The sequence below is a fragment of the Micromonospora sp. NPDC002296 genome (assembly GCF_040296145.1).
Classification (GTDB): domain Bacteria; phylum Actinomycetota; class Actinomycetes; order Mycobacteriales; family Micromonosporaceae; genus Micromonospora.
This window is the reverse complement of record NZ_JBEOWQ010000043.1, coordinates 1-43,748: the sequence shown is the minus strand read 5'-3', so window position 1 is coordinate 43,748 and position 43,748 is coordinate 1. Positions and strand designations below refer to the sequence as shown.

Below are 43,748 nucleotides of genomic sequence, written 5' to 3'. Positions count from 1 at the left end.
ACCGCGAGGAGCGCGGCGAGCGGGAGCGCCGCGAGGCGGCGGCGCACGCCGTGGACTGCGTCGGGTCTCATGGTGCCGTGGCCTTCCGTGCTGGGCGGGTGTGGCCCGGGGCCGGGCCACACCCGGGGCTTCCGTGCTGGGCGGGTGTGGCCCGGGACCGGGCCACACCCGTGGCGGGTCAGAGCTGGGTCCAGAGCGCCGGCACGTTCGGCGGCTCCCACCCGGGCAGGGCGGTGTGCGGCTGCGTGCACCGGTACGTCGCGCCGCCGTAGGTGACCTGGTCACCCGCCCGGTACGCCTGCCCGGCGGTCCAGGTGCCGGACGGGGCCGGGGTGGTCGGCGCGGGCGTGGTCGGGGTCGGTGTGGGGGTCCGCGTCGGCGTCGTGGTGGGGGTGGGCGTCGGGTTGCCGCCCCCGCCGATCTGGAGGTCCACGCAGGAGTAGAAGGCGTTGGCGGTGTCGGAGATGTTCCAGATGGCGAGCAGCTTCTGCCGCCCCGAGTACCCGCCCAGGTTGACGGTGTGCGAGACGGTGGCGCCCGGCTGCTGCCCGCCCCCGTTGACCACCGCGACCCGGGTGCCGCCGATCCAGTACTCCCAGTTGCTGGTGGCGTGCCGGGCGGTGTTGGTCCAGGTGAAGGTCACCGAGCTGCCGACCGAGGTGGCCGGCCAGTTCCGGGAGTCGTCGTTGAGGACGGCGAACTGGCTGATCCCGGCGTGGCAGCTGCGCAGCCCCTTCGGGCCCTCGACGCTCTGCGGCTCGTACTTGATCTGGCCGCAGTCGGGCACCCGGTTCTGGGCGCAGAGCGCCTGCCGGCTCGGCGGACCGGAGATGTAGCCGTGTGCCTGGGCTGGCACCGCCATGGCCAGCGAGGCGACGACGGCACCCGCCGACGCGAGCGGAAGGACGACTGTTCGACGCATGTGAATGCTCCTTCGGGTCGAAGCGGGCGTCGGCGCACCACCGAGCTGGGGGAACGCGCCCGCCTGGGGATGCGATGAACATAAAGTAAACATTCTTAACAGTAAATACCCCTGGCGGAAAACATCCGGGCGATCCGCACCCGCCGCCCCGCGCGGGCCGAGGCGGCCCGAACCGCAGGGACCCGTCGGCCCCCGGCCACGGGAGCCGACCCGGGCCGGGCCGCATCCGGCGAGGTCAGCGGCATTCCCATTCCGCGACGGCAGCTCATATCTCCGGTTCCGCTCGGACAAATTGCAATTGACGGCTGTAGACCGATTTGAGCACACGCCGCAGTCGACGACGCGGCCAAAAGACTGCTTTTCCGATAGGGAATTCGTAGTTATCGGGGGTGGAGGAAATCGGCCCTCCGACCCACCGGAAGGGGCGCACGGAGGGTGACAATCGGTCCCGCGACCACAGTACGCCCGACACGCATTGATCCAGCCCAGGGCGCTGCCCAGGTCAGTCGACCCCCGCAGGGCGGCAACCGGCGGTCACGACGGGTCGCCCGCCGTCGCGCCGGGCAAAGCAGATTGCAGAATGCACGGGTTGACGCGCCGCACCCCCACGACAATCATTACTGTCACTGGACGGCGATTATCGCGATTCCGGATAGGCAACGTTCTCCCACGTCAGGTGGGTTTATTCGCCGCATCCGCAGAACGCGCGGTCGCCGTTCGCGTCCAGTCAGGAAATACATCATCGGAACACCCGCCAGCAACGAGCGAGGAGCCAGCCGGTGAAGGGGAACGACGAAGCTCCCGCGCCGCCCCGGCCACTACCGGCGGCGCGCCACGACCGACCGGAGGACCGCCTCGCCCTGCACGGCGGCGCGCCGGTCCGCCGCACCCCCTGGCCCACGTACGACAAGGGCGCCGTCTTCGTCCATCCCGAGGACGAGGAGGCGGCCTGCCGGGCCGTCCGCAGCCACCTCTACTTCCGCTACGACCACCGGCCGCAGCACGAGACGGAGTGCGGCCGGTTCGAGGAAGACCTGTGCCGCTTCTTCGGCACCCGGCACGCCCTCGCGGTGTCCAGCGGCACCGCCGCCCTGGCCCTGGCCCTCATGGCCGCGCGGGTGCCCCCGGGCGCACTGGTCGCCTGCCCCGGGTTCACCTTCGTCGCCACGCCGAGCGCCATCGTCATGGCCGGGTGCCGGCCTTTCCTGGTCGAGGTGGACCAGGATCTGCGGATGGACATCGACGACCTGCGGCGCCGCTGGGACCCCCGGATCGGCGCGATCCTCGTGGTGCACATGCGCGGCTTCGCCGCCGACGCCGAGGCGCTGGCCCGGTTCGCCACCGAGATGGGGGTGCCGCTGATCGAGGACGCGGTGCCGGCGCTGGGCGCCGAGCTCAACGGCCGCAAGCTCGGCACGTTCGGGGCCGCCGGGGCGTTCAGCACCCAGTCCGACAAGGCGCTCAACAGCGGCGAGGGCGGCTTCCTGGTCACCGACGACCGGGAACTCTACGCCCGCGCGGTGGCGCTGTCCGGGGCGTACGAGGGGCGGTTGCGGCGGCACTTTCCCGACGGCGAGCCGCCGCTGACCGGCCTGGACCTGCCCCTGCTGAGCCTGCGGATGGACGAGATCCGGGCCGCGCTGCTGCGCGCCGAGATGGCCCGGCTGCCGGAGCGGCTGCGGCTGTTCCACCGCAACTACGGGTACGTCGCCGCCGCGCTGGCCGGCCTGCCGGGCATCGCGATCCGCCGGCCGGTCGCCCCCGGGGCGTACCTCGGTGAGGCGTTCGTGTTCCGGGTGCCCGGCGGCGACGCCGGCTGGTTCGCCCGCGCGCTGTGCCGGGAGGGCGTCGACGCGCGCAACATCGGCGCCGACGACGACCTCAACGTCCGCGCGTTCTGGAACTGGCGGTTCGCGTACGACACCGACGATCTCGACGAGATCCGGGCGATGCTCCCGCGCACCGCCGGGTACCTGCGGGAGGCGGTGGACGTGCCGCTGTCGTCCAGCCTGACCCTCGACGACTGCGACGACCTGGTGCGGGCGGTCCGCAAGGTGGCCGCCGCCGCGCCCGCCCCGGCCGAGCCCGCCGGGCCCGCGTCGACCGGGCCGGCGGAGCCGGTGCGCCGATGACGGCCGCCGCGACCCCCGCCGTGCCACGGCTGGCCCTGGTCGGCGTCTTCGGCGGGCTCTTCGCCGGGTACCTGGGGCTGACCGCGGTGATCCCGGTGCTGCCCGGGTTCCTGCGCGCCCAGCACGGCGCCGGGGATTTGGTGATCGGGGTGGTCGTCACGGTGACCGCGGTGACCGCGCTGCTGACCCGGCCGGTGGCCGGCGCGCTGGCCGACCGGCACGGGCACCGCACCGTGATGCTTGCCGGCGCGGTCGTGCTGGCCGCCGGTGGGCTGCTCTACTTCCTGCCGCTGGCGGTGCCCGTGCTGGTGGCGGTGCGGCTGCTGCTCGGCGTCGGCGAGGCGGCCCTGTTCACCGCCGGCGCGGCGTGGACGGTGGCGCTGGCCCCGCACCACCGGCGCGGTCAGCTCATCGGGCTCTACGGAATGAGCATGTGGGGCGGCATCTCCGCCGGCACCTTCCTCGGCGCCGCCCTGCAACAGATCTCCTACGCGGCGGTCTGGGCGCTCGCCGCCGCCGCTCCCCTGCTCGCCGCCGCCCTGATCGCCATGGTCCCGGCCCCGACCCGCGCCCCCGCCAAGGGCGGCGGTGGGCTGCTGCTGCGCCCGGCGCTGCTGCCCGGCACCGCGCTCGCCCTCGGCGCCGCCGGGTACGCCGGCCTCGCCGCGTTCGTGGTGCTGCACCTCGACGCCCGGGGCATCGGCTCCGGGGTGGTGGTGCTGAGCTGCTTCAGCGCCGTGTACGCGCTCACCCGGCTGGTCATCGGCCACCTGCCGGACAAGCTGGGCCCCCGGCGGGTGGCGGCCTGGTCGGCGGCCGGCGAGGCGGTCGGCCTGGTGATCATCGCGTTCGCCCCGAACCTGCCCGTGGCGGTGCTCGGCGGCGTGGTCACCGGCGCGGGGTTCAGCCTGCTGCACCCGTCGATGGCGCTGGTGGTGATGAACCGGGCCGAGCCGGCCCGGCAGGGGGCGGCGATCGGGGCGTACACGTCGTTCTGGGACCTGGGGTTGGCGGTGTCGGGGCCGGTGACCGGCCTGGTCGCGGCGAGCCTGAGCTACCCCTCGGTGTTCGGCGTCGGCGCGGCCTGCGCCGTCGCGGCGGCGGTCCTGTCGCTGTGGATCACCCGCCCGGCGGCCGGCCGGCCCGCCGCATCCGGTATCGAGGCGACGGAGGCCCGCGCGGCATGACCGACCTGACCGTCCTCTGCGTCACCGGCTGGTGCCGCAACGGCAGCACCATCATCGGCAACGTCCTCAACGAGGTCCCCGGCTTCTTCCACGTCGGCGAGCTGCACTTCCTGTGGAAGAACTCCACCGGCCGGGGGGTCAACGGCCTCTGCGGCTGCGGCGCGCCGCTGACCGACTGCGACATCTGGTCGCACGTGCTGCCGGTCGGCCGGCCCGCCGGGGTGTCGGCCGACGCGCACGCCGCGACGGTGATCGACCGGCAGGGCTCCCGGGTACGCACCCGGCACACCTGGCGGGTGCTGCGCCGGGGCCTGCACGACGGGCGCATCCGCGCCCACGCCGACCTGATGGGCCGGGTCTACCGGGCCGTCGCCGAGCGCACCGGCGCGCACACCATCGTGGACACCACGAAGATCCCCGGCGAGGCGGCCCTGCTGGCGCACCTGCCCGGGATCACCCCGTACTACGTGCACCTGGTCCGCGACCCGCGCGCCGTGGCGCACTCCTGGCGTGAGCCCAAGGAGTACGTCTACGCGATGTCGGCGGCGCGCAGCACCGCGTACTGGCACGGGTTCAACCTGGCCTCGGCGGCGATCACCCGGCGGTTCCCCGACCGGTCGACGCTGCTGCGCTACGAGTCGTTCATCGCCGACCCGGCCGGCGTCGTCGACGCGCTGCTGCGGTTCTGCGGCGCGGACCCGGCCGGCAACCCCGTGCACGGCCGCACCGTCGAGCTGGGCGCCAACCACACGGTGACCGGCAACCCGGATCGGTTCCGCACCGGGGCCACCACCATCCGGGCCGCCGACGACTCCTGGCGGCGCACCCTGTCGCGGGCCGACCGGCTGGCCGCCACGGCCCTGGCCGAGCCCCTGTTCACCCGGTACGGCTACCGGTCGGCGTCGACCGGGGCCGGCCGGTTGTCACCGACCAGCGGAGCAGGGAGGTAGGAAACGTGGATCTGGGGCTGAAGGGACGGGTGGTCCTCGTCGCGGGCGGGTCCAGCGGGATCGGGCTGGCCTGCGCCAAGGAGTTCGCCGCAGAGGGCGCGCACGTGGCGATCTGCGGGCGTGACCCGGGCCGGCTGGCCGCCGCCGAGCGGGAGGTGGCCGCCGTCGCCACCGGCCGGGTCAGCGCCACCGGCGTGGACGTCACCGACGCCGACGCGGCCCGCCGCTGGGTCGACACGGTGGCCGCCGACCTCGGCGGGGCGCACGTGCTGCTGGTCAGCGGCGGCAGCCCGCCTGTCGGCACGGCGGCCCTGTTCGAGGCCGACGACTACCGGGCCGCCGTGGACAAGGTGCTGATCCCGGCGGTCGGGTTGGCCCTGGCGGCGCTGCCGCACCTGCGCGCCGCCGGCTGGGGGCGGCTGCTCTTCGTCGCCTCGGAGACCGCGAGCGTGCCGATCGCCCCGCTGCTGCTGTCCGGGGTGACCCGGGCCGCCCTGGTCCGCTTCGCCCAGGGCCTCGCCGTCGACGTGGCCGGCGACGGGATCACCGTCAACGTGCTGGCCCCCGGCAGCGTGCGTACCCCGCCGATGGAGCGGGCCGCCGCGCGGCTGGCCGGCGACGACGGCGACGTCGAGGCGCGGCTGGACGCCATGGGTCACCACGCCGCGCTGCGCCGGCTGGGCCGCCCCGAGGAGATCGCCGCCATGGCCGCGTTCCTGGCCAGCGAGCGGGCCTCCTTCGTCACCGGGGGCGTGCACCTGCTCGACGGCGGCGCCAGCGTCGCCGGCCCGGAACTGCCGCACCTGACCGGTGTGCGCAAGGACACCTACGTATGACCTCCACGGGGACGGCGGCGTCGCGCCGCCGGCCCCGGCACGGCCCGAAGGAGCGCGCGATGCCCACGACCAGCCCACCGTTCACCGAGCGGGACGTCTCCGAGTTCTTCGACCGCACCACCTCGACGTACCTCAGCTTCTGGGACAGCGAGGGGGTCCTGCACACCGGCTACTTCGCCGACGACGCCGACACCGACTACCCCGCCGCCGCCGACCGCACCTCGGACCTGCTCGCCACCGAGGCGGGCATCGACGCCGGCTCGACGGTGCTGGACGTGGGCTGCGGCTGCGGCAACTTCCTGCTGCGGCTGGCCGCGCGGACCGGCTGCCGGGGCGAGGGGCTGGACCTCAGCGTCGAGCGAATCCGCTTCGCCCAGGCCAAGCTCGCGCAGCGGCCGACGCCGGGGGTCAGCTTCCGGCACGGCTCCGCCACCGCCCTGCCGTACGCCTCGGGCAGCTTCAGCCACGTGGTGAGCCAGGACGCGCTGTTCCTGGTGCCGGAGAAGCCGCGCAGCCACACCGAGATGCACCGGGTGCTCGCCCCCGGCGGGATCCTGGCGGTCACCGACTTCCTCCAGCCCACCGCCGAGATCGGCCCGGCCGCCCGCCGGCACGTCTATGACCGGGTGCGGTGGAGCAGCGGCTACTCGCTCGACGCCTACGCCGAGGCGCTCACCGAGGCCGGCTTCGAGGTGCTGGCCGCGCGCAGCCTCGACGCGCACATCCGGCAGACGTACCGGGTGCTCGGCGAGACCGCCCGCGAGCGGGCCGCCGGCACCGACGACCCGGCCGCCCGGGAGTGGATCGGCGACTTCGCCGCGTCCTGCGCGGAGATCCAGGCGGCGATCGACCGGGGCGAGTTCGGCTGGGGGATGTTCGTCGCCCGCAAGCCCGCCGCCGGGTGACCGCCGCCGCGCGGCAGTCCCACCGCGCGCCACGCCGACCCGACCCGCACCGACCCCGGACCGACCCGACTGAGAAGGTGTGAGCCACATGCAACGAACCGACGTCATCAAGCGGACGATCGCCGAGGTGGTCGCGGACCGCAAGAAACAACTCTCGCCGGGGCAGGTCTTCGCCGAGGCGTTCGCCAAGGACGGCTTCGACACCCGCGTCGAGTACGACGTCACCATCACCGACACCCTGACCAGCTCCCGGCGCAAGCCGCGCTACCCCTCGCGCAACGTGCTGAAGGTGGTGGACCTGTCCCGGGAGCCGCAGGAGTTCTACTGGCACGAGAGCCCGCCACGCCCCGGCGACCCGGTCGTCGACGGCGCGGACCTGCGCCGGGAGGCCGCCAACCACTTCCACCGCTCCCCCATCCCGCCGCTGTGCACCACCAAGACGTGGGTGCAGGTGCCCGACGGGCTCTGGAACGACCCGGCCAGCTTCGCGGAGTTCATCAACTACCGGCTGGTGGTGCGGCTCTGCACCGCCGAGAACGTCACCATCCTGCGCGGTGAGGGCGGGCTGCTGACCCTGCCGGACCTCACCCGGATCACCGACCCGGGCCCGTTCGGCTCCACCATCCTCTCCGCCTGCAACGAGGTGGAGCAGAACGGCAGCACCGCCGACGGGCTGATCATCAACCCGGCGGACTACTACCGGCTGCTCGGCTCCGGCACGCTGGTGCGCGACCTGGAGGAGAACGGGGTCTTCATCGTCCGGACCCGGCTGGTCGACCCGGGCGAGGCGATCGTCGGCGACTTCGGCCACGGAGCGCTGCTCTTCGACTCCGGCCGCTCGATGATCTCCTTCGCCGAGCCGCCGCCCGGCACGTTCGCCGAGCCGGGGGTGGCGCTGACCGCCGAGATCTACGAGCGGGTGGTGCTGAACCTGCCCACCTGCTTCTACCTCGTGAGCATCTAGGGCCGACGATGTCGACGACGCCCGCGCCGCGCCCGCCCGGCGACGACCCCGACGTGCTGGTCGTCGGCGCGGGCATCGTCGGCCTCTTCTGCGCCTGGTTCCTGGCCCGCGACGGTCACCGGGTCACCGTGGTCGACCGGGGGGAGGTCGGCGACCCGGCGGCCTGCTCGGCGGGGAACACCGGCTTCGTCGGCACCCAGGGCGCCGCCCCGCTGGCCGAGCCGGGCGTGCCGGCCAAGGGGCTGCGCTGGCTGCTGAACCCGGAGAGCCCGTTCCACGTCCGGCCCCGGTGGGACCCGGCCCTGGCGGCCTGGCTGTGGCACTTCCGCCGGCGCTGCACCGAGCGCGACGCCCGCGCCGCCTTCGACATCCTGCTCACCCTCAAGCAGCGCAGCCTGGCCATCCTCCAGGAGGTCTGCGCGACCGGCCCGCTGGCCGACACCCTCACCGCCGAGGGGATGCTGCTGGCCTGCCGGACCGCGGAGGGCTTCGCGCAGGCCCGCCGCTCGGTGCCGGCGGCCGTCGCCCGGGGGGTGCCGCTGCGGGTGCTCGATCCGGGCGAGCTGGCCCGCCTGGAACCGGGCGTCGAGTTCGACGTGGCCGGCGCGCTGCTCAACGCCGAGGGCGCGGCGCTGCGCATCCCGGCGTTCCTGGTCGAGTTCGCCCGGGTGCTGCGCGGTATGGGGGTGCAGATCCGCACCCACACCGAGGTGCACGACTTCGAGGTGGCCGGGGACCGGGTCCGAACCGTGCGCACCAGCCGGGGGGACCTGCGCCCCGCCGAGGTGGTCATCGCCGCCGGGATCTGGTCGGTGCCCTGCGCCCGCCGGCTCGGCATCGACCTGATGCTCCAGCCGGCGAAGGGCTACGCCGTCGACGTCGCCGTCGACGGCACCGCTCCCCGGCTGCCCGTGCTGCTCAGCGAGGGCAAGGTGGCCGTGATGCCGCTGGGCGACCGGGTGCGGCTGGCCGGCACCCTGGAGCTGACCGGGATGGACACCGCCGTCTCGCCCCGACGGGTCGACGGCATCGTGCGCACCGTCCGGTCGTACCTGCCGGGGCTGGCCACCGACCGTCGGGTGCGCCTGTGGAGCGGGTTGCGCCCCTGCACCCCGGACAGTCTGCCGCTGCTGGGCCGCGCCGGGGCGTACCGCAACGTCTGTGTCGCCGCCGGGCACGGCCACATCGGGATGGGGCTGGCCCCGGCCGGCGGCCGGCTGATCGCCCAGCTCGTCGGCGGCGTACGCCCGGAGCTGGACCTGGCCCCCTTCGCCGTCGACCGCTGGCGCCGCCGTTTCCCGCGCCGCCGCCCGAGCACCGGGAGTGCACGATGACCGCCGCGCCGATCGGGGTGCTCTGGCTGGGCACCACCTTCGAGAAGATCCCCGGGCACATCCGCAACCCGGACACCTTCGACTTCCCGGTGGTCTACCGCCGCATCGACGGGGCGACCCCGCAGCGGCTGGTGCGCGACGCCGACCCGACGTTGCTGGAGCCGATCATCACGGCGGCGAAGGACCTCGAGGCCGCCGGGGTCGCCGGGATCACCGGCGCGTGCGGCTTCCTGGTGCTCTTCCAGGCCGAGCTGGCCGCCGCGGTGTCGGTGCCGGTCTGGGCGTCCAGCCTGATCCAGTTGCCGATGGTGCACCGGATGGTCGGGCAGCCGGTCGGGCTGCTGGTCGCCGACGAGTTCGCGCTGACCCCCCGGCACCTCGCCGCGATCGGCGCCGAGTCGGTGCCGGTGCGGGTCACCGGCATGGCCGACCAGCCGGAGTTCCGCGAGGTGATGATGGAGGGCCGCCGCGACGCCCTGGACGTGGGCCGGCTCGAACGGGAGGTGCTGGACCGGGTCGACCGGCTCGCCGAGGCCAACCCGGACCTGGGCGCGCTGGTGATCGAGTGCACCGACCTGGTGCCGTTCGCGCACACCATCCAGGCCCGGCTGGGGCTGCCGGTCTTCGACATCGTCACGCTCACCACCATGGCGCACGCCACGCTGACCCGCCGCCCCTTCCGCGCCCGCCCCTGAAGCGACGCCGGGCCCGGCCCGCGCGTGGCCACCGCCCGCCGAGAGCCGGGCCCGCCAGGCCCGCCGGGGGTCAGCCCCGGCGGGCGTACGGGGCGATGGGGTTGGCCAGGGTGCCGGCGAACTGGAGCGCCGCCGACGGGTCGGACAGGTCCACCATCTGCTCGTTGTTGCGCAGCTGGAGCCGGTTGAGGCAGGAGTGCGCGAACTCCGGGGCGAACAGGTCGTACCGGCGCAGCCGCTCGGCCAGGTGCGGCACCCGCTCGGCGTAGTCGGACGCGCAGTCGGCGACCGTCCGCCAGAACTCCTCCTCGGTGAGCAGCCCCGCGTCGGTGAACACCACGTTCAGGTGGCGCAGGAAGCAGGAGAACACGTCGGTGAAGATCGACAGCAGCTTCTCGTCGTCGGGGATGGCGGCCCGGACGCGGTGCACCGCCTCGGGCAGGTCGGCCGCCGGGTCCATCACCACGATCTCCTCGGCGATGTCCTTGAAGATCGCCCGCTGCACCGCGCCGTCGCGCAGCACCAGGATGACGTTCTCGCCGTGCGGCATGAACGCCAGGTCGTACGCGTAGAGGGAGTGCAGCAGCGGGACGAGGTACGCGTCGAGGTACCGGCGCAGCCAGACCCCCGCGGGCAGGCCCGACTCGGCGACCAGGGCGGCGGCGAACGACCCGCCGGCCGAGTCGACGTGCAGCAGCGACGCCATGGTGGCCAGCCGGCAGCCCGGCTCCAGGCCGGGGACGGGGCTCTCCCGCCACAGCGCCGCCAGCATCTTCCGGTACGGGGAGTACCGGTCGGTGGCCGCCTCGAACCGGCGGTTGCGGTACCCGATCGCGGCCCGCTCCCGGATGATCGTCAGCCCGGTGGCCCGGAGCACCTCGTCGCGGTCGATCAGGTCGGCGAGCCAGTCGTTGATGGCCGGGGTGGCCTCCATGTACGCCGCCGACAGTCCCCGGACGAAGCCCATGTTCAGCACGGACAGCGCGGTCTTGACGTAGTGCCGTTCGGGGTGGGTGACGTTGAAGAAGGTGCGCACGGACTGCTGGGGAAGGTACTCGTCCGGGCCGGGGCCGACCAGGACGAGGAGACGCTCGGCCACGTCGGCGGCGAAGGTGACGGCGAGCCGGTTCCACCACTGCCACGGGTGCACGGGGATGAACAGGTAGTCGGCCGGGTCGAGGCCGAGCCCGGTCAGCGTGGCGGTGAAGCCGGCCAGCGCGTCCTCGCCCAGCTCGTCGCGCAGCAGGGCGTCGGCGTCGGTGTCGGTGGAGCAGGTGAAGGTGGTGTGGTCGCGGTGCGCGGCCAGCCAGAGCAGCCGTACCGGCCGGCCGACCTCCGGGGCGTACCGGTGGTACTCGTCGATGCCGAAGCCGATCCGGCCGTTGTTGGCGACGAAGCCCGGGTGGCCCTCGGTCATCCGGGTCTCGATGGTCTGGAAGTCGGCGCGGGCCAGCTCGGCGGCGCCGATCTCCGGCCGGTCCAGCTTGTACGCCCACCCGGCCAGGGTTGAGGTGATCTCCTCCAGGTACACGGGCAGCACCCGGTCGGTGAGGCCGAGGGCAGCGCGCAGCTCCACGCACAGGTCGAGGGCGTCCAGGGGCAGCTCCGCGCCGTCGCGGCGGCGGGTGATGCTGTCCGGGTCGATCCGCCAGTGGTCGAGGGCGAGCCGGCGGGCGGCGAACCGGTAGGTCACGGTGCCGTCGTCGCCGGCCACCTCGTACTCCCCCGGCTCGCCGGGAGCGGCGGCGGGGCCGACGGGCTCGGGGGTGAGCAGCCGCTCGTGGGCGAACTCGGCGAGCGCCTTGCGGACCAGCAGCCGGTTGGCCCGCGCCCAGGTGTCGGGGGTGAGGTGGGCGACGGCGTCCTGGGGGTCCACGGTGGTCGGTCCTTCGCTGCTGGTCGGTGCCGGGCCGGTGGCTGCGGCGAACTGGGCTCGGGTGCAGAAGCTGAGCAGGGCCGTCTTGGCGGGCAGGGCGAGGGGCCCGGCGGGGACGAAGCCGACGGCGGCGTTCAGCGCGTGCACGGCGGTGTTGCGTACGTCCGGCTCGACCACCACCCGGCGGTGCGCCGGGTCGGCGAACAGCCAGTCCATGACGGTGGTGATGACGGCCCGGGTGAAGCCGGAGACCGGGGTGTCGGCGGGCGCGCAGAGGAAGTGCATGCCCACGTCGCCGGGGCGGGCCGGGTAGCGGCCGGCCAGCTCGACCCGCGCCGGGTCGTACCGCTCGACGAGGAAGGCCGGCTCGCCCCGCCACAGCCCGACGAACGCGTCGTGGTGCTCCTCGGCGGCGATGCGCGCGTACTCGGCGGCGACCCGGGCCACGTCGGCGTCGGCCATCAGCCAGAACGCGGCCTTCGGGTGGGTCACCCAGGAGTGCAGCAGCGCGGCGTCGGCGACCGGGTCGAGGGTACGCAGGGCGAAGTCACCCAGCCGGGGGTCGGTGCGGGTGTGCACGACCCCGGTCACGCACCCACCCCCGCCGACACGCCGAACTCCTGGAACGCGATCCGCCGCTCGACCGGGTAGTGCTCGCGGCCGAGCAGCTCACGGATGATCACGGCGTTGCGGTACGGGCCCATGCCCAGGTCGGGCGAGGTGACGCTGTGGGTGTGGGTGCCGGCGTTCTGGAGGAACACCCGGCCGGCGTGGTCGACGCTGTAGTCGCGGGCCACGTCGAACCGGCCGTGGGTGTCGAAGCGCAGCAGGTGACGCACCGGGTCGAGGAAGTCCGGCACCGCGTAGCGGTACCCGGTGGCCAGCACCAGGCCCTCGGTGGCCAGGGAGAACTCCCCCTCCTGCTCGACGTGGCGCAGCCCGAGGGTGTACTCGCCGGCGGCCGGGTCGTGCCGGGCGCTGGTCACCTCGGTGTTGGTGAGCAGCCGGGTCTCCACCGGCCCGGGCACGCTCTTGGCGTAGAGCAGGTCGTAGATCTCGTTGATCAGGTCGGCGTCGATGCCCTTGAACAGCCCCTTCTGCTCGGCCTCCAGCCGGTAGCGGGTGGGCTCGGGCAGGGCGTGGAAGTAGTCGACGTAGTCGGGGGAGGTCATCTCCAGGGTGAGCTTGGTGTATTCCAGGGGGAAGAACCGGGGCGATCGGGTGACCCAGTTCAGCCGGTAGCCGTACGTGTCGATGTCGCCGAGCAGGTCGTGGTAGATCTCGGCGGCGCTCTGCCCGGAGCCGACCACGGTGACGCTGTTCTTCTCCCGCAGGGCGGCCCGGTTCTCCAGGTACGCCGAGGAGTGCACCACGTCGCCGCCGAGCCCGGCGCAGGCGGCCGGGACGTGCGGCGGGGTGCCGGTGCCGAGCACCAGGTGCCGGGCCCGGTGGGTGACGGTCTCCCCGGTGGCGGTGATGGTCACGTGCACGGTGAACAGGTCGTCGGCCTCGTCGTGGGTGACGGCGGTGACCCGGTGGCCGAAGCGCACCCCGGCCAGCTTCGCCGCCGCCCACCGGCAGTACGCGTTGTACTCGCTGCGCAGCGGGTGGAACCGCTCGCGGATGTAGAACTGGTACAGCCGCCCGGACTCCTTGAGCCAGTTCAGGAAGGAGTACGGCGAGGTGGGGTCGGCGAGGGTGACCAGGTCGGCCAGGAACGGGGTCTGCAACCGGACGGTCTCCAGCAGCATCCCGGGGTGCCAGTCGAACGAGTCCCGGACCTCCAGGAACAGGCAGTCCAGGTCGGTCAGCGGCTCGGTGAGGCAGGCCAGGCCCAGGTTGTACGGGCCGAGCCCGACGGCGATGACGTCGTGCGTGGACATGGGTTCGCTTTCTGCGCGGGGTCGGGGGGTGGGCACGTTCGCGGTCAGCCGACGGGGCAGGGGGTGACGGCGGTGGCCCGCTCGTGCGCGTACCGGCCGGCGTGCTCGGCGATGAGGTCGACGACGTGCGCCACGTCGTCCAGCGTGGTCTCGGGGTTGAGCAGGGTGAACTTCAGGTACTGCCGGCCGTCGACCTTGGTGCCGGCGACGACGGCCGCGCCGGAGGCTGCGAGGGCCCGGCGGGCGTACCGGTTGGCGTCGTCGGCCAGCACCGCCGCCGGCCCGGTGGGCAGGTAGCGGAACACCACGGTGCTCAGCGCGGACCGGGTGACCACCTCGAAGCGGGGGTCGCCGGCGAGCAGCCGCCACGCCCCGTCGGCCCGGTCGATCACCTCGTCGAAGAGCGCGCCGACCGCGTCGGGGCCCATCATCCGCAGGGTGAGCCAGAGCTTCAGCGCGTCGAACCGGCGGGTGGTCTGGAGGCTCTTGTCGACCTGGTTGGGCAGCTGCTCCCCCGTCGCCCGGGGGGCCGGGTTGAGGTAGTCGGCGTGGTAGGTGGCGTGCCGCAACGCCTCGCCGTCGCGGACCAGCAGGGCGCTGGAGGAGACCGGCTGGAAGAAGGACTTGTGGTAGTCGACGGTCACCGAGTCGGCGCGTTCGATGCCGGCGAGCAGGTGCCGCCGGGTGGGCGAGACCAGCAGCCCGCAGCCGTACGCGGCGTCGACGTGCAGCCGCACCCCGGCGGCGGCGCACCGGTCGGCGATGGCGTCGAGGGGGTCGATGGAGCCGAAGTCGGTGGTGCCGGCGGTGGCGACGACCGCCATCACGGTGAGCCCTTCGGCGTGGCAGCGGGCCAGCTCCGCGTGCAGGGTGTCGGGGCACATCCGGCGGTCGGCGTCGGTGGGCAGGGCGATCACCGCGTCGGCGTCGAGGCCGAGCAGGGTGGCCGACTTCTGCACGCTGAAGTGGCCGGCGCCGGAGGCGATCACCCGCAGCCGGGGCAGCAGCTCACGGCGGGGCGTCGCGGTGCGGGCGCACGCCTCCTCCCGGGCCAGCAGCAGGGCCTGGAGGTTGGACAGGGTGCCACCGCTGGTGAACACGCCGTCGGCGGCGGGGCCGAGGCCGATCCGCTGGGCCGTCCAGTCGATCAGGCGGCGTTCGATGAGGGTGCCGCCGGCGCTCTGGTCCCAGGTGTCCAGGGAGGAGTTCACGGCGGTGAGCACGGCCTCGCCGAGCAGCGCGGGGATCACCACCGGGCAGTTGAGGTGGGCCAGGTAGCGGGGGTGGTGGAAGTAGACCGCGTCGCGCAGGTACACGTCCTCCAACTCGTCGAGGGCGGCGGCCGGGTCGGCGAGCGGGCGGTCCAGGTCGACTGCGGCCACGGTCGGGGCGAGCGCGGCCGGGGTGACGCCGGAGAACGGGCGGTCGGTGTCGGCGATCCGGGCGCTGACCCGGTCGATCCCCTCGGCCAGCACCCGCCGGTACTGCTCGGCGGTGCCGTTGGTCAACAGGTGGGTGCGGGGGCCTGCCGGAGTGCCGGTGGCAGGCGGCACGTCCGGAGCGGGACGACCCGGGATGCTCATGCGGTTCCTCGACGGTCGGTGGGACTCGGGGCCGGCGGTGGGGCGGGGGCGGTCGACGACCCCGGCGGGCGGGGCGCTCGCGGCCACGGTCAGGCCACCGCGGCTGCGGGGGCCTCGCCGCGCAGGGCGTCCTCGGACACGCCGCACCGCCAGTAGCCGGAGAAGGCCACCCGGCGGCGGTCGGTGCCGCGCTCCTGCACGAGGTGGCGGCGCAGGCCACGGACCGTGGCGGACTCTCCGGCGAGCCACGCGTACGGGACGACGCCGGGCAGCCGGGCCGCGCGGACGGCGTCGCGCAGCAGGCCGGAGCCGGGCGGGGTGGTGCCCCGGACCAGCCAGGTCACCTCGACCCCGGGCGGGGCGGGAAGGTCCTGGATGTCGGCGACGTGCGGGACCTCGATCCAGGCGCGGGCGCGGGCCCCGGCGGGCAGCCATTCCAGGATGGCGCCGACGGCGGGCAGCGCGGTCTCGTCGGCGGCGAGCAGCATCCAGTCGGCGTCGACGGGCGGCCGGAAGCAGACGGCGCGGTTGTCGGCGACGGTCGGGCCGAGCAGCATCACCTGGTCGCCGGGGCGGGCCCGGCCGGCCCACCGGGAGGCGGGGCCGGTGTCGCCGTGGCCGACGAAGTCGATGTCCACCTCGCCGGCCTCGGGGCGCTGGGCGCGGACGGTGTACGAGCGCATCACCGCGCGGACGGCCGGGTCGAGGGCCCGCCACCGGCCGAACCAGTCGTCGCCGGCGTCGACCGGCACCACGGGGGCGCTCTGCCCGGGGTGGGGCAGGAAGAGGTTGACGCTCTGGTCGCGCCCGCCACCGGCGAAGGCGGTGAGCTGCGGGCCGCCGAGGGTGATCCGGGTCATGGTCGGGCCGAGGCGGCGGGTGCGCACGACCCGCGCCTCGTAGAACCGGAACCGGGTGGCGACCGGGTCGAGGGTGACGCTGGCCAACTCAGCTCACCTTCTTGGCGGCGGCGATCGCCTTGGCGAGGTTCTCCAGCAGCGGGGCCGCGCCGGCGTACGAGAAGCGCGGCACGGCGTCCCACGGGGTGATCTGGTTGGCCTTGACCGCCGGAAGCTGCGCCCAGGTGGGCTTCTTGGCCATGTCGGCCGGTTGCAGGGCGGTGGCGCGGTTGTCCAGCAGGATCAGGTCGGCCGGGAACTTGCCGGCGTTCTCCCAGCTCAGGCTCTCGAAGTAGTCGCCCTGCTCCAGCTTGGTCGGCACCACGATGTCGACGCCCAGCTCGGCGAAGTACATCAGGTCGGTGCTGACCTTCGGGTTGGAGGCGTAGAACAGGTCGGGGCTGCCGGACGCCGCGAGCACCTTGATCCCGGGGTTGGCCTTGACCGCCTGCCGGACGGACTCGGCGGCGGCCTCGAACCGGGCCTTGGCGTCGGTGACCTTCTTCGCCTTCAGGTCGGCCCCGAGGGACGCGGCCAGCTCGGCGTACCGCTCGATCGGGCGGTTCATCGGCACCCGGGCGGTCTTGATCGCGACGGTGGGGGCCAGGCCGAGGATCTTGTCGCGGCTCTCGTCGGGGACGTACCAGAAGGCGCCCGGGTCGTACATGTGGGTGACCAGCAGCTCGGGGTTGAGCGCGGCGTACTTCTCGATGCTGAACTCGCCCCAGACGTTGCCGAGCACGGCCACCTTGCCCACGTCGAGGTCGCCGGCCTGCGGCTCCTTCGACCCGTCGGCGCGGGTGGTCTCGCCGAAGACCCCGACGATCTGGGCGTCGAGTCCGAAGTCGACCAGGGCGGCGGCGACGCCGGTGAAGGCGACGACGCGCTTCGGGGTGGCGTCCCGGGTGACCTTCTCGGGCCGGTCGTCGGTGAACGACCAGGGGCCGCTGCCGGCGGCCGGCGAGGAGGCTTCGTCGTCCTTGCCACCGCAGCCGCCGAGCAGGGCGCCGAGGGCGAGCGCGCCGCCGGCGGAGAGCAGGCCGCGGCGGGTCAGGCGCGGACGGGACACGGGTACGGGCATGACAACTTCTTTCCACTCCGGGGTGGTCTGATGACCAAGTGCGAGGTTAAGTTACCCTAACCTAAGTCCTTGTCAACAGTGTCGTCGATCTATTTCAGCCACACAGGAGCTTGCACTGTCCGTCATCGACTCGTCGCCGAGCGCCCTCGCTCCGACGGCGACGCCCCCGCCTCCCCCGCCCCGCCGCGGCCGGCCCGCGGCCCGCCTGGCCGGGCTGCTGGCCGCGTTCCTGCTGCTGGCGGCGGTGGCCGCGGTCAGCCTCGCGGTCGGCGCGAAGCAGCTCACCCTCGCCGAGGCCTGGCAGGGGCTGTGGGACGCCGACTCCCCCGAGCACGCCGTGGTGCGGCAGATGCGGCTGCCGCGCACCCTGCTCGGCCTGATCGCCGGCGCGGCGCTCGGGGTGGCGGGCGCGATCATGCAGGCGGTCACCCGCAACCCCCTCGCCGACCCCGGGCTGCTCGGCATCAACGCCGGCGCGTCGGCGGCCGTGGCCACCGCCGCCGCGTTCCTCGGCGTCACCGGCGTCGACGGGTACGTCTGGTTCGCCCTGGCCGGCGCGGCGGCCGTCACCGCCCTCGTGTACGCCGTCGGTGGCGGCCGGGGCGCCACCCCGGCCCGGCTGGCCCTCGCGGGGGCCGCGCTCAACGCGGCCCTCTACTCGTACGTCAGCGCGGTGATGCTCCTCGACGCGGCCTCGCTGGAGAAGATGCGGTTCTGGACCGTCGGCTCGCTGGCCGGCGCCGACCTGGCGACCGTGGTCCGGGTGCTGCCGTTCGCGGCGGTCGGGCTGGTGATCGCCCTCGCCACGGCCCGGCCGCTCAACGCCCTCGCGCTCGGCGACGACCAGGCGCGGGCCCTGGGCGCCCGGCCCGCCGCGACCCGGGCGGCCGTCGTCGTGGCGGTGACCCTGCTCTGCGGCGCCGCGACGGCCGCCTGCGGGCCGCTGGTCTTCGTCGGGCTGCTCGTGCCGCACCTGGTCCGCGCCCTGACCGGGCCGGACCTGCGCTGGCTGCTGCCGGCCTGCGCGCTGCTGTCCCCGGTGCTGCTGCTCGGCGCCGACGTGGCCGGCCGGGTACTCGGCCGCCCCGGCGAGATCCAGGTGGGCATCATGACCGCCGTGCTCGGCGGCCCGCTCTTCCTGCACCTGGTCACCCGGACCCGGGCGGTGCGGTCGTGACCGTCGTACGGGTACGCCACTGGTCGGTACGGTTCCGGGCCCGGGCCCTGCTCGTCGGCCTCGGCTGCGCGCTGGCCGCGCTGGCCCTTGGCGTGCTGTCGATCGGCGGCGGCGACTACCCGATGGGCCCCGCCGACGTGCTGCGCACCCTCACCGGGGGCGGCACCCCGGCCGAGGACTTCATCATCGGCGAGCTGCGGCTGCCCCGGCTGGTCACCGCCCTGCTGGTCGGGGCCGCCCTGGCGCTGGGCGGCGCGGTGTTGCAGGCCCTCGTGCGCAACCCGCTCGGCAGCCCCGACATCCTCGGCGTCACCCAGGGCGCGGCCACCGGCGCACTCGTCGTGGTGGTGGTCGGCGGCAGCACCCTCGCCCTGGCCGGCGCGGCCGTGGTCGGCGGCCTGGCCACCGGGCTGCTGCTGTGGGCGGTGGCCTGGGCGCGCGGCGCGCACGGCCACCGGCTGATCCTCGCCGGCATCGGCGTCGCCGCGATCCTCACCGGCGTCAACGGCTGGCTGCTGACCCGCGCGCAGCTCATGGACGCCGCCCGCGCCGTGCTCTGGCTCACCGGCAGCCTCGACGGGCGCGGCTGGGCGCAGGCCGTCCCGCTCGCCGTCACCCTCGCGGTGCTGGTCCCGGTGGTGCTGTTCGGCTGCGGGCCGGCGCTGCGGATGACCGAGCTGGGCGACGACACCTCCGCCGCGCTGGGCGTACCGGTGCGGGCTCTGCGCACGGTGCTGCTGGTCGCGGCGGTGCTGCTGGTCTCCGTCGCCGCCGCCGCGGCCGGGCCGGTCAACTTCGTCGCGCTCACCGCGCCGCACCTGACCCGCCGGCTGACCCGCGCGCCCGGCCCGAACCTGGCCGCCGCCATGGCGCTCGGCGCGGCGATGCTGGTCGCCGCCGACCTGGTCGCCCAGCGCGCCTTCACCGGGCACCAACTACCCGTCGGCGTGGTCACCGGCGCGCTCGGCGGCGGCTACCTGGTGTGGCTGCTGGCCACCGAACGCAAGGCGGGCCGGCTGTGACCGGCGACCTGAAGACTGGAGCACCCCTGATGCAGCCCGGCACCCCCCGGCTCAGCGGCGACGGCCTGACCCTCGCGTACGACAAGCGGACCATCACCGAGCGGCTCAGCGTCGCCGTCCCCGACCGGTCGTTCACCGTCGTCATCGGGCCGAACGCCTGCGGCAAGTCCACCCTGCTGCGGGCCCTGGCCCGGATGCTGAAGCCGGCCGCCGGCACGGTGCTGCTCGACGGGCGGGACATCCACGCCCAGCCGGCCCGCCGGGTCGCCCGCACCCTCGGGCTGCTGCCGCAGTCGTCCATCGCCCCCGACGGCATCACGGTCGCCGAGCTGGTGGCCCGGGGCCGGTACCCGCACCAGGGGCTGCTGCGGCAGTGGTCCCGCGACGACGAACGGGTGGTCGACGAGTCGATGGCCGCCACCGGCGTGGCCGACCTCGCCGACCGGCTGGTCGACGAGCTGTCCGGCGGGCAGCGGCAGCGGGTGTGGATCGCCATGGCCCTGGCCCAGCAGACCGAGCTGCTGCTGCTCGACGAGCCGACCACGTTCCTCGACATCGCCCACCAGATCGAGGTGCTCGACCTGTGCGCGAGCCTGCACGAGGAGCAGGGGCGCACGCTGGTCGCGGTGCTGCACGACCTCAACCAGGCCGCCCGGTACGCCACCCACCTGATCGCGATGCGTGACGGTGCCGTGGTGGCCGCCGGGGCGCCCCGGGAGATCGTCACCGCCGAGCTGGTGGAGCGGGTGTTCGGGCTGCCCTGCCGGGTCATCGAGGACCCGGAGACGGGCGGGCCGCTGGTCGTCCCCGCCGCCCGGCGCCCGGCGGCGGTACGCCGCTGAGCAGGGACAGCCGGACGCCGACACTCGACCCTCCCAAACGGTCAGATAGGTTGCCTGCGTGGATCCCTGCCTGCACTTGGCCCTGCTTGAGGCCGACTATCTCAACGACGCGGTCGCCAAGATCCGCGAACGTTCGGTCGAGGAGCTCAAAGCCCGGTATGCCGAGGTGCTCGCGTTGGAAGTCCTGGCGGGCGCAGATCAGGCGTCCTGGACCGACGAGGCGGATCTGTGGGACGCGCTGCCGGACGGCGCCGACGGCACGATCCGGTCGCTGACCGGCATCGAAGGCTTTCCGGAAGTGAACAACCTGTACCTGCGCGAGTCCGAGGTCAGTGATCTCGGACCGCTCACCGCGCTGCCTGCGCTGGAGCTGCTGTGGGTCGGTGTGCCGCCGGACGCGGACCTGACCCCGCTGCTGGCCTGCGATCAGCTCAAGCGGGTGCACATCGGCTGTGCGGCCGTGCTGCACCCAGCCGGCCACGAGGTGCTCGCGGCGCTGGCCGCGCGCGGAGTCCAGGTGGACAACTTCCTGCCAGACCCGGTCAAGGCGGCGGCGCCATTCAGTGATCCGATCCTGAAGCTGGCAGTGCTCGACAGATTGATGGGCTCGGTCGAGCTGCCGCCGACGTACTTCTTCGACGCGTTCGAGTTCGACGAAGGCAACCTGGCCCGGCTGATGACGGTCGTGATACCCCAGGCGGCGCTCGACACCGTCGAATCCCTCAGCTGGCTCGGGGGTGGGCACGACACGGCGCACATGGTGTGGGAGCAGTGGGACGGCGAGTCCGACGAGTTCCGCATCCGATCGCTGGCAGGCGTAGAGGCGCTGCGCAACCTGCGCGAGCTGAAAATCACCCCGCTCGCCGTACTGCCCGAGCACCAGATCGCGCAGCTGCGAGCGCGTGGCGTCACGGTCAGCGAGGCGGACTGAAGCAGCGAGGCGGGCAGCGCCGGGCGTTGCCCTGAAGGCGCACGGGGTCACCGTGATCGACAAAGCGGTGCCGGGCGCGAACGCACTGGCGCGGCGGTGGTGTGGACAAGCCCGGCCTTTCAAGATCTGTACTGCGCCGTGAGAGCTTGTCCGATGGCTCGTGCTCCGTCGGGGAAAGCGCCGGGGTTGGGGCCGGAGTAGTTCAGGCGCAGGTATCGGCCGGTGGGTTCGGCGGGGAACCACTCGCCGCCGGCGGCGACCAGGACGCCCTCCGCCTCGCAGTCGCGGGCCAGGCGCGTCAGGTCGGTGTCGTCGGGCAGCCGAAGCCAGAGGTTCAGTCCGCCGTGCGGCACCGCGTCGAGGTGGGAGTCGGGCACGTGCTCGCACAGCGCGCCGACGAGGAGGTCGCGGCGCGCGGCAAGTTGATGTCTCAGCCCGCGCAGATGGGTATGCCAGGCGGGCTGCGTGACGACATCGAGAGCGGCGGCTTGCAGGACGCCGCTGACGTACATGGATTGGGCCTGCGCATCGGCGAGGATGCGGTCGCGGGCGGGCCCGCGGGCGATGAGCCCGGCGACGCGGACCGCCGGTGACACGCTCTTGGTCAGCGACCGCAGGTAGACGACGTGCCCCCCGTCGTCGCGCGCGGCCAGCGGCGCGGCATCGACGGTGATCCCGAAGTCGTGGGCCCAGTCGTCCTCGATGAGGAACGCCCCGTGCCCGCGCACGATGCCCAGCACCCGGTCGGCGAGGTCCGGCGACCACTGGGCTCCGGTGGGGTTGGCGAAGTTCGGCTGGGCGTAGAACGCTCGCGCCCCGGTCCGGGTGAACGCGCGGTCGAGTTCGTCGGGGTCCGGGCCGTGGTGGCCGCTGGTGATCGGCACGAGCCGCACGCCGGTCTGCTCGGCGGCCAGGATCGCGCCCCAATAGGTCGGCGACTCGATGAGTACGGGCCGGTCAGCTCCTACGAGTGCGCGGAAGATCGTGCTCAACCCGCTCTGGCTTCCGGGCAGGACGACCACGTCGCTCGCGGCCGGGGGTGCGAGACCGGGCGGGGTGGCCGCACCGAGTTCTGTGGCGAACCACGCCTGCAACTCCGGCAGCCCCGCAGCCGGTGGTCGCCCGACAGCGGCATCGCTGCGGGTGGCACGGGCGAACGCCGACCGCACCGACCTCTCGGGAAGGAGTTCCCTGTCGGGGTAGCCCGCGTGCAGGGCGATCACGTCGTTGGGTGTCGTGCGCAGCGCGGTGAACGCCTGTGCCCTGCGGTTCGGCGGGGAACCGAGCGCGGCGGTCTGCCACCCGTAGTCGTTCGGTCGTGCCGTGCGGACGGCCCGGACGAAGGTGCCCACGCCCGGCCGGGCTTCCACGAGCCCCTGCGCGACCAGCGTCCGCAAGGCTTTCTGCACCGTGACCGGGCTCGCCCCGTAATGCGCTACGAGGGCCCGCGTCGAGGGCAGCCGCGCCCCGGCGGGAGCCGCCGCCACCCAGCTGCGCAGTTCATCCAGGATCCGCTGACTGCTACCGTTGAACATGAAGACCGATGATAGCGCTACCCTAATTTCGTCCCCACCGCTACCGAGGGCCCACACCGGCCTTCGGTGGGGTCTGCTCGGTGTCGCGGCGTTCTCGTTCACGGTGCCGTTCACCCGCGTCGCGGTCGAAGGCGGGCGCATGTCACCGTTGTTCGTCGGCTCCGGGCGCGCCGTCATCGCGGCGCTCCTCGCCGCAGCCGCGCTGTGGCTGACCCGGCAGCAGATGCCGCGCGGCACCCAGTGGGTTCGGGTAGCGGTCGTGGCCGGCGGCGCGGTCGTCGGGTTTCCGTTGCTGACCTCGTACGCGCTCACCACCGCACCCGCGAGCCACGGGGCGGTCGTCATCGCGCTCCTGCCCGCCGCGACGGCCGTGATGGCCGTGATCCGGGGTCGCGAGCGGCCTCGTACCTCGTTCTGGGTCGCCGCGGGGATCGGCGCGATCGCGGCCGTGGTGTTCGCCGCGATCCAGGGCGGTGGCCTCGCCGGGCTGCACCGGTCGGACCTGCTGCTGTTCGCTGCCGTCGTCGTGTGCGCGATCGGCTACGCCGAGGGCGGGCTCCTCTCCCGCCAGTTGGGTTCGTGGCAGACCATCTCCTGGGCCCTCGTGCTGGCCTCCCCGCTGATGCTCGTGCTCACCGGCGTCTCGATCGTCCAGCAGCCGCCGACGGGCTCGGTGACCGAGTGGGGCGCGTTCGCCTATCTGGCCGTGGTGAGCATGTTCCTCGGGTTCTTCGCCTGGTACCGGGGCCTGGCCATCGGACCGATGGCGCAGGTCAGCCAGGTGCAGTTGACCCAGCCGGTGATCAGCATCTGCTGGGCCGCTCTCCTCCTGCACGAGCACCTGGCCTGGCCCACGGTCCTCGGCGGCAGCGCCGTCATCGGCTGTGCGCTCCTCGCCGTTCGGGCCAGGAATCGCGGGAACCGACCCAGGGCTCTCCTTCTCGGCGCGGCCGGGTGACCGGCGGCAGATCCGGATGTCTGATCAAGGTGCATCGGCGCCCGCCGAACCCGCGTCCGCAGACTGAGCCGGCGGTCTCGCGGCCTCCGAGGGGGCCCGTCGCCTGACGAACGGATGCGGAACGGCCCCCGGCGCATTAGCCGGGGGGCCGTTCCGCGTATCAACACCCATTCACCGGACCGGGGAACATCACTGTGGCACGAACACCCACGCGAGGAACTCCCCGGTGCCGGACGTGAACGCCTGGTAGCCGGGTTGGGGCGAGGTGACCGGCGCGCCGCTGACGGCGGCGTGCACCGCGTCGACGTATCCCGGTCGGGTCAGCCACTGGTGGTTGTGCGCGGTGTAGATGGTGTCGTAGCGGCCGTCGGTGCGTGCCCGCCACGCGCCGAGGCCGGTACGGAAGGCGTCGCGGGAAGTGGCCAGGGTCAGGCCCCGGCTGCCCTGGACGCCGAGGGCGTCACCGGCGAAGAGCACCCGCGACACCGGGTCGAGCAGGGTGATCGAGTCGTTGCGGCGTCCGGGCAACGCGTGCACTTCCAGGCTCACCCGGCGCTCGCCCTGGTCACGGCCGATGTCGATGCGGTCGCCGTCGCGGACGTGCGTGACGGAACCGAGCCGCCGGGGGACGGACACGCCGGCGGGCACGATCAGCCGGTGGCCGCTGAACTGCCCGATCCCCTTCAGGCTCGCCGGATCACCGTCGGTGAGCACGATCTCGATCCGGGGATGGCGGACGAGTCGCTTCGCGTATCGGACGAGGCCGGGCGCGCTGCGGCCGGAGGTGACGAGCAGCGCGCGCGTCGTGCCGGCGAACAGGAAGGAGGTCTCGTCCGCCGAATCCCTGATCATCACCAGGCCGGTCCTGATGTTTTTCAGGAACGCGTACGGGTCGTCGAGGAACGGATCGGTGGGATAGCGCGACGGAATGCGGACCCATGGAACTGCCGCAGGTCGCCGTTGCCGCCGGTCGGCCCGCCCGGGTACAGATTCGTCAGGCTGTAGACCATCCGGGCGCTGCCACCGCTGATCCAGACGGCCTCCCGGCCGATCTCGTGGTACGGGTCGGCGAGGATGCTGCCGTCCAGCGCCCCTTCGGCGGCCCGGATCATGTCGTCGAGGTACTCCAGGCCCAGCGGTCGCCCGTTGATCGGCGGTGCGCCGCGCCCGAACTGCTTGATCTGGTAGAAGTGGGCGGGCAGCAGGGAAAGGCCCTGCAACGGCCGCAACTCCCGGCGCAGGTTGCGCAGCGTCGCGGCGTAGGTGCTCGTGGTCGCGCTGGCGAAGTGCGCCCAGACGTACGCCGAGCCGATGGCGTCGCCGGTGGCCAGCATCAGGCTCTCCGCGTCGAGGTAGCCCGTCGACCCGGGGGTGTGGCCGTAGAGCGCGACGATGTCGATCCTGCGGCCACCGAGGTCGATCGCGCTGACCGTCCGGCCGGAGGAGCCGTTCGTGGTGCTGCCGCCGTCGTGCCGGACCGGCACCCAGTTCGGCATGGCCGTGGGACCCCAGTCCAGGTCGGGATAGTAGACGGTACGGTCGGCCATCTGCGGGACCTTGCCCGTGTGATCGCCGTGGCGGTGCGTGATGGCGACGTCGAAGTCGACCGGGTCGGCCCGCTCGGTTCCGTCGTCGTTGTGGCTGAGCAGGTGCCGAACGACCGTCTTCAGGTCGTCGACGCCGACCGTCTCCGGCGTGTTGATGGCGGTGTCGACGAGCAGCGCCCGGCGGCCGCGCCCGGCGTCGGTGTGCACCTGCGTGATGGCGTCCCACGGGCTGTTGAACCTGCTCAGCGGGTACGCCGCGAGGACGCGCTCCGCCTTGTCGCCGTACTCCCGCTTGATCGTGTCGACGTAGCCCTGCGCGGTGATTCCGACGAGGGCGGTCTCGGTCAGCCGGTTCTCGGAGCGCGTGGTGCCGGTCAGCACCGGGACCTTGTTCCAGGTGCCGTCGGCGAACGCGTCGGAGAACGACTTCGGCAGCAGCGAGCCGCCCACCTTCGAGTTGCCGAGGTAGTTCGCCTGGTTGGCGACGAGTTTCCCGGGCCACGCCGCGCGCAGGCAGTTCACGACGGTGGCGGCGTCGGTGCAACCCACCGACTGGGCGAATGTGACGCCCCGCTGCTCGCCGGCCGCGAGCGTGTTCCGGGTGGCCAGGCACTGCTGGCTCTGCACGATCGCCTTGTGGAACAGCCCCTTGGCCGCCGGCATGGCCAGCATGTCGCAGACGCCTTGTCCGCCGGCGGACTGGCCGTAGATCGTAAGCGCGGCGAAGCGGTCATGGCAGAGATCTACTCTGGACGAAGCCGCGAGGGCTGCAGTCGACACGAGCGGCGATTCACGGTCAGGCTCACGTCAGACGGAATCTGGAGCGCATATTGGGATGGAGCAGGCGCCAACCAATCCGCCAGGGCAGGGCCAAAGAACCATTCAAAGGTCGAATGGGGCGGATCGGGCGGATCGCAAATAGGTCATAACGCGACAGTGATTCATCGAATGCCCTCCGAGAACGCGTCGACCCGTTCGGAGGCGTCCGGCAGGGACAACACGATCACCCCGTGTGCCTCCAGCAGCCGCACCATGTGCGGCACCGGTCCGTCGTCGAGGCCCAGCTCCCGGCGTGCCGCCGGCGCGACCGCGCGGATGTCCTCGGCCCTCGCCGGTTCTGGCCAGTCGAGCTGCGGCAGTCGCAGGCGTAGGACCTGCGGCAGGGTGGGGCGAGCGCCCCACCCTGCCGTTGAACTCAGCCGATCTGCAGGGTCACGTCGTCCAGCACGAAGCTGGTCTGCAGGTAGGCGTCCTCGGTGCCGGTGAAGGTCAGCGTGACCGTCTGGCCGGCGTACGCGCCGAGGTTGACGGTGCGCTGCGTGTAGCCCGTGGCAGCGTTCATGTTGGACAGCGACGCCACGGTGGTGCCGTTGGCCTTGATCGTGAACACGTCGTAGGCGAGCGCCCCGTACTCGTTTGTGTCGATGTGCAGCCAGTAGGTCAGCACCGCACTGGTGCAGCCCGACGGGATGGTGACGGTCTGGCTGATGGCCTCGGTCGCGGTGTAGCCGTTGCCGCCGAGCCACGCGTACCGGGTGCCGCTGCGCGGCACCTGCCCGATAGAGGTGCCGATCGCGCCGGTGGAGCCGGTCCACGGCGAGGTGCCCCTCTCGAACCCTCCGTTGACGATCAGCTGGGCGGCGGTACAGCCGCCCGGTCCGCCGGGCACGGTCAGCGTGTACGTGGTGCTGTGCGACACCGACCCCGTGCCGGTGATGGTGATGGTGTAGGTGCCGCCGGCCACCGACGAGCCGACCGCGATGGTGGCGGTCGACGAACTGCCGGAGGTCACCGACGACGGGCTGAACGAGACCGTTACGCCCGTGGGGGCGCCGCTGGCGGTCAGGGTCACCGTCTGGGCGCTGCCCGAGGTGGTGGCGGTCCCGACGGTGGTCGTGGTGCTGGACCCCGCGTTCACGGTGCCTGACGAGGGGCTGGCCGAGATCGAGAAGTCGTTGGTCGGCGTCGAGGTGCCGACCGCCCGGTTCCACAGCGTGTAGGCGATGCCGTCGGCAGCCCGGTTCAGCGCGGTGGCGTCGATGTTGCTGAGGGTGTCGCACGAGGAGTGATAGCAGGAGTCGTAGGACTGACCGGCCGTGCCGCCCCACTTCGACGCCTGGGCCGACGTCTTGGTGGCGCTGGCGCCCATCGCGTAACCGGAGGTCGGAATGCCCGCGTTCTGGAACGAGTAGTCGTCGGAACGGCCCTGGCCCTCGACGTTCTCCTCCGGCTGCAGGCTGAGGGAGTCCCAGTACGCCTTCATCGGCTGCGACGCGGTCGAGGTGATGTTGTTGATGAAGTAGCCGCCGTTCTTCGACGCAATCATGTCGAAGTTGTAGTAGGCCTTGATCGCCGTTCGCTGGGTACTGGTCAGCGAGTTGACGTAGAACTTGGAGCCGTTGAGGCCCTGTTCCTCGTCGGTCCACCAGCCAAAGCGGATCTTGTTCAGCATGGTCGGGTTCTGCGCGGCCAGCGCGAGGGCGACCTCGAGCAGCGCCGCCGAGCCGGAGCCGTTGTCGTTGATGCCCGGACCGACCGAGACGCCGTCCAGGTGGGCGCCGAACATATAGACGTTGCTCGCGTTACCGCCCGGCCACTCGGCGATCAGGTTCGGGCCTGCACCGCTGGTGCAGCCGGAGGTGCAGGGCTGCTCGGTGACAGTGAAGCCGGCGGCCTGCAGCTTGCCCTTGACGTACGCCACCGACTGCAGGTAGCCCTGGCCGGTCGAGCGGCGGGTGCCGCCGTTGTTGGTGGCGATGGTGCTGAGCTGTGTCAGGTGCGCCTGCACGTTGGCGACGTCGATGTCCGGCGCGGTGCCACCGGGGGTGCCGCCGTTGACCGTGAGCGTGTACTGCGCGGTGTGGGTGACCGAACCGGTGCCGGTCACGGTGATGGTGTACGTGCCCGCAGCCGCACTGGAGGTGGTCGCCACCGTCATCGTGGAGCTGTTGCCCGACGTCACCGGCGTCGGGCTGAACGACACGGTGACCCCCGACGGGGCACCCGAGGAGGTCAGCGACACGGTCTGCGCGCTGCCGGAGACGGTCGCGGTGTTGACCGTCGCGGTGACCGAGGAGCCCGCGTTGACGCTGCCCGAGGTGGGGCTGACCGAGACGGAGAAGTCGGTGCTGGAACCGGTGCAGGTCGGGTCGCCGGTCTGGGCCGGGACCGCGACCGCGTTCCACGCGTCCTTGGTCCGGTTGAACAGGACGCACGAGGAGTCCAGGTTCTTCGCGGCGGTCAGGGTCGCGGTGCGGTACTTCTTGTGGGTCATGCCGGAGGTCTTCAGCAGCATGCCGCCGTAGAAGATCTTTCCGGCGGACTGGATGCCCACGCCGGTGACCGACGACGGGCCGCCCGAGCAGATGGGGCTGTTCGGCTTGCCGCCGCCCGGCGCGCTGCCCTCGGCGAGCAGGTAGAACCAGTGGTTGAGCGGACCTGCGGCCGCGTGTACCTCGGTGTTGGGAATCGACGAGGAGTAACAGTTCGGGTGGCCGCCGACCAGCGACGGGTCGTACATGTTGCGGATCGGGCCGTCGCCGACGAGGTCGATCTCCTCACCGACCAGGTAGTCGGGTTCGTCGTAGGCGCTGGACTGGTTGGCGTATGCCTCGGTCAGCGCGCCGAAGATGTCGCCGGTGGCTTCGCCGAGGCCGGCTTCGGAGCTGGTGCCGCCGGGGGTGTTCTGGTCCATGCCGTGGCCGAACTCGTGACCCACCACATCCATCGAGGAGATCCAGTTGCCCGCCGAGTTCTTGCCGATCGTGATCGTCGAGCCGTCCCAGTAGGCGTTCTGCTCGTTCAGGCCGACCTTGATCGGCCAGCTGCCGCCGTTGCCGTTGTGCCCGTTGCGGCCCAGCCAGGCCGACAGCATCTCCCATTCCTTCTGCGCCGAGTACAGTGCGTCGACGCAGCCGGTCTCCTTGCTTGTGCCCACTCCGTTGCCCCAGCTGTCGTCGGCGCCGGAGAAGACGGTGCTGGTGCTGTAGTCCTGGCAGTTCAGGCCGGTGCGCGTGGTGTCGCGCAGGTAGTACGTGCTGCCCGACTGCGACGTGGTGATCGACAGTGGGCTGGGCCCGTTCCACTTGCCGGTGCCGGAACCGGCCGCGGCGTCCTCCTGCTTGGCCAGCACCTGGCCGTTGCGCGCGTCCACGAAGACATGCAGGTGGCTGGGCGCCGAGGCGGTGCGCCCGGCGACGACGACCTCCCACGCGAGTCGCGCGGTGCTGTCCTTGACGTGCACCACGAGGGTGCGCGACTCGATCCGGTCGACCTTGGTGAGCAGGCCCTTGGCGGTCTGCTCGGCGCGGTCGGCGGCGACCGTCGGCACGACGGAGACGTTGATCTTCGTCTTGGTGGCGGCCGAGATCGCCCGGATGGCGCCCCGGGCGTCGGCGAGCACGGCGGCGTCGCCGCCGACCACCGGCAGGCCCCGGTAGGTGCGCTCGTAGGCAATGGAGAACAGGCCGTCGACCCACGGGATCACCATGCGACGGTCGTACTGCTCGAAGGGGCCTTTCGCCAGCGCGTCGTGACCGCCGTCGGCGGCGCGGTCGGCTGCAGAGATCGCCAGCGACAGCGGGCTCTGCGCCACCGTCGGTGTAGGGGGCGGGGTGGCTGCGGTCGACTGGGTGGCCACCCCAGTCACGGTGCCCAGGGTGAGCGCAACCGCGACAGCGGCCGCCACGGCAGTTCTTCGATACATCGCAATCCTCCCGCCGAGATGGGTTGAGGGGTGTGGCAGCAGGGCCCGTGTTGATGGGATCTCCGGCAACCGGTGACAGCTCGGCTTTGGCGATGACACTAGGAACGACGGAGGCTGGCCGAAATCAGGGCAACCCCTTGCTCTGGTGCGCGAAGGCCCGTCGGGCGCACTATCATCCGGTGCCAGATTCTGCGACGGCAGTGAAAGCGCATCAGGGGGCCACCGGCACCATGCTGCCGGTGGTACCGGGCGTCGTCCACGGCGCCCGTCGGGTGGTGCTGTTCGGTCCGCCCGGGATCGGCAAGACCGCTGCGGCCGGTGTACTCGGGCAGCAGCTGGGCTTGCCTGTCCTAAAGCTGGCTCCGAGCCCGCAGGACGCCCGGGTCCCCTACACCGGGCTGCTCGAACTCGCACTGGCCCTCCAACCGCTGCCGGCCGCGCGGAAACTCGCGGCCGGGATCGACAAGGCCGTTGGAGTGCCGGGCTCTGCCGATCCCGCCGGGACCGCTCTACGGCTGCGCCGGTTGACCGCCACCCTGCTGCTGGACACCCCGCCTCTGACACTGGTGGTGGACAACGCCCAGTGGCTGGATACGGCCAGCGCGGCCGTCTTGCGTTGGGCTCTGCGTCTGGCTCCCGACCTTCCCGTCATAGCCGCAGAGCGAACCTGGCGCCCGGGGAGCGAAGGCCACTGGTGCGGCGAGGACCCGTGCGCGGTCCGCATCCCGGCGCTGACACCCGATCAGGTCGCGACCCTGCTGTCGCCGTACCGGCTAACCCCCCACCAGGTCACGCAGGCCCACATCCGCAGTGGAGGGAACCCGGCCCTAGCCCTCGCATTCGCCGGGGCCCGCGGCCTCACCACCGACCTGCCGGCCGCTCAGGGTCTCGTAGACGACCTGGTCCTACCGCCGGCCGCCCGCCGACTGGTGAACGGATGGCTGGGCACTGTGTCGGCCGAAGTTCAGGAACTGTTGACGGTCGCCGCACTCGACGACCGACCCGACCGCGAACTGCTGAGCCGCCTCGCCGGCCCGCCCGCCGAAAACCTCCTGGCCGAGGCCGAGGCAGCCGGACTGATCAACATCGGGCAGGTCGACGGGAAGATCCGGTTCGCCGCCGCCGCGATCGGCGCCGAACTCGCGGCCCGACCGCCAGTCGCCACACGCAGGCTCCTGCACGCCCGCCTGGCCGAAGCCAGCCGCGACAGCATCCGCCGCGACCGTCACACCACGCTGGCGGCCGACACCAACGACCCGCAGTCGGCCGACCGCGCCGACCGCGCCGCCGCCCGCGCCCGGCTGCGCGGAGAACCCGCACTAGCGGCCGAGCTCTCCCTGCTCGCCGCCGAACGCACCCCGGAAGCCGACGCCGACCTGCTCATCGAACGGGCGCTGACCGCCGTACGCGACGCCGCCCACAACGGCGACCTGCCCCGCGGCCAGGCTGCCGTCCGCCTCGTCCTGAACCACGACAGCAGCCCCGCCAACCGCGTCAACGCCCTCATCGCCCTGATCGACTCAGGCGGACAGCACCTGTACAACGGCGACAAGCTGTTCGCCGACGCACTTCACGAAGCGGCCGAACATCCGGACCTGACCGCGCAGATCCTCATCCGCCAGGCGATCTGGGCCAACGTCAACGGCGATCCCGACCGGGCATGCGCCCAGGCCGCCCGGGCCGCCAGCCTCGCCCGGAACGCTGGCGACACAGCCACCACCGCCATGGCCCTCACGATGCAGGCCCGCATCCAACGCATCCTCGGCCGCCCCCAAGCCGACACCACGCTCGGCCACGCCCTGTCCCTGCCACGCAGCCCTCACATCCCCCTCAACGCCAGACCGGAACAGCTCTCCGCCCGGCACGCCATCTTCGACGACCGTCTGAACGAAGCCCGCAGCGCACTGCTGCCCCTGCTCGTCGAAGCCGAGCGGACCGGAGACGCCGAAGGCACCGTGGATGTCCTGCGCAGCCTCGCCGAAGTTGAGATACGCGCCGGACGGTGCGGACTGGCCCTCAACTACGCCGGCCGCGCCCTGTCGCTTACCGACAGAGCCGCCTTGGACCCCGCACCGGCCTGCTACACCTCCGCCCTAGTCGAGGGCACCGCCTCGTGCACCGACTCCGCCCTCGCTCACGCACGCCGCGGGGCGGACACCTCCCGCCGAGAGGACAACAAGGTCTTCCTCTCCCGAAACCTCTTCGTCCTCGGACATCTTCTCCTGGTCACCGGGCGTCCGAAAGAAGCCCTGGAGGCGCTGGAAGAGGTCCGTGCACTTGAAAAGCACCAGCAGGTCCGCGACCCGTCCGTCCTGCGCTGGCACGCCGACCTCGCCCAATCTCTCATCTCCCTCGGCTACCTCGACCAAGCCCGCAAGCTGCTGACCGACACCCGTCGCACCGCGACTGATCTAGGTAGAAGCTGCGTCCTCCCCGCGCTCGACCGCTCCCAGGCACTCCTGGAAGCCACCCTGGGCAACTACGATGCGGCCGCCGACCGCCTCGCCGCCGCAGCCGACCGCCTCCGCCACCTACCCATCGAACGTGGTCGAACCCTGCTGGCCCTCAGTCAAACCGAACGGCGCGGACGCCGACGCGCCAGCGCCCGCACCGCGGCGCAGAGCGCCGCCGACCTCTTCAGCACGCACCAGGCACACCCCTGGATCGAAGCCGCCACCCGCACCCTCCACCAACTGGAGCCCGTCCCCGCGCACGGCAGTACGCTCCCCCGCCTCACCTCCGCCGAACAGCGCTGCGTCGAGCTCGCCGCCAGCGGAGCGAGCAACCGCGACATCGCCACCGCCCTCACCATCAGTGTCAAGACAGTCGAAGCGAACCTCACCCGTGTCTACCGGAAGCTCGGCATCCACTCCCGCATCCAACTCGCGCACCTTGCAGCCCTGACGGCAGCGCCGGCAGAAACCCTGCGTCCGGGACTGCACAAATAACGACCCTGTCTCACATTTGGTGACCATCACACCGGAGGTCCCCGACGTGTACTTCCTGTACGTCCGCAGCAGGACTACGGACGGGCTGCCCTCGGACGAGGGCTGGATTCTCCTCTGGGTGCCGCAAGCAGGCTGACGACGAAGGAAACGCCGGGCGGTGGAGCCCGGCGTCCCCTTCTGCCTCTACCGGGTCAGCGACGGCCGACCGTCAGGACCGGCTTGGGTGACCTCGGCGGCGGTCGGGCTGCTGAGCAGAACGTTTCGCCGCCGACTCTGCTGTCCTCGCCGAGAGCGCGGAGCAGCACCCTCTTGCCGATGCCTGCCGGGCCGAGCAGCAGGACGCCACCACGGTCGGCCAGAGCGAAGCGGATGCGGGTCAGCGCATTCGGCTTCGAGGGCTGCCATCCGTTCGTCACCCTGCAATCCGGTAGCCGCACGCACGTCGAGATGCACACGATTTTTGGTGATCTTGTCTTCTGTAACCTGCTGAAAGAAGATCCTCGGGCCGTGCCCGTCCGGGTCCTCGATCGCCGATCTCGTGTTTCGCTGTTCCTCCGGAACGCCGGCCCGCTCAAGGAACTCGTCCCACGCAGCCAGAGGGTCGGCGCCCTCCGGCAGCTCGACTCCAGGCGGCCCGGGATGCACGTAGCCCAGCGCGTCTCGCCAGAACGACGACAGCGCGCCCGGGTCATGGGCGTCGAAGGTGACCTGGATGTGACGGCCCATCAGTTCCAACTCCGCTCGTAGCCACGCGTGCCTGAGAAATTATCCACGCCCGTCAGGTCACGCCAACGAACCGTTTCGTACCCGAAATCGGTTCTTGGCTCATCACAATTCCCCTCGGGAACGCGCTGGAAGAACAGTCGCGGGCCAACACCCAAGGGATCGCTGCATGAAAATGCCGAACCCTGACGCTCAGGCGGCAGTGCGCGATCGAAATCGTCCCAAGTAGCAAACCCCTCCGGTGGCGGCGGCACGACGTACCCCAACACCTCGCACCAGAAACGAGCGACGCGCTCAGGTTCCGCGCAGTCGAAGGTGACTTGGATCTGCTTGACCGACGGCATCGGTCCACCATAGAGACGGGGTCATTCGTCGTCCCCACGGATTCGCCCCTGGCGCCCGGCATCGTATTGATGGCAGCCACCGCCCAGGCCCGCCCCACGCGATCGGTGGAATCGAGAAGCCATCCGGCGGCCGGCTCCCCTACGATCGCGTGATGTTCCGGCCGACGTACCCGATTCGCACCGCGCGGCTCACCTTGCGCCCGGTCACGCTGGACGACCTCGACGACGTGTACGCCTACCAGCGCCGACCCGACGTCGCCCGCTGGATGCTCGGCGCGGAACCACGCACCCGCGAGCAGTCGCGGACGTCGGTGCTCGCCATGGCGGGCGAGGACGCGCTGCGCGCGGAGGGTGACTGCCTGACCCTGGCCGTGGCCACCGACGCCGGGGTCATCGGGACCGTAGAGCTGGTCTGGCGCAGCCAACTCGACCGTACGGCCGAACTCGGATACGTCCTGCACCCCGACCGTTGGGGGCGCGGGCTGGCCACGGAGGCCGCGACCGCACTCCTGGACTGGGGGTTCGACGAGTTCGGGCTGCACCGGATCTACGCCCGGTGCCACGCCCGCAACGACGCGTCCGCCCGCCTGATGGCCCGGCTCGGCATGCGCCAGGAGGCACGCCACGTCGAGAGCTACCTGTTCCGGGGGGAGTGGGCCGACCGACTCGTCTTCGCCATCCTGGCCCACGAGTGGCGGTCACGCGCCGCGACAGCAGAGGGCTGACGTCTGTCCGGTACCGGGGCCGCCCCGCCGCTTGGGAACTGTACCGACCGGTCAGTATAGTTTCGGGGTGACCATGTCCTCCGCGCCTGTCGCCGCCCTGTCGCCGTTGCGTCGTTGGGCCGCGCTCGGCGTGCTCGCCGCCGCCGTACTGCTGCTCGCGATCGACGGCACGGTCCTCGCCCTCGCGGTGCCGTCGCTGACCGAGAGCCTGTCGCCGACCGCCGAGCAGATCATCTGGATCGGTGACGTCTACTCCCTCGCCCTGGCCGGCCTGCTCGCCCTGATGGGCAACCTCGCCGACCGGCTCGGCCGCAAGCGCATCCTGCTGGCCGGCTCGACCCTGTTCGGGCTGGCTTCGCTGCTCGCGGCGTTCGCCACCAGCGCGGAGTCGCTGATCGTGGCCCGGTTGCTGCTCGGCGTCGCCGGGGCGACGCTGATGCCGTCGACGCTCTCGCTGATCCGCAACATCTTCCCGGACGACGCGGAGCGCACCCGGGCGGTCGCCGTCTGGTCGGCCGCCTTCGGCGCCGGTTCCGCCGCCGGGCCGATGATCGGCGGCTTCCTGCTCGAACACTTCTGGTGGGGCTCGGTCTTCCTGATCAACCTGCCGGTCATGGTCGTCGTGGTGGTCTCCGGCGTCCTGCTCCTGCCCGAGTCCAAGGACCCGAACCCGGGCCGCTTCGACGCCCTCTCCGCCGTGCTGTCGATGCTCACCGTCGTACCGATCGTCTACGCCATCACCCACCTGGTGTCCTCCGGCATCAGCCCGATCATCGTGGCCTGCGTCGTGATCGGCCTGATCGCCGGCACGCTCTTCGTGCGCCGGCAGCGCCGCCTGCCCAATCCGATGCTCGACGTCGACCTGTTCCGCAGCCCCGCCTTCTCCGGCGCGGTGGCCGCCAACGTCATCTCGATCTTCGGGCTGGTCGGCCTGCTCTTCTTCTTCTCCCAGTACCTCCAGTTCGCCCGCGGCTTCTCCCCGCTGCAGGCGGGTGTCGCCGAGCTGCCCGCGACCATCGCGTCGGTCGTCGTGGTGGCCCTGGTCGGCGTCGCCGTCACCCGCCTCGGCCGGGGGCGCGCGATCGCCGTCGCCCTCGCGGTCGCCGCCGCGGGGCTGGCGCTCGTCGCGCCCGCGGCGGGCCAGGCATCGTACGTGTGGCTCGCGCTCTGCCTCGCGCCGGTCGGTCTCGGCGTCGGCCTGTCGATGACCCTGGCCGGCGACGCGATCCTGTCCGCCGCGCCGCCCCGCAAGGCGGGCTCCGTGTCGGCGGTGACCGAGACCGCCAACGAACTCGGCGTCGTGCTCGGCATCGCCGTGCTCGGCTCGCTAGTCACGGCCGTCTACCGCGCGACGCTCACCCTGCCCGAGACGCTTCCGGAGACGGTGCGGGCCCGCGCCGAGGACTCCCTCGGGTCGGCCCTCGCCGTGCTCGAACCGGGCAGCGCACCCGCACAGGCCGCACGGGACGCGTTCCTCACCGCCATGCAGACCACCTCCCTGGTCGCCGCCGGGCTCACCCTCGGCGCGGCTGCCCTCGCGTGGTGGCTGATCCCCTCGCCGCGCGGCTCCCGATAACCTGTCCCCCGCCACCACCGAGGAGGCCACCGCACATGGGACGAACCGCCGGCCGGTCACCCGGGGACACCCGGCGCGCGCTCCTCGACGCCGCCGGTGAGGCCATCCGTACGCGCGGCGTCAACGCCACCCTCGACGACATCGCCCGCCAGGCCGGCGTCTCCAAGGGCGGCCTGATCTACCACTTCGCCAGCAAGGACGAGCTGATCCTGGAACTCGCCCGGGACCTGCTGGCCGCGTACCGGGCCGAGATCGACAGCCGGCTCGACCCGACGGACCACGAGCCCGGCCGCCTCACGCGGGCCTACGTCCGGGCCTGGCTCACCCCCGCCGAGAACCAGATGTCCACCCGCCGGACCCTTGCCCTGGTCGCCCAACTGATGACCGTCCCCGCAGTCGCCGAACTGGTCGAGGCCGACACCCAGCAGCTCGTTGCCGAGCTGCGTGCCGACGGTCTCCCCATCGACGTGATGACCCTGGTGACCGCCGCAGCCGACGGCATGAGCAGCGCACCGCTCTGGGGCGGGGCCGGGCGCGGCCCCGAATTCCGACAACTGGAACGGCGGCTCATCAAGCTCACCCGCCACCCCGAACTCTGGCAACAACTCCCCTGGGGTGACGAGAGTGAAGAGCGGTAACGGATTCCGGACCACCACAGGTGCCGCGACGCCGCCCCTGGGGTCGCCCGTCGACGGCGTGCGTGGGCAGGTCCCGCTGTCAATGTAACGTTGACAGATGACACCCGAGGTGACCGAGCTGACCAATGTCGCGGTCGACCGCGCGCGGCTGGACGAACGCGAGTTGGAGCTGATCGACCGCGCGCGGCACGCGGGTGCGACCTGGGGACAGATCGCCGCCGCGCTCGGCCTCGGCAGCCGGCAGGCCGCGGAGCAACGCCGGCAACGCCTGGCAGCCGTACGACGGTCGCGGCGGCACGAACGGGACCTCGGCTATTCGACGCGGATCGCGGCGATACGGGGTGCGGTCCTCGACCTCCAGCGGTGGATCGACGCGGACCGGCGGTGGGACACCCGGTTCGGGCGTGCGGCTCTCGTGCGGAAGACCGCGGAGGCAGCCCTCGACGCCGACCCGGGCTCGCTGTACGCGTTGGCGTCGCTTCTCGCGCTCGACCTGACAGAAGCGGGACGCGAACGCTTGCCGGGGCCGGTGCAGGCTGTCGCGGCACGATTCGACGATCTACTGTCAACGAAACCTTGACAGACCGGGAACGTATTGCCTGAGCCCCGCTCAACATCAAGGATCTGAGTCGTCCCGACTCAATCTTGGAGGGCTCATGCGCCGGAACGCCGGCCTGTTCGTGGCGATCTCGCTGCTGTCCGGCTTCGGCAGCAGCGCCATGTCGCTGGTGGCCGGGATCTGGATCCTGGACCTCACCGGTTCCACCGGCCTCGCCGCCCTCGCCGGGCTCTGCGTGTACGCCCCGGTCCTCGCCGGCCCGTGGCTGGGCGGCCTGCTCGACCGGGCGTCACGGCGATCGTTGGTCATGGCGGTCAACCTCGCCCTGGCCGCAGCTCTACTCAGTCTCCTCACGGTTCGCGGACCAGGTCAGACGTGGCTCATCTTCCTGGTCTCCTGCGCGTACGGCGTCAGCTACGTGCTGATCGACGCGGGCGAGACGGCGCTGCTGCCCTCCGCGCTGTCGCCAGCGGAACTTGGAGACGTCAACGGCTGGCGTTCCAGCGCCCAGGAGGGCATGAAGCTCGTGGCGCCCCTGGCCGGCGCGGGCCTCTATGCGTGGCGCGGGGGCCACGCGGTCGTCCTGCTCAGCGCGGCGATGCCGGTTCTGGTAGCCCTCCTGTACGCGGCCGTACGGCTGAGGCAGACGCCCCCCGACCTGCCGACCGAGCGGCAACGCGGCCTGCGCGCGGGCCTCGCCGTCCTGCTCGCGCAGCGGGCCACACGCGTCACGGTCGCGCTCGCCGCCGTGTCCATCGCCATGTCCGGCTTCACGACCGCCGCCAACTACGCGATGGTCACCGGGACGCTGGGCCTACCGACGACGTTCATCGGGGTGCTGTTCAGCGCGCAGGGCGCCGGTTCCATCGTCGGCGGTCTCATCGTGGGCCGGCTCATCGCCCGATGGGGCCCGGTCACCGTGGGCGTCGCCGGCACGACGCTGTTCGCCGTCGGCTGCCTGGTGCGCTGCCTACCCTGGTGGCCCGGCACGGTGGCCGCCTCGGTGGTCGCTGGCATCGGCCTGCCCTGGGCCCTGGTCGCCGCAGTGACGGCAGTGCAGACGCACACGCCGACAGCGGTGCTCGGCCGAGTGGCCGGGACCGCGAACACCGCGATGTTCGGTCCTATCGTGCTGGCAATTCCCCTCGGCTCCGCCGCCGTCCAGCTCGGCGACCGCCCAACGCTTCTCGTGGCCGCCGCGATCTGCCTGGCTTCCGCAATCGGCGTGGCCTACCGCCCTGCGCGGCGGGAAGAGGAGCGTACGTCGGCAGCGGTGCCGTCCAGCGGCGAGACCGCCGCCGACGACGCTCGCTCTGGCGGCTGCCGCACCCAGAAGACGCCGCCCGAATCCACCGGGCTCTCGACGACCTGAACTACACCCTCATCCCCGAAGAACGCCTCCGTCAGCCGTACGACGGCTCAGGTGGCCCCGCCTCCCCTGCGATCGCCTGATGTTCCGACCGACGTGCCCGATCCGCACCGCGCGGCTCACCCTGCGCCCGGTCACGCTCGACGACCTCGACCAGGTGTACGCCTACCAGCGCCGACCCGACGTCGCCCGCTTGATGCTCGGCGCGGAGCCACGCACCCGCGAGCAGTCGCGCTCGTCGGTGCTCGCCATGACGGGCGAGGACGCGCTGCGCGCGGAGGGCGACTGACTGACCCTGGCCGTAACCACCGACGACGGGCTGGTCGGGACCGTCGAGTTGGTCTGGCGCAGCCAACTCGACCGCACGGCCGAACTCGGGTACGTCATCCACCCCGGCCATTGAGCGCAGGCTGACAACGGAAGCGTGACGGCGGTTCCCGTGTACTGGCGTCGCACTCCGACCGAGCGCACACCCTGCTTCAGGTCGCCGGTCTAGAGACTCGTTGACACCTGCCAGCCGACGATCAGCCGGGAGCACACGTCGAGGACGAACGCGGCGTACACCCAGCCCACACTGGTGCGCACAGAGGTCAGGTCCGCGACCCACAGCTGGTTCGGACCGGCCGCGGTGAAGTCACGTTTGACTAGGTCATCAGGCCTGCCGGTCTCGGCGGCCGGCCGGGGCGTGCGCGGTGACTTGTCACGAAGCAGCCCGCGCAGCCCGGACTCACGCATCAGCCGCTTCTCGTGAGTTTGGCGATGGCAAAGGTACTCCGATGCCGGGTCGAGGCACGACCCGAGGGCGTTGCGCAAGTCCGGCCTTTTGGTGTCGGTGGATCGGTGTAGCAGACGAGGCTCTCGGTCGTGGAGAATCGCCACGTGGCTGAGGGAAAGTACGGGCGGCTCAGCGTCGCCGTGCAGGTGTTGTACGACCAGTTTCGCGAACGAGGTGCATGGCCGACGTTCACACAGGTCGACCGCGTCCTTGATCGCCAGTACGGGATCGAGGATGCGCAGGCTGAGCTGGCCGCGCTTCCCGGTGAGTACCTGCCGCGCTCCTGGAGCCGGGCGATCTTTTCGGACACCGACGAGATTCGGTTGACCTTGCGCGGCGTTGCGGCCTGCACCAACAGCCAGGATGACCTGCATCTCCTGGTGTCACTTCTGCGATGGGCCGCCGAGCGGGAACAGGGCGACGAGAGTGACGGTCAGGTCGTGGTGTCGAGCGTTGAGTTCGCCGAGCATGTCGGACTTCCTCTTGACGCCGACGCGCGGGACGATGAAGGTTCGGGGTCGCCGGAGGTAGCCGATGTTCGCGCACGGATGATCCGGTTATATGTCCTTGCCCAAGCCTTGCCAACCTTCTGGAACAGCGCGGGCCAGGCATCGCAGCAGCGTTGGAGGTGGACACTTACCCTGAGCCGCGGCGTTCGCCAATTCCGCAGCCTCGCCGATGTTGATGAACTTCTTGAACGTGATCGAGAGTTCTGGCAAAAGGTCCATGAGGCACGGACGCCTGCCCCTGAGTCCTCCATGGACCTGCCGGCGCATACGGTCGGCAACGACGGGCAAGAGGACGCGACACCCCTCGATATCCTGGTCACGATCTTGCGCCCCGAAATAATCGATGCCTCCGCGAAGCAGCTACGCAGCGGCCATTTCGACGATGCGATCTTCGCCGCCTTCCGCCGGATCGAGCACGAAGTTCAGCAGCGCACCGGCCTGAACTCGATAGGGGACCGCCTTATCGCCGAGGCGTTTGGTAAAAGCCCCGGTAAGCCCCGGATCAGCATCTCCGACCGGCAACGAGATGCCGACCGGCTCGTAGAAATCTTCGGTGGCGCCGTGGGCCTACACAAAGGCGATCGGTCCCACAAGGACAAACCCGCATTACCGTGTCGATCGCGCAACGAGTGTCTTCGGTTGCTGGCACACGCCAGTGCGCTGCTTGACTTACTAGACCGAGGGGCCGAGCTTGCCCCGACCGTGGTGGGTTACCAGCAGAAGGGCGATCTACTGGAGTTGTCGGTCCAGCGGCTCGGGCCGGAAGTGCAGGTGTGGCTCGACGATCAACCATGCCGTGTCCGGGCGAGAACGCCCGCGACGTTGACGATCGATGTCGATGGCATTTCGACTGGACCGCACGACCTATACCTCGTTACGGGCACACGCCAGGGTCCTGCGGTGCCGGTCTTCGTCTCGCACGAACTAGGCAGCGACAACTGGCATCGCGTGGACGAGGTCGGGATCGGACTGTTCCGTGACGAGTCCGGCGCCCGTCATTCAGATATCTACGGAGTGCGCCTGCACAGCTTCGAGAAGGGCCTTCACCTTCACCGGATCTTTCCGACCGACGAGCTCTACCGGGTCGGTGACTACATTCGCTGGCCGTCGGGCGGCAGATTCATCGGAGCGGTGTGGGCCTACCAAGAAGGATCGACGCAACTGACCAAGATCCACGATGGGGCGACGTTGTTCAATGGAGCAGTCATCGGCCCCGGTCAGCCCGAACGGACTTACAGACTCTCGCTGGAGCCGCCAGTGGTGCGACTTCGACGTGATGAGAAAGCGCCCCTACGCGCCCTACGCCACGTCACCGACGGTGTAGCGAGCTGGACCGAGCCGCTAGACAGCCTGGGCATTGTGTCAGACGACGAGCGCGTGGCCCACTACAAAGGAGGCGTCGTTACCGCCAAATACGATGGGATAACGACACTACGGCTTCACCACGATGGGCTGTACTGCGCCGCCTCGATCCAAGTCGGCGCTCATCTCAGCGGCGCGATAGCCGAGGTGCTAACAGGGCTGCCTCCAGTGGCCGGCATCGCCTGCATTGGCGACAAGCTCGTAGTCAGCACACGTCAAGGCACCCTCTGGGTCGTCGAGCACGGCAAGTACGAGATCCTGACCTCCGTACCCCTCCTGCCTCCCGTCTACGGCGGCACAGACACGATCGCCGCCGCGCCGAACGGCGACCTGTCCATACGAATGCTCGACCGGCGCGGCATTCTTCTTATGCGTGCGGGCGAGCGATACCGGCGCAGCCGCCTGATAGAACTTCCTGAGGCCCACCTGATCAGCTCCATGTGTTGGATGGGAACCACGCTGTTCGTCGGCACTCAGACCGGCGAAGTGTGGCAAGTCGCCGCCGACAGTAAGCAGACAAAATTGGCGGAGGTAGGCGGTTTCGTGGTCGCGCTCGCCGCAGACGATGAACGTGTCTATGTCGCCGCCGGCACGCCCCGTCGGCTGCTGAGCTTCCCTCTCGACGCGCCAGAGCAGGTGGAGGACGTCAGCCCTTCACCCGCATCGCTCGATATCACCGACATCATCATGAGCGACCAGACACTCTTTCTCACTGACTTCCACAAAGGACGCGTACTTGCCCTCCGCGACTCCCAGACACGCGAAGTTGCCACGGGCCTCGACAACCCCGGAAGCCTCGCCTGCTCAAACGATGGCACGGTGTACGTTGCGGAGTTCGGCCGGGGAGCCGTAACCCGCATCCTGCCCTGATGCCCACTGCAGAGGTCGAGTCATGGCCGAGCGGCCGTAAGTGATTGCGCGTATGTGTCGGTGGCCGAGTCCGCGCGCAGGTGTGACCACCGATGCCAACAGCCCGGCCATAGTCGCCGCCGGCTGCTCCCCGGACTCTCCGTCTGCAGGCAAGGGCGGCAACCTCCCTTTCAAGAATCTGCCTCCGCTGCCTGCCATCGCGCCTATCTCAGGGGAAGGACGGCAACGGTACGCCACTCGTACATCTGGTGGTCGCGGTGCATCTCGATCAGGTCAACCTGCCTGATAGCGACGTGAGTAGGCTGAATCTCCGTACGGCTCGTGGCCTCAATGTAGGGCCGTGCAGGTCCGCCAGCGGTGAGGTAGGCGACGCTCACGTGCGGACGAAACCGGTCCGGGTCCTCACTAACCTCGTCGGAGCCCAAGACCCGGCCGATCGCCTGCCGGGTTAGGTGGCGTAGCTCGTGGATTCGCTCGGCGGGCTCGGCTGGCATCACGATCGCCTCGTCGGCCACGACGATTGGTCCGAACTCGACTTGGAACGCTGAAACGGTTGCCAGCAGTGAGCGCGCTTCGTCGGCGATATCCTGGACAACGTCCAGGGCGAGTTCATCGGCGAAGCCAACGCCCTGCATGGTGAGGTGCAACCATCGATCCGGGATCAGGGTGAGGCTCGGCATCCCTGCCAGAGCTGTTCGGTAGGCCGTCGCGGTATCGCAGACTTGGCGCTGGTTCTCGAAGGTGATGTGGAAGGCGTAAAAGCGCCTGCCGACGCGCCACCCTGGACGCCACCACCAATGGTTGCGGACTTCGTCTGCGTGCTGGCCCGGGGCAAGGTCAACAAGCGACATCCGGCCTCCTCAGACTTCGGACGGAGCATCGGGCTGAGCCGGCTCTGCCTCTATGGGGTAGTCGTCGATGACGACGATCCGGTCTGCGGGCCAGACAGACTCCGACACCTCCAGGACTGTTCCGTCATCGGCCCTGGCGACGTGGATCACCTGCATGACGGGGGCGCCGGTCGGCAGTTCCAGTGCGGCCGCTTCCTCTGCCGTGGGTAGGCGAGAGAACCAGTGATCGCGGGCCGTTGCGTAGCGCTTGCCGCTGAGTTCCTCAATGCAGAGAAAGAGAGCTTTGGGCACCACCCTGGGCTCTTCCAAGTACGTCCCGTCAGCAAGATCGATCGGGATGTAGCTCACGCCGATCTCTTCGGGCTTACCGGTCTTCTCGTCATGGAGGTGCCGCCGTCGAACTACGACGTCGGTTCCAGCCGGTACGCCCATCGCGGCAGGGGTCTGCTGCACCGGTAGGTGACAGTTGCAGTCACGCGGCCTGACTGGCCGGTGGGGTCATGATGGTCTCGTACTCGATAGGGGTCAACCGGGA

General features: G+C 71.5%; 35 protein-coding genes and 1 pseudogene. 21 read left to right on the top strand and 15 right to left on the bottom strand.

What is annotated here, in order from left to right:
* Positions 1 to 178: 178 nt before the first annotated feature.
* Positions 179 to 922, bottom strand: a complete 744-nt coding sequence (locus tag ABT023_RS24480; RefSeq protein ID WP_350888734.1) for a lytic polysaccharide monooxygenase — start codon at positions 920 to 922, stop codon at positions 179 to 181.
* Positions 923 to 1,701: 779 nt separating this feature from the next.
* On the opposite strand from ABT023_RS24480, the gene ABT023_RS24475 reads away from it, so the two are divergent.
* The 8 genes from ABT023_RS24475 (at position 1,702) to ABT023_RS24440 (ending at position 9,925) form a co-directional block, all read left to right on the top strand.
* Positions 1,702 to 3,054, top strand: a complete 1,353-nt coding sequence (locus tag ABT023_RS24475) for a DegT/DnrJ/EryC1/StrS family aminotransferase (RefSeq protein WP_350888733.1) — start codon at positions 1,702 to 1,704, stop codon at positions 3,052 to 3,054.
* The gene (locus ABT023_RS24470; protein ID WP_350888732.1) at positions 3,051 to 4,241 is read left to right on the top strand and encodes an MFS transporter; all 1,191 of its coding nucleotides are present in this window, start codon (positions 3,051 to 3,053) and stop codon (positions 4,239 to 4,241) included. The genes ABT023_RS24475 and ABT023_RS24470 overlap by 4 nt, the downstream gene beginning before the upstream one ends.
* Positions 4,238 to 5,191, top strand: coding sequence for a sulfotransferase (locus ABT023_RS24465; RefSeq protein WP_350888731.1), 954 nt, complete (start codon positions 4,238 to 4,240; stop codon positions 5,189 to 5,191). The genes ABT023_RS24470 and ABT023_RS24465 overlap by 4 nt, the downstream gene beginning before the upstream one ends.
* Positions 5,192 to 5,196: 5 nt before the next feature.
* Positions 5,197 to 6,027 carry an SDR family oxidoreductase gene (locus ABT023_RS24460; protein ID WP_350888730.1) on the top strand — a complete coding sequence of 277 codons (831 nt, stop codon included), beginning with the start codon at positions 5,197 to 5,199 and terminating at the stop codon, positions 6,025 to 6,027.
* A gap of 59 nt (positions 6,028 to 6,086) precedes the next feature.
* Positions 6,087 to 6,932: a class I SAM-dependent methyltransferase gene (locus tag ABT023_RS24455; RefSeq protein ID WP_350888729.1), complete on the top strand. Its 846-nt coding sequence runs from the start codon at positions 6,087 to 6,089 to the stop codon at positions 6,930 to 6,932.
* An 88-nt stretch (positions 6,933 to 7,020) separates the two neighbouring features.
* On the top strand, positions 7,021 to 7,896 hold the full coding sequence (locus tag ABT023_RS24450; RefSeq protein WP_350888728.1) for a family 3 encapsulin nanocompartment shell protein: 876 nt from the start codon (positions 7,021 to 7,023) through the stop codon (positions 7,894 to 7,896).
* Between the two features lie 8 nt (positions 7,897 to 7,904).
* Positions 7,905 to 9,230 (top strand): NAD(P)/FAD-dependent oxidoreductase, encoded by a 1,326-nt coding sequence (locus tag ABT023_RS24445; protein WP_350888727.1) that lies wholly within the window; start codon positions 7,905 to 7,907, stop codon positions 9,228 to 9,230.
* A complete protein-coding gene (locus tag ABT023_RS24440; protein ID WP_350888726.1) occupies positions 9,227 to 9,925 on the top strand; it encodes an aspartate/glutamate racemase family protein in 699 nt (232 codons plus the stop codon). Before ABT023_RS24445 ends, ABT023_RS24440 begins: the two co-directional genes overlap by 4 nt.
* Before the next feature lie 70 nt (positions 9,926 to 9,995).
* Here the strand turns inward: ABT023_RS24440 and ABT023_RS24435 are convergent, their stop codons facing one another.
* From ABT023_RS24435 to ABT023_RS24415, 5 genes are all read right to left on the bottom strand, one after another.
* Positions 9,996 to 12,392, bottom strand: a complete 2,397-nt coding sequence (locus ABT023_RS24435; protein WP_350888725.1) for a GNAT family N-acetyltransferase — start codon at positions 12,390 to 12,392, stop codon at positions 9,996 to 9,998.
* A complete protein-coding gene (locus ABT023_RS24430; RefSeq protein WP_350888724.1) occupies positions 12,389 to 13,684 on the bottom strand; it encodes a lysine N(6)-hydroxylase/L-ornithine N(5)-oxygenase family protein in 1,296 nt (431 codons plus the stop codon). The genes ABT023_RS24435 and ABT023_RS24430 overlap by 4 nt, the downstream gene beginning before the upstream one ends.
* Before the next feature lie 44 nt (positions 13,685 to 13,728).
* The gene (locus tag ABT023_RS24425; protein WP_350888723.1) at positions 13,729 to 15,267 is read right to left on the bottom strand and encodes a pyridoxal phosphate-dependent decarboxylase family protein; all 1,539 of its coding nucleotides are present in this window, start codon (positions 15,265 to 15,267) and stop codon (positions 13,729 to 13,731) included.
* Positions 15,268 to 15,356: 89 nt separating this feature from the next.
* The gene (locus tag ABT023_RS24420; protein ID WP_502890749.1) at positions 15,357 to 16,214 is read right to left on the bottom strand and encodes a siderophore-interacting protein; all 858 of its coding nucleotides are present in this window, start codon (positions 16,212 to 16,214) and stop codon (positions 15,357 to 15,359) included.
* A gap of 1 nt (position 16,215) precedes the next feature.
* A complete protein-coding gene (locus ABT023_RS24415; RefSeq protein WP_350888722.1) occupies positions 16,216 to 17,247 on the bottom strand; it encodes an ABC transporter substrate-binding protein in 1,032 nt (343 codons plus the stop codon).
* A 91-nt stretch (positions 17,248 to 17,338) separates the two neighbouring features.
* Between ABT023_RS24415 and ABT023_RS24410 the strand changes: the two genes are divergently transcribed.
* From ABT023_RS24410 to ABT023_RS24395, 4 genes are read left to right on the top strand one after another with little or no spacing between them, the layout of a single operon-like run.
* Positions 17,339 to 18,424: a FecCD family ABC transporter permease gene (locus ABT023_RS24410; protein WP_502890750.1), complete on the top strand. Its 1,086-nt coding sequence runs from the start codon at positions 17,339 to 17,341 to the stop codon at positions 18,422 to 18,424.
* A complete protein-coding gene (locus ABT023_RS24405; protein WP_350888721.1) occupies positions 18,421 to 19,446 on the top strand; it encodes a FecCD family ABC transporter permease in 1,026 nt (341 codons plus the stop codon). Before ABT023_RS24410 ends, ABT023_RS24405 begins: the two co-directional genes overlap by 4 nt.
* 29 nt (positions 19,447 to 19,475) lie before the next feature.
* Positions 19,476 to 20,288, top strand: coding sequence for an ABC transporter ATP-binding protein (locus ABT023_RS24400; RefSeq protein WP_350888720.1), 813 nt, complete (start codon positions 19,476 to 19,478; stop codon positions 20,286 to 20,288).
* Between the two features lie 58 nt (positions 20,289 to 20,346).
* Positions 20,347 to 21,219: a DUF6892 domain-containing protein gene (locus ABT023_RS24395; protein ID WP_350888719.1), complete on the top strand. Its 873-nt coding sequence runs from the start codon at positions 20,347 to 20,349 to the stop codon at positions 21,217 to 21,219.
* 119 nt (positions 21,220 to 21,338) lie between these two features.
* Here the strand turns inward: ABT023_RS24395 and ABT023_RS24390 are convergent, their stop codons facing one another.
* Positions 21,339 to 22,931, bottom strand: a complete 1,593-nt coding sequence (locus ABT023_RS24390) for an aminotransferase-like domain-containing protein (RefSeq protein WP_350888718.1) — start codon at positions 22,929 to 22,931, stop codon at positions 21,339 to 21,341.
* On the opposite strand from ABT023_RS24390, the gene ABT023_RS24385 reads away from it, so the two are divergent.
* Positions 22,858 to 23,712 carry a DMT family transporter gene (locus tag ABT023_RS24385; protein ID WP_350888717.1) on the top strand — a complete coding sequence of 285 codons (855 nt, stop codon included), beginning with the start codon at positions 22,858 to 22,860 and terminating at the stop codon, positions 23,710 to 23,712. The genes ABT023_RS24390 and ABT023_RS24385 overlap by 74 nt on opposite strands.
* A gap of 189 nt (positions 23,713 to 23,901) precedes the next feature.
* On the opposite strand, the gene ABT023_RS24380 is transcribed toward ABT023_RS24385, so the two are convergent.
* The 3 genes from ABT023_RS24380 to ABT023_RS24370 all read right to left on the bottom strand — a co-directional run bounded on the left by ABT023_RS24380 (position 23,902) and on the right by ABT023_RS24370 (position 29,964).
* On the bottom strand, positions 23,902 to 24,567 hold the full coding sequence (locus tag ABT023_RS24380) for an MBL fold metallo-hydrolase (RefSeq protein WP_350888716.1): 666 nt from the start codon (positions 24,565 to 24,567) through the stop codon (positions 23,902 to 23,904).
* A gap of 20 nt (positions 24,568 to 24,587) precedes the next feature.
* Complete coding sequence (locus tag ABT023_RS24375; protein WP_350888715.1) at positions 24,588 to 26,039, bottom strand: carboxylesterase family protein; 1,452 nt, start codon at positions 26,037 to 26,039, stop codon at positions 24,588 to 24,590.
* Between the two features lie 415 nt (positions 26,040 to 26,454).
* On the bottom strand, positions 26,455 to 29,964 hold the full coding sequence (locus ABT023_RS24370) for a M28 family peptidase (protein WP_502890748.1): 3,510 nt from the start codon (positions 29,962 to 29,964) through the stop codon (positions 26,455 to 26,457).
* Positions 29,965 to 30,143: 179 nt separating this feature from the next.
* On the opposite strand from ABT023_RS24370, the gene ABT023_RS24365 reads away from it, so the two are divergent.
* Positions 30,144 to 32,912 carry a helix-turn-helix transcriptional regulator gene (locus ABT023_RS24365; RefSeq protein WP_350888714.1) on the top strand — a complete coding sequence of 923 codons (2,769 nt, stop codon included), beginning with the start codon at positions 30,144 to 30,146 and terminating at the stop codon, positions 32,910 to 32,912.
* A gap of 183 nt (positions 32,913 to 33,095) precedes the next feature.
* Here ABT023_RS24365 and ABT023_RS24360 read toward each other — a convergent pair whose 3' ends face one another.
* Positions 33,096 to 33,638: a VOC family protein gene (locus ABT023_RS24360; RefSeq protein WP_350888736.1), complete on the bottom strand. Its 543-nt coding sequence runs from the start codon at positions 33,636 to 33,638 to the stop codon at positions 33,096 to 33,098.
* Positions 33,639 to 33,730: 92 nt separating this feature from the next.
* Positions 33,731 to 33,979, bottom strand: a pseudogene (locus ABT023_RS24355) (VOC family protein); the annotation flags it as partial.
* Between the two features lie 152 nt (positions 33,980 to 34,131).
* Between ABT023_RS24355 and ABT023_RS24350 the strand changes: the two are divergent.
* The 6 genes from ABT023_RS24350 (at position 34,132) to ABT023_RS24325 (ending at position 39,135) form a co-directional block, all read left to right on the top strand.
* Entirely contained in the window at positions 34,132 to 34,704 is a 573-nt protein-coding gene (locus ABT023_RS24350) for a GNAT family N-acetyltransferase (protein ID WP_350888713.1), read from the top strand.
* 73 nt (positions 34,705 to 34,777) lie between these two features.
* Entirely contained in the window at positions 34,778 to 36,280 is a 1,503-nt protein-coding gene (locus ABT023_RS24345; RefSeq protein WP_350888735.1) for an MFS transporter, read from the top strand.
* A 35-nt stretch (positions 36,281 to 36,315) separates the two neighbouring features.
* On the top strand, positions 36,316 to 36,918 hold the full coding sequence (locus tag ABT023_RS24340) for a TetR/AcrR family transcriptional regulator (RefSeq protein WP_350888712.1): 603 nt from the start codon (positions 36,316 to 36,318) through the stop codon (positions 36,916 to 36,918).
* A gap of 97 nt (positions 36,919 to 37,015) precedes the next feature.
* A complete protein-coding gene (locus ABT023_RS24335) occupies positions 37,016 to 37,498 on the top strand; it encodes a hypothetical protein (protein WP_350888711.1) in 483 nt (160 codons plus the stop codon).
* Between the two features lie 76 nt (positions 37,499 to 37,574).
* Positions 37,575 to 38,849 (top strand): MFS transporter, encoded by a 1,275-nt coding sequence (locus ABT023_RS24330; protein ID WP_350888710.1) that lies wholly within the window; start codon positions 37,575 to 37,577, stop codon positions 38,847 to 38,849.
* A 79-nt stretch (positions 38,850 to 38,928) separates the two neighbouring features.
* Positions 38,929 to 39,135: a GNAT family N-acetyltransferase gene (locus tag ABT023_RS24325; RefSeq protein WP_350888709.1), complete on the top strand. Its 207-nt coding sequence runs from the start codon at positions 38,929 to 38,931 to the stop codon at positions 39,133 to 39,135.
* A gap of 203 nt (positions 39,136 to 39,338) precedes the next feature.
* Here the strand turns inward: ABT023_RS24325 and ABT023_RS24320 are convergent, their stop codons facing one another.
* The gene (locus ABT023_RS24320) at positions 39,339 to 39,581 is read right to left on the bottom strand and encodes a DDE-type integrase/transposase/recombinase (protein WP_350888708.1); all 243 of its coding nucleotides are present in this window, start codon (positions 39,579 to 39,581) and stop codon (positions 39,339 to 39,341) included.
* Positions 39,582 to 39,725: 144 nt separating this feature from the next.
* Between ABT023_RS24320 and ABT023_RS24315 the strand changes: the two genes are divergently transcribed.
* On the top strand, positions 39,726 to 42,362 hold the full coding sequence (locus tag ABT023_RS24315; RefSeq protein WP_350888707.1) for a TIGR02391 family protein: 2,637 nt from the start codon (positions 39,726 to 39,728) through the stop codon (positions 42,360 to 42,362).
* A gap of 203 nt (positions 42,363 to 42,565) precedes the next feature.
* Here ABT023_RS24315 and ABT023_RS24310 read toward each other — a convergent pair whose 3' ends face one another.
* Both ABT023_RS24310 and ABT023_RS24305 read right to left on the bottom strand, forming a co-directional pair.
* Complete coding sequence (locus tag ABT023_RS24310) at positions 42,566 to 43,213, bottom strand: 2'-5' RNA ligase family protein (RefSeq protein ID WP_350888706.1); 648 nt, start codon at positions 43,211 to 43,213, stop codon at positions 42,566 to 42,568.
* A gap of 9 nt (positions 43,214 to 43,222) precedes the next feature.
* Entirely contained in the window at positions 43,223 to 43,666 is a 444-nt protein-coding gene (locus ABT023_RS24305; RefSeq protein ID WP_350888705.1) for a UTRA domain-containing protein, read from the bottom strand.
* Positions 43,667 to 43,748 lie beyond the last annotated feature (82 nt).

Bases quoted from the DNA above. Each gene is read 5' to 3' on its own strand.
- ABT023_RS24430 (WP_350888724.1), bottom strand. From the start codon at position 13,684: ATGTCCACGCACGACGTCATCGCCGTCGGGCTCGGCCCGTACAACCTG.
- ABT023_RS24415 (WP_350888722.1), bottom strand. From the start codon at position 17,247: ATGCCCGTACCCGTGTCCCGTCCGCGCCTGACCCGCCGCGGCCTGCTC.
- ABT023_RS24330 (WP_350888710.1), top strand. From the start codon at position 37,575: ATGCGCCGGAACGCCGGCCTGTTCGTGGCGATCTCGCTGCTGTCCGGC.
- ABT023_RS24440 (WP_350888726.1), top strand. From the start codon at position 9,227: ATGACCGCCGCGCCGATCGGGGTGCTCTGGCTGGGCACCACCTTCGAG.
- ABT023_RS24400 (WP_350888720.1), top strand. From the start codon at position 19,476: ATGCAGCCCGGCACCCCCCGGCTCAGCGGCGACGGCCTGACCCTCGCG.
- ABT023_RS24455 (WP_350888729.1), top strand. From the start codon at position 6,087: ATGCCCACGACCAGCCCACCGTTCACCGAGCGGGACGTCTCCGAGTTC.
- ABT023_RS24350 (WP_350888713.1), top strand. From the start codon at position 34,132: ATGTTCCGGCCGACGTACCCGATTCGCACCGCGCGGCTCACCTTGCGC.
- ABT023_RS24360 (WP_350888736.1), bottom strand. From the start codon at position 33,638: ATGGGCCGTCACATCCAGGTCACCTTCGACGCCCATGACCCGGGCGCG.
- ABT023_RS24465 (WP_350888731.1), top strand. From the start codon at position 4,238: ATGACCGACCTGACCGTCCTCTGCGTCACCGGCTGGTGCCGCAACGGC.
- ABT023_RS24425 (WP_350888723.1), bottom strand. From the start codon at position 15,267: ATGAGCATCCCGGGTCGTCCCGCTCCGGACGTGCCGCCTGCCACCGGC.
- ABT023_RS24320 (WP_350888708.1), bottom strand. From the start codon at position 39,581: ATGCGTGAGTCCGGGCTGCGCGGGCTGCTTCGTGACAAGTCACCGCGC.
- ABT023_RS24390 (WP_350888718.1), bottom strand. From the start codon at position 22,931: ATGACGGCGCGCCCGGAGCCGACGAACAACGGTGACATGCGCCCGCCT.
- ABT023_RS24445 (WP_350888727.1), top strand. From the start codon at position 7,905: ATGTCGACGACGCCCGCGCCGCGCCCGCCCGGCGACGACCCCGACGTG.
- ABT023_RS24335 (WP_350888711.1), top strand. From the start codon at position 37,016: ATGACACCCGAGGTGACCGAGCTGACCAATGTCGCGGTCGACCGCGCG.
- ABT023_RS24450 (WP_350888728.1), top strand. From the start codon at position 7,021: ATGCAACGAACCGACGTCATCAAGCGGACGATCGCCGAGGTGGTCGCG.
- ABT023_RS24345 (WP_350888735.1), top strand. From the start codon at position 34,778: ATGTCCTCCGCGCCTGTCGCCGCCCTGTCGCCGTTGCGTCGTTGGGCC.
- ABT023_RS24480 (WP_350888734.1), bottom strand. From the start codon at position 922: ATGCGTCGAACAGTCGTCCTTCCGCTCGCGTCGGCGGGTGCCGTCGTC.
- ABT023_RS24370 (WP_502890748.1), bottom strand. From the start codon at position 29,964: ATGTATCGAAGAACTGCCGTGGCGGCCGCTGTCGCGGTTGCGCTCACC.
- ABT023_RS24310 (WP_350888706.1), bottom strand. From the start codon at position 43,213: ATGTCGCTTGTTGACCTTGCCCCGGGCCAGCACGCAGACGAAGTCCGC.
- ABT023_RS24325 (WP_350888709.1), top strand. From the start codon at position 38,929: ATGTTCCGACCGACGTGCCCGATCCGCACCGCGCGGCTCACCCTGCGC.
- ABT023_RS24340 (WP_350888712.1), top strand. From the start codon at position 36,316: ATGGGACGAACCGCCGGCCGGTCACCCGGGGACACCCGGCGCGCGCTC.
- ABT023_RS24470 (WP_350888732.1), top strand. From the start codon at position 3,051: ATGACGGCCGCCGCGACCCCCGCCGTGCCACGGCTGGCCCTGGTCGGC.